At 71.6% G+C, this 57671-nt stretch carries 49 protein-coding genes (1 of these 49 running past the window's edge); 28 read left to right on the forward strand and 21 right to left on the reverse strand.

Annotation, left to right across the window (positions count from 1 at the left end):
* The 3 genes from ABZ887_RS40645 to ABZ887_RS40655 all read left to right on the forward strand — a co-directional run.
* Window positions 1-2486, forward strand: a 2486-nt coding sequence (locus ABZ887_RS40645) for a DEAD/DEAH box helicase (protein ID WP_361301727.1), incomplete at its 5' end; no start/stop codon positions are given.
* Complete coding sequence (locus tag ABZ887_RS40650; protein WP_361301730.1) at window positions 2483-4474, forward strand: SWIM zinc finger family protein; 1992 nt, start codon at window positions 2483-2485, stop codon at window positions 4472-4474. The genes ABZ887_RS40645 and ABZ887_RS40650, both read left to right, overlap by 4 nt.
* Before the next feature lie 56 nt (window positions 4475-4530).
* Entirely contained in the window at window positions 4531-5115 is a 585-nt protein-coding gene (locus ABZ887_RS40655; protein WP_361301733.1) for a hypothetical protein, read from the forward strand.
* 199 nt (window positions 5116-5314) lie between these two features.
* Here ABZ887_RS40655 and ABZ887_RS40660 read toward each other — a convergent pair whose 3' ends face one another.
* From ABZ887_RS40660 to ABZ887_RS40675, 4 genes are all read right to left on the reverse strand, one after another.
* The gene (locus ABZ887_RS40660; RefSeq protein WP_361301962.1) at window positions 5315-6313 is read right to left on the reverse strand and encodes an ABC transporter substrate-binding protein; all 999 of its coding nucleotides are present in this window, start codon (window positions 6311-6313) and stop codon (window positions 5315-5317) included.
* The gene (locus ABZ887_RS40665) at window positions 6256-6504 is read right to left on the reverse strand and encodes a hypothetical protein (protein ID WP_361301971.1); all 249 of its coding nucleotides are present in this window, start codon (window positions 6502-6504) and stop codon (window positions 6256-6258) included. The genes ABZ887_RS40660 and ABZ887_RS40665 overlap by 58 nt, the downstream gene beginning before the upstream one ends.
* A gap of 2 nt (window positions 6505-6506) precedes the next feature.
* Window positions 6507-7016 (reverse strand): hypothetical protein, encoded by a 510-nt coding sequence (locus tag ABZ887_RS40670; RefSeq protein WP_361301736.1) that lies wholly within the window; start codon window positions 7014-7016, stop codon window positions 6507-6509.
* Between the two features lie 78 nt (window positions 7017-7094).
* Window positions 7095-7640: a Gfo/Idh/MocA family oxidoreductase gene (locus ABZ887_RS40675; RefSeq protein WP_361301739.1), complete on the reverse strand. Its 546-nt coding sequence runs from the start codon at window positions 7638-7640 to the stop codon at window positions 7095-7097.
* Window positions 7641-8024: 384 nt separating this feature from the next.
* Between ABZ887_RS40675 and ABZ887_RS40680 the strand changes: the two genes are divergently transcribed.
* Complete coding sequence (locus tag ABZ887_RS40680; protein WP_361301742.1) at window positions 8025-9260, forward strand: ROK family transcriptional regulator; 1236 nt, start codon at window positions 8025-8027, stop codon at window positions 9258-9260.
* A 16-nt stretch (window positions 9261-9276) separates the two neighbouring features.
* A complete protein-coding gene (gene add / locus ABZ887_RS40685; RefSeq protein ID WP_361301745.1) occupies window positions 9277-10287 on the forward strand; it encodes an adenosine deaminase in 1011 nt (336 codons plus the stop codon).
* A 24-nt stretch (window positions 10288-10311) separates the two neighbouring features.
* Here the strand turns inward: add and ABZ887_RS40690 are convergent, their stop codons facing one another.
* From ABZ887_RS40690 to ABZ887_RS40720, 7 genes are all read right to left on the reverse strand, one after another.
* On the reverse strand, window positions 10312-10740 hold the full coding sequence (locus ABZ887_RS40690) for an OsmC family protein (RefSeq protein WP_361301748.1): 429 nt from the start codon (window positions 10738-10740) through the stop codon (window positions 10312-10314).
* Between the two features lie 63 nt (window positions 10741-10803).
* Window positions 10804-11538, reverse strand: a complete 735-nt coding sequence (locus ABZ887_RS40695; RefSeq protein WP_361301751.1) for a hypothetical protein — start codon at window positions 11536-11538, stop codon at window positions 10804-10806.
* Window positions 11539-11596: 58 nt separating this feature from the next.
* Entirely contained in the window at window positions 11597-13966 is a 2370-nt protein-coding gene (locus tag ABZ887_RS40700) for a bifunctional salicylyl-CoA 5-hydroxylase/oxidoreductase (RefSeq protein ID WP_361301754.1), read from the reverse strand.
* Window positions 13963-15603 (reverse strand): AMP-binding protein, encoded by a 1641-nt coding sequence (locus ABZ887_RS40705; RefSeq protein ID WP_361301757.1) that lies wholly within the window; start codon window positions 15601-15603, stop codon window positions 13963-13965. Before ABZ887_RS40705 ends, ABZ887_RS40700 begins: the two co-directional genes overlap by 4 nt.
* Window positions 15604-15672: 69 nt before the next feature.
* Window positions 15673-16623 carry an acyl-CoA thioesterase domain-containing protein gene (locus ABZ887_RS40710; protein WP_361301760.1) on the reverse strand — a complete coding sequence of 317 codons (951 nt, stop codon included), beginning with the start codon at window positions 16621-16623 and terminating at the stop codon, window positions 15673-15675.
* Entirely contained in the window at window positions 16620-17102 is a 483-nt protein-coding gene (locus ABZ887_RS40715; RefSeq protein WP_361301763.1) for a cupin domain-containing protein, read from the reverse strand. The genes ABZ887_RS40710 and ABZ887_RS40715 overlap by 4 nt, the downstream gene beginning before the upstream one ends.
* Window positions 17103-17104: 2 nt before the next feature.
* Complete coding sequence (locus ABZ887_RS40720) at window positions 17105-17929, reverse strand: fumarylacetoacetate hydrolase family protein (protein ID WP_361301766.1); 825 nt, start codon at window positions 17927-17929, stop codon at window positions 17105-17107.
* Between the two features lie 116 nt (window positions 17930-18045).
* Here ABZ887_RS40720 and ABZ887_RS40725 point away from each other — a divergent pair, with 116 nt between their 5' ends.
* The gene (locus ABZ887_RS40725) at window positions 18046-18465 is read left to right on the forward strand and encodes a RidA family protein (RefSeq protein WP_361301769.1); all 420 of its coding nucleotides are present in this window, start codon (window positions 18046-18048) and stop codon (window positions 18463-18465) included.
* A gap of 123 nt (window positions 18466-18588) precedes the next feature.
* Window positions 18589-22452, forward strand: coding sequence for a carboxypeptidase regulatory-like domain-containing protein (locus ABZ887_RS40730; RefSeq protein ID WP_361301772.1), 3864 nt, complete (start codon window positions 18589-18591; stop codon window positions 22450-22452).
* Between the two features lie 83 nt (window positions 22453-22535).
* Here ABZ887_RS40730 and ABZ887_RS40735 read toward each other — a convergent pair whose 3' ends face one another.
* From ABZ887_RS40735 to ABZ887_RS40750, 4 genes are all read right to left on the reverse strand, one after another.
* Entirely contained in the window at window positions 22536-23990 is a 1455-nt protein-coding gene (locus ABZ887_RS40735; protein ID WP_361301775.1) for a WGR domain-containing protein, read from the reverse strand.
* Between the two features lie 134 nt (window positions 23991-24124).
* Window positions 24125-25234 carry a glycoside hydrolase family 19 protein gene (locus ABZ887_RS40740; protein WP_361301778.1) on the reverse strand — a complete coding sequence of 370 codons (1110 nt, stop codon included), beginning with the start codon at window positions 25232-25234 and terminating at the stop codon, window positions 24125-24127.
* 158 nt (window positions 25235-25392) lie between these two features.
* The gene (locus ABZ887_RS40745) at window positions 25393-25857 is read right to left on the reverse strand and encodes a nuclear transport factor 2 family protein (protein ID WP_361301781.1); all 465 of its coding nucleotides are present in this window, start codon (window positions 25855-25857) and stop codon (window positions 25393-25395) included.
* Between the two features lie 2 nt (window positions 25858-25859).
* Window positions 25860-26714 (reverse strand): NmrA family NAD(P)-binding protein, encoded by an 855-nt coding sequence (locus tag ABZ887_RS40750; protein ID WP_361301784.1) that lies wholly within the window; start codon window positions 26712-26714, stop codon window positions 25860-25862.
* Between the two features lie 112 nt (window positions 26715-26826).
* On the opposite strand from ABZ887_RS40750, the gene ABZ887_RS40755 reads away from it, so the two are divergent.
* The 9 genes from ABZ887_RS40755 (at window position 26827) to ABZ887_RS40795 (ending at window position 34555) form a co-directional block, all read left to right on the forward strand.
* Entirely contained in the window at window positions 26827-27798 is a 972-nt protein-coding gene (locus tag ABZ887_RS40755; RefSeq protein ID WP_361301786.1) for an AraC family transcriptional regulator, read from the forward strand.
* 106 nt (window positions 27799-27904) lie between these two features.
* Window positions 27905-29236, forward strand: a complete 1332-nt coding sequence (pcaC, locus tag ABZ887_RS40760; RefSeq protein ID WP_361301789.1) for a 4-carboxymuconolactone decarboxylase — start codon at window positions 27905-27907, stop codon at window positions 29234-29236.
* 65 nt (window positions 29237-29301) lie between these two features.
* Window positions 29302-29937 carry an MBL fold metallo-hydrolase gene (locus ABZ887_RS40765; protein ID WP_361301792.1) on the forward strand — a complete coding sequence of 212 codons (636 nt, stop codon included), beginning with the start codon at window positions 29302-29304 and terminating at the stop codon, window positions 29935-29937.
* Between the two features lie 64 nt (window positions 29938-30001).
* Entirely contained in the window at window positions 30002-30781 is a 780-nt protein-coding gene (locus tag ABZ887_RS40770) for an exodeoxyribonuclease III (protein WP_361301795.1), read from the forward strand.
* Between the two features lie 16 nt (window positions 30782-30797).
* Window positions 30798-31205, forward strand: a complete 408-nt coding sequence (locus ABZ887_RS40775) for a DUF6278 family protein (RefSeq protein ID WP_361301798.1) — start codon at window positions 30798-30800, stop codon at window positions 31203-31205.
* Window positions 31206-31341: 136 nt separating this feature from the next.
* Window positions 31342-32085 (forward strand): amino acid ABC transporter ATP-binding protein, encoded by a 744-nt coding sequence (locus ABZ887_RS40780; RefSeq protein WP_361301801.1) that lies wholly within the window; start codon window positions 31342-31344, stop codon window positions 32083-32085.
* An 18-nt stretch (window positions 32086-32103) separates the two neighbouring features.
* Window positions 32104-33054, forward strand: a complete 951-nt coding sequence (locus tag ABZ887_RS40785) for a glutamate ABC transporter substrate-binding protein (RefSeq protein ID WP_361301804.1) — start codon at window positions 32104-32106, stop codon at window positions 33052-33054.
* An 11-nt stretch (window positions 33055-33065) separates the two neighbouring features.
* The gene (locus ABZ887_RS40790) at window positions 33066-33710 is read left to right on the forward strand and encodes an amino acid ABC transporter permease (protein WP_361301807.1); all 645 of its coding nucleotides are present in this window, start codon (window positions 33066-33068) and stop codon (window positions 33708-33710) included.
* On the forward strand, window positions 33707-34555 hold the full coding sequence (locus ABZ887_RS40795) for an amino acid ABC transporter permease (RefSeq protein ID WP_361301809.1): 849 nt from the start codon (window positions 33707-33709) through the stop codon (window positions 34553-34555). The genes ABZ887_RS40790 and ABZ887_RS40795 overlap by 4 nt, the downstream gene beginning before the upstream one ends.
* Before the next feature lie 43 nt (window positions 34556-34598).
* On the opposite strand, the gene ABZ887_RS40800 is transcribed toward ABZ887_RS40795, so the two are convergent.
* Both ABZ887_RS40800 and ABZ887_RS40805 read right to left on the reverse strand, forming a co-directional pair.
* Window positions 34599-36167, reverse strand: a complete 1569-nt coding sequence (locus ABZ887_RS40800; protein WP_361301812.1) for a CocE/NonD family hydrolase — start codon at window positions 36165-36167, stop codon at window positions 34599-34601.
* 116 nt (window positions 36168-36283) lie between these two features.
* Complete coding sequence (locus ABZ887_RS40805; protein WP_361301815.1) at window positions 36284-37048, reverse strand: hypothetical protein; 765 nt, start codon at window positions 37046-37048, stop codon at window positions 36284-36286.
* A gap of 143 nt (window positions 37049-37191) precedes the next feature.
* On the opposite strand from ABZ887_RS40805, the gene ggt reads away from it, so the two are divergent.
* Entirely contained in the window at window positions 37192-38985 is a 1794-nt protein-coding gene (ggt, locus tag ABZ887_RS40810) for a gamma-glutamyltransferase (RefSeq protein WP_361301818.1), read from the forward strand.
* A gap of 49 nt (window positions 38986-39034) precedes the next feature.
* Here ggt and ABZ887_RS40815 read toward each other — a convergent pair whose 3' ends face one another.
* Window positions 39035-41584, reverse strand: coding sequence for an ATP-dependent Clp protease ATP-binding subunit (locus tag ABZ887_RS40815; RefSeq protein WP_361301820.1), 2550 nt, complete (start codon window positions 41582-41584; stop codon window positions 39035-39037).
* A gap of 635 nt (window positions 41585-42219) precedes the next feature.
* Complete coding sequence (gene map / locus ABZ887_RS40820) at window positions 42220-42999, reverse strand: type I methionyl aminopeptidase (RefSeq protein WP_361301822.1); 780 nt, start codon at window positions 42997-42999, stop codon at window positions 42220-42222.
* 44 nt (window positions 43000-43043) lie between these two features.
* Between map and ABZ887_RS40825 the strand changes: the two genes are divergently transcribed.
* The 9 genes from ABZ887_RS40825 to ABZ887_RS40865 all read left to right on the forward strand — a co-directional run bounded on the left by ABZ887_RS40825 (window position 43044) and on the right by ABZ887_RS40865 (window position 54347).
* A complete protein-coding gene (locus ABZ887_RS40825) occupies window positions 43044-43295 on the forward strand; it encodes a helix-turn-helix transcriptional regulator (RefSeq protein ID WP_361301825.1) in 252 nt (83 codons plus the stop codon).
* Window positions 43296-43421: 126 nt separating this feature from the next.
* Window positions 43422-45071 (forward strand): hypothetical protein, encoded by a 1650-nt coding sequence (locus ABZ887_RS40830; RefSeq protein WP_361301828.1) that lies wholly within the window; start codon window positions 43422-43424, stop codon window positions 45069-45071.
* A 202-nt stretch (window positions 45072-45273) separates the two neighbouring features.
* Window positions 45274-46116, forward strand: coding sequence for a nitrilase-related carbon-nitrogen hydrolase (locus ABZ887_RS40835; RefSeq protein WP_361301831.1), 843 nt, complete (start codon window positions 45274-45276; stop codon window positions 46114-46116).
* The gene (locus tag ABZ887_RS40840; RefSeq protein WP_361301834.1) at window positions 46113-47396 is read left to right on the forward strand and encodes an aspartate aminotransferase family protein; all 1284 of its coding nucleotides are present in this window, start codon (window positions 46113-46115) and stop codon (window positions 47394-47396) included. The genes ABZ887_RS40835 and ABZ887_RS40840 overlap by 4 nt, the downstream gene beginning before the upstream one ends.
* A 188-nt stretch (window positions 47397-47584) precedes the next feature.
* Window positions 47585-49165, forward strand: coding sequence for a PucR family transcriptional regulator (locus ABZ887_RS40845; protein WP_361301837.1), 1581 nt, complete (start codon window positions 47585-47587; stop codon window positions 49163-49165).
* A gap of 170 nt (window positions 49166-49335) precedes the next feature.
* Window positions 49336-50178, forward strand: a complete 843-nt coding sequence (locus tag ABZ887_RS40850) for a nitrilase-related carbon-nitrogen hydrolase (protein WP_361301840.1) — start codon at window positions 49336-49338, stop codon at window positions 50176-50178.
* Window positions 50179-50259: 81 nt separating this feature from the next.
* The gene (hydA, locus tag ABZ887_RS40855; protein ID WP_361301843.1) at window positions 50260-51663 is read left to right on the forward strand and encodes a dihydropyrimidinase; all 1404 of its coding nucleotides are present in this window, start codon (window positions 50260-50262) and stop codon (window positions 51661-51663) included.
* An 11-nt stretch (window positions 51664-51674) separates the two neighbouring features.
* The gene (locus ABZ887_RS40860; protein ID WP_361301846.1) at window positions 51675-52694 is read left to right on the forward strand and encodes a TIGR03842 family LLM class F420-dependent oxidoreductase; all 1020 of its coding nucleotides are present in this window, start codon (window positions 51675-51677) and stop codon (window positions 52692-52694) included.
* 132 nt (window positions 52695-52826) lie between these two features.
* Window positions 52827-54347, forward strand: a complete 1521-nt coding sequence (locus ABZ887_RS40865; protein ID WP_361301849.1) for an NCS1 family nucleobase:cation symporter-1 — start codon at window positions 52827-52829, stop codon at window positions 54345-54347.
* 37 nt (window positions 54348-54384) lie between these two features.
* Here ABZ887_RS40865 and ABZ887_RS40870 read toward each other — a convergent pair whose 3' ends face one another.
* Both ABZ887_RS40870 and ABZ887_RS40875 read right to left on the reverse strand, forming a co-directional pair.
* Window positions 54385-55068, reverse strand: coding sequence for a hypothetical protein (locus ABZ887_RS40870; RefSeq protein WP_361301852.1), 684 nt, complete (start codon window positions 55066-55068; stop codon window positions 54385-54387).
* A gap of 260 nt (window positions 55069-55328) precedes the next feature.
* Window positions 55329-55598 (reverse strand): GlsB/YeaQ/YmgE family stress response membrane protein, encoded by a 270-nt coding sequence (locus ABZ887_RS40875; protein ID WP_361301855.1) that lies wholly within the window; start codon window positions 55596-55598, stop codon window positions 55329-55331.
* A gap of 258 nt (window positions 55599-55856) precedes the next feature.
* Between ABZ887_RS40875 and ABZ887_RS40880 the strand changes: the two genes are divergently transcribed.
* Both ABZ887_RS40880 and ABZ887_RS40885 read left to right on the forward strand, forming a co-directional pair.
* The gene (locus ABZ887_RS40880) at window positions 55857-56219 is read left to right on the forward strand and encodes a metalloregulator ArsR/SmtB family transcription factor (RefSeq protein ID WP_361301857.1); all 363 of its coding nucleotides are present in this window, start codon (window positions 55857-55859) and stop codon (window positions 56217-56219) included.
* A gap of 227 nt (window positions 56220-56446) precedes the next feature.
* Window positions 56447-57671 carry the 5' portion of an LCP family protein gene (locus ABZ887_RS40885; protein WP_361301860.1) on the forward strand. 473 nt of this gene lie beyond the right edge of the window, so 1225 of the gene's 1698 nt are visible here — the first part of the coding sequence; the start codon lies at window positions 56447-56449; the stop codon falls past the right edge of the window.

Below are 57671 nucleotides of genomic sequence, written 5' to 3' on the forward strand. Positions count from 1 at the left end.
ACGGCCAGCCCGGCGCGATCTTCCGCGACCGGGACGGCAAGGTCCTGCAGACCTTCTCCCTCGACATCCTCGACGGCCGCGTCCAGGCCGTCCGCGCCGCGCTGCCCGCCGAGGGCCACGCCGTCCCGCTGCCCGGTCCCGGCCCGCTCCTGCTGCCCCAGCCGGAAGCGCTGATCCGCTCCTTCCTGGACGCGGTCGCCGACACCCTGCCCCGCACCCCGGCCGCCCCGCACACCTCGGGCCGGCCCTTCGCCGCCCGCGAGGCCCAACGGCTGCCCGGCGCCGGCGAGTGGGCCGCGGAGGTCGCCGCCGGCATGGACGCGGGCGTGCGGATCTCGCTGCGCCTGGACCTGTCGGCGTACGACCTCTTCGACGACGGAGAGGGCGCGCCCCGCGCGGGAGCGGCGATCGTCCAGGTGCACAGCCTGGCCGACCCGACCCTGGTGACCGACGCGGCCGTGCTGTGGGCGGGGGCCTCCGACGCCGCCTTCGGCCCCCGCGCGCGGGTGGACGCCGCGCTGGCCGTGCGCCGGGCCGCCCGGGTGTGGCCGCCGCTGGACCGCCTGGCCGAGCAGGACGTGCCGGACGTACTGGCCCTGTCCGAGGAGGAGTTGGGGGAGCTGCTCGGGGTGGCGGCGACCAGGCTCGCGGCGGCCGGGGTCGCCGTGCACTGGCCCCGGGACCTGGCCCAGGACCTGACCGCAGCGGCCGTGGTCCGGCCCGCACCCGGCTCGGCCACCGACGGCACCGGCTTCTTCGAGAGCGAGGAGCTGCTTCAGTTCCGCTGGCAGCTGGCCCTCGGCGGCGACCCGCTCAGCGACGCCGAGATGGACGCCCTCGCCGAGGCCCACCGTCCGGTCGTACGGCTGCGGGACCGCTGGGTGCTCGTCGACCCCGCCCTCGTCCGCAAGGCCCGCAAGCGCGAACTGGGCCTGCTCGACCCCGTCGACGCGCTCTCCGTGGCACTCACCGGCGAGGCCGAGGTGGACGGCGAGAGTGTCGAGGCGGTCCCCGTCGGCCTCCTCGCGGCCCTGCGCGACCGCCTCACCGCCGGCATCCAGCCGGCCGAGCCGCCCGCCGGTCTGCACGCCACCCTGCGCGACTACCAGCTCCGCGGCCTGGCCTGGCTCGACCTGATGACCTCCCTCGGCCTCGGCGGCTGCCTCGCCGACGACATGGGCCTCGGCAAGACGATCACCGTCATCGCCCTGCACCTGAAGCGGGCCCGCACCGAGCCGACCCTGGTGGTCTGCCCGGCCTCGCTGCTCGGCAACTGGCAGCGGGAGATCGCCCGGTTCGCACCCGGCGTCCCGGTCCGCCGCTTCCACGGCCCCGACCGCACCCTGGACGGCCTCGCCGGCGGCTTCGTCCTCACCACGTACGGCACCATGCGCGCCACCGCGGCCACCCTCGCCGAACAGCCCTGGGGCATGGTCGTCGCCGACGAGGCACAGCACGTCAAGAACCCCTACTCGGCCACCGCCAAGGCCCTGCGCACCATCCCGACCCCCGCGCGCGTGGCCCTCACCGGCACCCCCGTGGAGAACAACCTCTCCGAGCTCTGGGCCCTCCTCGACTGGACCACCCCCGGACTCCTCGGCCCCCTCAAGTCCTTCCGCGCACGGCACGCACGCGCCGTCGAGAACGGCGAGGACGAGGAGGCAGTGGGCCGGCTCGCCCGCCTGGTCCGCCCCTTCCTCCTGCGCCGCAAGAAGTCCGACCCCGGCATCGTCCCCGAACTCCCGCCCAAGACGGAGACCGACCACCCCGTCCCGCTCACCCGCGAGCAGGCCGCGCTGTACGAGGCGGTGGTGCGCGAGTCGCTGCTCGCCATCGAGACGGCGGACGGCATCGCGCGCCGCGGCCTGGTGCTCAAGCTCCTCGGCGCCCTCAAGCAGATCTGCGACCACCCCGGGCTCTATCTCAAGGAGGAGTCCCGAAGCGAGGGCCTGGCCGCCCGCTCCGGCAAGCTCACCCTGCTCGACGAACTGCTGGACACCGTGCTCGCCGAGGACGGCTCGGCCCTCGTCTTCACCCAGTACGTCGGCATGGCCCGGATGATCACCGCACACCTCCAGGCCCGCGCGGTCCCGGTCGACCTGCTGCACGGCGGCACACCGGTGCCGGAGCGGGAGCGCATGGTGGACCGCTTCCAGAGCGGCGCGACCCCGGTCCTGGTGCTGTCCCTGAAGGCCGCGGGCACCGGCCTCAACCTCACCCGGGCCGGCCATGTCGTCCACTTCGACCGCTGGTGGAACCCGGCGGTGGAGGAACAGGCCACCGACCGCGCCTACCGCATCGGCCAGACCCAGCCGGTCCAGGTGCACCGCCTGGTCACCGAGGGCACGGTCGAGGACCGCATCGCCGAGATGCTGGAGTCGAAGCGGGCCCTCGCCGACGCCATCCTGGGCTCCGGCGAGTCCGCCCTGACCGAACTGACGGACCGCGAGCTGTCCGACCTGGTCTCCTTGCGGAGGACGTCATGAGCGGCGGGGGTGCGGAGCGGTCCGAGGACGGGCAGCGCCCCGGCGACGCGGCACGGCGTGCGCTGCGGGCGGCGCGGGGGCGCGGGGCGGAGACCGGGGGCGACGAGAGCGTGGTGGCGGCCCCGGGCGAGGCGTCGGGGGAGCGCGAGGAGCGGGCGCCGCGGCCGGGGGACGCCGCGCGACTGGCACTGCGGGTGGCTGCCGCCACGAAGGAGGCCGAGCAGCGGCACACCGAGCCCGCGCCTGAGGACGAGCCCGACGCCGGTGCCGACCGCACCGAGCAAGCCGGCATCGAGCAAGCCGGCATCGGCATCGACACAAGCACCGACGCCGTAGCCGCCGTACCGGCGGGCAGCCGTCCCGGTGACGTCGCGCGGGCGGCGCTGCGGGCGGCGCGCGCGGAGGCGAGGCGGGCCGAGGAGGCCGCGGCGACGGCGGCCGCGGAACGCCCCCCGGCCCCTGCGGTACGACGCCTGCCCTCGCCTTCGCCCGCGCAGGCCCCGGCATCCGCGGCCCGCGGGCGCACCGCCCGTGACCTGAAGCAGTTCCTGACGACCGCGTTCCGGATGCCGAGCGGCGAGGCAGAGCCGGAAACCTCCGAGCCCGAGCCGGCACCCGAGCCCGCGGCCGTGGCTGCCACCGACCACCCGGAGCCGGATCCCCCGGCCCCCGCACCCACCGCGACCCCCCACCTCCCCCGCACCATGGCCGCCCCCCACCGCGACACCGAACTCCGCCGCACCTTCGCGTCCCTCCCGCCCCGCGACTCCGCTGCCGCTGCCGCTGCCACTGCCACTGCCGCTTCCGGCTTCGCCGAGACCTGGTGGGGCAATGCCTGGGTACGGGCGCTGGAAGAGGGCGCGTTGGACGTCAAGCGGCTCGGGCGCGGGCGGGGTTACGCCGAGCGCGGGCATGTGGACGCCATCACCGTGACCCCGGGACTGGTCCTGGCGTACGTCCAGGGGAGCCGGCCCCGGCCGTACCGCGTGCAGCTGCGGCTGCGCACCTTCGGCGAGGACGAGTGGGAGCGGCTGCTGGAGGCCGCCGCCGACCGGCCCGCCGACATCGCCGCGCTGCTCGACAAGGAGCTGCCGCAGACCCTCGCCGACAGCGGGGTCGCGCTGCTGCCGGGGCCCGGTGAGCTCGAACCCCGGTGCAGCTGCCCGGACTTCGGCCACCCCTGCAAGCACGCGGCCGCGCTCTGCTACCAGACCGCGCGGCTGCTGGACGCCGACCCGTTCGTGCTGCTCCTGCTGCGCGGCCGCGGCGAGCGCGAGGTGCTCGACGCGCTGTCCCGGCGCAGCGCCGCCCGCGCGGCACGGGAGCGGCAGCCGGCCTCGCTGCCGGGCGTCCGGGCCACCGAGGCCCTCGTCCCGCGGCAACTCCCGCCGCTGCCACCTCCGTTGCCGGTCCCGGCCCACCCCGAGCAGCCCCCGGTGTATCCGGGGGTGCCCGGCGGCCCGGACCCGTTCGCGCTGGACCAGCTGGCCACCGACGCTGCCGCCCGCGCCCACGCCCTGCTCGCCACCGGACGCGACCCGGTCGGCGAACTGACCCTCTGGCAGGACGCGGTGCGGCTCGCCGCGGCCCGCCCCGGTTCCGGCCTCACCGCCTCGACCCGTGCCCTCTACGCCACGCTCGCGGACGCCGTGGGCCGTACCCCGGGCGACCTGGCCCGCGCGGTCGCCGCCTGGCGCCAGGGCGGCCTGGAGGGGTTGGCCGTACTGGAGGAGCCCTGGGACCCGCCGGCCGGCCGCTTCGACCGGGCCCGGCCCCTGCTGCTCGCCGCCGACCTCCCGGCCTTCCGCCCCTGGCGCAACCACCTCACCCACCCCCGCGGCCATCTCCAGCTCCGCTTCGGCCGCGACGGCCTCTGGTACGCCTACGAGTCCGAACCGGGCCACGACGACTGGTGGCCCAGAGGCACCCCCGACCTGGACCCGGTGGGCGCGCTCACGGGACTGGGCGCGTCGTCCGAACAGGAGTGATCACGGATCCGCCTGCGCAGACAGTGAATGTGGCCGGTTCTCTGCTCCTCTCGCTCATGGGAATGATCGGAACCCTGATCGGCAGCGGTCTGACGGGTTTCATCGCGCTGCGGTCCGAGCGCTCCAAACAACGGGCCCTGGAACAACAGGAGGAACGCCAGTCACGGCACCGGGAGAGGCTCCAGGAACTCGATCTCCGTCTGGAGCACCATCGCTGGCGTCGCGAGCACCGCAAGGCGATCTACGAGGAGTTCGCCGAGAAGTCGCAGACGGCCTGCATCGCGGCGCTCGACTATCACCGGCGCTGTCTGCCCGGTGCCGCGGAGGCAGCGCAGCGGGAGGAGAGCCGACTGCACGGCAGAACGACGTACCGGGAAGCCCTGATGACGTCCTACGCGGTCGAGTTGCAGGGGCCTGACGAGGTGGCCGAACGGGTGGGCGACTGCATATCCAGCCTGCGGTCCATGCTGACCTGCGCCGAGGAGCAGGAGACGAGGGTCGTGGCGGAACCGCTGAGCCGGGACGACGCCGCGGCGATGGACCACCAGATGGCAGTGCACCTCGACGACGTGCAGCACCGGCTGACGCTCTTCACCCGCGCCGGACGGGACGCTCTGGACCGGCCCACGCCGCCCGCCTGAGCCGGCGTCGGTGATCTTCGCCCCGGGAGGGCCGTCAGCCGTTCACCGCCCCGCAGGGCTGCGGTGATCGCGGGCGCGGCGATCACCGCGGCGGCGATCTGCAGCAGCCGTGGCAGCGGGCCCATGGAGCTCACCTTCTTTCGGGACGGGTTCTTTCGGGACGGCGGGTTCGCTGGAGGCCCTCGGGGGGCGGGGGGCGTCAGCCGCCCGTGGCGGTGCGCTGCAGGCCGGCGAGGATGGTGTCGAGGGAACCCGGGTTCTGGATGTAGTTCACGACGCCCTTGTCGTAGGCCGTCAGGACCGCCGGGCTGCCGTACAGGGAGGGGCCCGCTGCCAGCGTCCTGCCGTTCACCAGCTGCTGGTACGACTTCTTCAGCAGCGGGTTGGAGTACGCCGAGGCGGGGATCTTGGTGTTGGCCTCGGTCCACTGTCCGCTGGCGACCAGCAGGGTCTGCGCCTGGGCGGAGGCCCAGTACTTCATCAGGGCGCGGGTCTGCGGGTTGTCGTTGAAGGCGTAGGCCACGTGCCCGCCGAACAGCTCGTCGTTCGCGTAGGCCGGGGAGGCCGCCGGGACGGGGTAGAAGTCGAGGTCGGTGACCGGCTTCAGGGCCTTGTTCTGCATGAGGGTGAGCCCGTCGGCGTACACGCCCCAGAGCATGACCTGGCACTTGGCAGGCGAGGAGATCAGGCCGGTGCCGTTGTTGACGATGGAGGCGGACAGGACTCCCGTCGGCCCGCCGTTGACCATCTTCTTGTCGGTGGCGACGGCGCCGAACGCCTGCCAGGCGGCCTTGACCTCGGGCGAGGTCCAGGAGAGCTTGCCGGACGCCCAGTCCTGGAGCTTCGCGGCGCCGTAGTGCTTGATGAACCAGGCCTCGATCCACTGGGTGCCGGGGAAGCCGCTGCCGGCGCCCGCGTTCTGGGCCATGCACCAGGGGGTGCTGCCCGCTGCCGCCTGCTGCTGGGTGAACTTCTCCAGCTCGGCCCAACTGCTCGGGTCCTTGGGGCCCTTGTAGGTCTTCGGGTCGTACCAGACCATGAAGTTGTCGACCCCGGTGAAGACCCCGTAGACCTTGCCGTTCACGGTGGCGGCCGTCAGCAGGCTCTCGGGGAAGTCGGCCTTCAGGGTGTCGCTCCCGATCATGCTGCCCAGGTCGACGAGCTTGCCCTTCTCGGCGTACTGCTGCAGCGAGCCGATGTCCGCGGCGTCGACGACGTCCGGCGGGTTTCCAGCGTGGACAGCCCGGCTGCCACGGCGCTGTCCAGGACCTTGGTCCAGAACCACTCGGGGCGCTCGGCGGCGGTGGCGGCGAGCTCGCGGCCGTCGGCCACCTGCCAGAACGCGGGATCGTAGAAGGTGATCAGGTCGGCGCCGAAGCGGGTGCTCACGTTCATTCCTCCAGGGGGATCGGGGATTCGGCGCCGTAGGTCCCGTCGAGGGGCGCGGGGCGCTCACAGGTGCTGGTCAGGCCGACCGGGCCGCCGGTGTCGGCGGAGGTGGCGACGGCCTCCAGGACGTCGAGGGTGTGGAAGGCCAGCCGGGCCGTGGCCCGGTGCGGGGTGCCCGTGCGCAGGGCGGCGGCCAGGTCGGCGACGCCGATGCCGCGCAGCAGCTGGTCCCCGGTGCCGGGCCGGCCCAGCGGCGGCACGGCGGGGGAGAGCTCGGTCCAGTCCGGGTCGCCGTGCCGGCGCAGCAGCACCGGGCCGTCGTAGCCGTTGGGGTCGGGCAGGGACAGGGTGCCCTCGGTGCCGTAGACCTCGACGAACGGCAGGTGGTGGTCCCAGACGTCGAAGCTCATCATCACCGTGGCCAGCACACCGCTCGCGAAGGTCAGCGTGGCCGCGGTGTGGGTGGGGACCGTCACCTCGATGCTGTCGACCAGCCGGCCGGGAGCGGTCACCGTGCGCTCCTTCGCCCCGATGCGGCTGGTGCCGTGGACGGAGGAGACCGGGCCCAGGCAGTTGATCAGTGCGGTCAGTTAGTACGGGCCCATGTCCAGGGCGGGGCCGCCGCCGGGCCGGAACAGGAACGTTGAGTCGGGGTGCCAGGTCTCCGCCCGCGAGTGCGTGACGAACGCGGTCGCCCCGACGGGCTCGCCGATCACGCCGTCGTCGATCGCGCGGCGCGCGGTCTGCCCGGCGGACCCGAGGAAGGTGTCGGGCGCGGCGCCGAACAGCAGGCCCCGCCGGCCGGCCTCGGCCAGTCCGGCGCGGGCCGCGGCCACCGTGTCGGCGAGGGGCTTCTCGGTGTACAGGTGCTTGCCCGCGGCCAGGACCTGCTCACTCACCGAGGCGTGCACGGTGGGCGGGGTGATGTTGACGACCACGTCGATGTCCGGACGGGCGAGCAGCTCGCCGACCGGGCAGGCGACGAGGCCGGCGGACGCGGCGGCCGCGTCGGCGCGGGCGGGATCGGCGTCGGCGACCGCGACCGGTGTCAGCCCGGGGAAGCGGGACATGCCGGTGGCGTAACGGCCGAAGATGTTGCCGCAGCCGATCACACCGACACGGACGGGGACATGCATCGGGACTCCTGCCTGGAGCGTGCCTGGAACATGACTGGAACGTCATGGGAGGTCATGGAATGTCTGGTCGTGGGATCTGCGAGGGGGCGCGGCAGGGGAAAGAGGGGAGGAGGGTGCCGGCGGCCCGCGGGCGAGAGGTTGTTCTCGTGCGGTGGCCCGGGACCGGGTGACGGCCTTCGCAGGGCTCCGCGGTGCGGCAACTATCGCCCCGCCGCAAGGCGAAGACAAGGCAGAACTTATGGCAGATCCGGCAAAACCTGCCGGGCGCAGCCCTGTTGTCCGGCCGGGGCGGCCCACCGGGAGTGCCCGTTGACTCCGTCTCGGCGTCCTGTCTACGCTGCGACGCACCTCGGACCCGGATCACCGGTGAACGGAGCGATGCACATGCCGTCGACTTTCGCCGGATCCGGCGAAACCATCCCGCCCCTCTCGTCGCGGGACGAGGACCATGCGGCCCGCGCCGGTCTCCGGGACCTCAGCGAGCTCGCCACCCTCGTCGCCACCGGCCGGGCCTCCTCCAAGACCGACCTGGCCCGTCTCACCGGGCTGTCGCGCACCACGGTGAGCAAACGCCTGGACGTCCTGATCCGGCGCGGCCTGCTGAGCACCCGTCTGGGCGACTCCACCGGCGGGCGCCCCGCCGTGGAGCTCGGCATCGATCCCGCCGCCGGCGTCGTCGCCGCCGTGGACGTGGGCGCCGCCCACTGCCGGGTCGGCGTCCTCGACCTCGGAGTGCGGCTGCTGGCCGACGCCTACGTCGACTTCACGCCCGACGACGGCCCGGAGCCCGTCATGGCCGGCATCCTCGCCTGCCTGGAGGACCTCCTCACTGGACTCGGCCGGCGCTGGTCGGACATGCGCGCGATCTGCATCGGCATCCCCGGCCAGGTGGACGCCGAGACGGCCCAGCCGATCCGGCCCGTGATGCTGCCCGGCTGGGAGGGTGTCAAGCCGCAGGAGACCTTCTCCCGGGTGTGCGACGCACCCGTCCTCGTCGACAACGACGCCAACCTGATGGCACTCGGCGAGTACCGCGCCCGCGCGGAACCGGTCGACCAGATGGTCTTCGTCAAGGTCGGCTCCGGACTGGGCTGCGGCATCATCAGCAACGGCACCGTCCACCGCGGCGCCGACGGCATCTCCGGGGAACTCGCCCACGTCCGGCTGCGCGGCACCGACTACGAGGACCTGCTCTGCGGGGGCTGCGGCAACTCGGGCTGCCTCGGCGCGGTCGTCAACGGCCCCGCCATCGCCGCCCGGCTGCGTGCCGACGGACTCCGGGCGGAGACCAAGTGGGACGCGATACGCCTCGCCCAGCAGGGCGAACCCCGCGCCCTGCGCGCCGTACGGGAGGCCGGCGAACGCATCGGCGAGGTCCTCGCCGCCATGGTGTGCTTCCACAACCCCGAACTCATCGTGATCGGCGGGGCCTTCGCCATCCTCCAGGACGACCTGCTCGCCGGCATCCGCAGCGTCGTCTACGAGCGGGCGCTCGCCCAGGCCACCCGCCGTATCCGCATCGAGACCACCACCCGCAACGCCGACCTCGGCATGCTCGGCGCCGGCTGTCTGGCGGTCGAGCGGGCCCTGTCGCCGGCGGGACTCGTCACCTGGCTGTGAACCCGACGGAGGACCTGTGACCGACCTGACCGAGTTCATCTCGCGCCTGCCCAAGTGCGAACTGCACGTGCACATCGAGGGCACCCTGGAACCGGAGCTCAAGTTCGCCCTCGCCGCCCGCAACAACGTCACGCTGCCGTACGTCGACGCGGCTGCCATGCGGGCCAGTTACGCCTTCCACGACCTGCCCTCGTTCCTCGCCGTCTACTACGAGGGCATGTCGGTCCTGCTGACCGAGACCGACTTCTACGACCTGGCGTGGGCGTACCTGAACCGCGCGAAGGAGCAGAACGTCCGGTACGCGGAGATCTTCTTCGACCCGCAGGCCCACACCTCCCGCGGCGTCGAGTTCGGCACGGTGCTCCGCGGGCTGCGCCGGGCGGTCCTGGACGCGCGCCGGCTGCTGGACGTGCGGGCCCAGCTGATCATGTGCTTCATGCGGGACTTCTCCGCCGAGTACGCCATGGCCACCCTGATGGAATCCCTGCCGTACCGGGAGTGGATCATCGGGGTCGGTCTGGACTCGGACGAACGCGCCAACCCCCCGGACAAGTTCGCCGCCGTCTTCGCCCGGGCCCGGGCCGAGGGCTACCAGTTGACGATGCACTGCGACCTGGACCAGGAGAACTCCCTCGACCACATCCGCCAGTGCCTGGACGTCATCGGCGTGGACCGCATCGACCACGGAGTGAACTGCCTGGAGAGCGAGGAACTCCAGGACGAGATCAGGCGGCGCGGTCTCGGCCTGACCGTGTGCCCGATCTCCAACGGCTATGTGCGCGGCGCCAGTTGGCAGGACGCGGTCCGGAATCTGCTCGACGCCGGCCTGCGCGTCACCGTCAGCTCCGACGACCCCGCCTACATGAACGGCTACGTGACCGAGAACCTCCTCGCGGTGCAGGCGGCGACCCCGCTCACACCGGCCGAGCTCGTCCGACTGCAGCGCAACGCCTTCGAGATCGCCTGGCTGCCCGACGCCGTCAAGGACGCGTACCTCGCCGAACTGGACGGCTACCTCGCCCGGTAGCGGGGATGCGCACGGCGGTGGAGGTCAGGCCTCCTCGACCGACACGGCGACCGGTGTCCCGGCCTCGATCGTGCGGCTGACCGTGCACAGCCGGTCGTGGGAGACGGCGACCGCCCGGGGCAGGATCGTCCGGGCCCGGTCGCCGGCCGTGCCCGCCGGGAAGGCGACGGAGAAGGTGACCGCGAGGTCCGTCAGCCGGTTGCCGTCCTCGTCGCTCACCTTGTCGCCGCTGACGGTGACGGTGAAGGCGGTCGGCTCCACGTGCCGGCTCGTGGACGCGTCGACATCCGCCGCCGTACAGCCTCCGATCGCGGCGAGCAGCAGCTCGACCGGGGTGAATTCCGTGCCGTCGACGGTGCCGAAGGCGATCGTGCCGCCGCGGGCGTTCGTGGCGGTGAAGCGGCCGGTGCCGGTGCGCTCGACCGTGACGAGGCGCAGGGAGTCTTCGCTCATGGAGACGAACCTAAGGCAGCCCGCCCGCCGGTGCCGTCAGCACGGTCCGCGCCGCCAACGTCGTCAGTGCAGGATGTTGACCGCCCGCGCCACCACCAGCACCACCGTCACCAGGGAGACCGAGGACTGCAGCATCATCAGCATCTTGGCCCAGTGCGACAGCGGCATCACGTCGGTCGGGCTGAAGGCGGTGGAGTTGGTGAAGGACAGGTACAGGTAGTCGAGAAAGCCCGGCTCCCAGTCCTCCGGCGCGGTCTGCGGACTCTGCATCTGCACGAAGAGGAAGTCCGCGAACCGGTGCCGGCCGAGGACCCGTGCCATCGGTCCGCCGCGGTCCCACTCCCAGTACCAGAGGGCGAACACGATGACGTTCGTCAGCCAGATGCCGCCCCCGGTCAGCAGCAGCGGCCCGGCGTCCATGCCCTCGGTCCCGTTCACGAGCCCCGCCACCAGCCGGACCGCCGCCCAGCCGTTGGCCAGGCTGATCGCCCCCATCAGGACCAGTCCCAGCGCCCGCAGCCACCGGGTGCGGGGCTCGACCCGACGCGGGTTGCCGGCGATCAGGCCGGCCAGCAGCACCACCTCCAGCACCGGCAGAGCCCAGTACGGCTGGAAGGCGAGCCGGTGCGGCAGCATCAGCTGGAGGGCGATCGCCACCAGGATCACGGCGGTCACCGCCCAGCGCGGCTCGCCGTGCGTGGCCCTGCGCCACGCCGGCACCACTTCGTGCTCGCCGCTCTCCAGCAGCCCCTCGATCCTGGTCAGTCGGTTCTCGGCATCGGACATTCGGTCGGTCATGGCGACGATTGTCCCCACCCGGGTGCGGTACGCCCCAGGCGCACACCCGACGGCCGGCTCACGCCGTCGGGCGGCCGGGCGTCCACCGCAGGTGAACGGCGTCCTGCGGGGCCTCCCGCAGCAGCGCGAGCCGCGGCCGGACCGCGTCCGTCCGGGACGTGGGCGGCTTGCGGCGCCCGGCCGCGAACTGGACCGGCCACCCGGCGCCCGGACCGCGGTACTCCTGCTCGGCGGCCGCCTGCAGGGTCCACTGCGGGTTGTAGAGGTGGGTACGGCCCAGCGCGCACAGGTCGGCGCGGCCGGCCAGCAGGATCGAGTTGACGTCGTCGTACGACGAGATCGCGCCGACCGCGATCACGGCCGCCCCCGCCGGCGTGGCGACCTCGTGGCGGATCCGGTCGGCGAACGGGGTCTGGTAGGAGCGCCCGTACGCGGGCTTCTCGTCCTTGGCGACCTGGCCGGACGAGACGTCGACGGCCGCCGCCCCGTGGGCGACGAAGGCGCGCGCGATCTCGACCGCGTCGTGCTCGGTGTTGCCGTCGGGGACCCAGTCGGTCGCCGAGATCCGGACCGTCACCGGGCGGTCGGCCGGGAAGACGGCGCGGACCGCGTCGAAGACCTCCAGCGGGAAGCGCAGCCGGTTCGCCAGGTCGCCGCCGTACTCGTCCGTGCGGTGGTTCGCGAGCGGGGAGAGAAAGGAGGAGAGCAGGTAGCCGTGGGCCGCGTGCACTTCGAGCAGGTCGAAGCCCGCCTCCGCGGCCCTGCGCGCCGCCGCCGCGAAGTCGGCGACGACCGCGTCCATGTCCTGCCGGTTCATCTCCCGCGGCACGTGGCAGCCGGCGCCGTAGGGGACCGCGGAGGGGCCGACGACCTCCCAGTTGCCCTCGGCGAGCGGCTCGTCGATGCCCTCCCACATGAGCCGGGTCGAGCCCTTGCGGCCGGAGTGGCCGAGCTGGAGTCCGATCTTCGCCGTGCTGCGCTCGTGGACGAAGGAGGTGACCTGGGCCCACGCGTCGCGCTGCCCGTCGTTCCACAGGCCGGTGCAGCCCGGGGTGATCCGGCCCTCGGGCGAGACGCAGACCATCTCGGTCATCACGAGGCCCGCCCCGCCGAGCGCCTTGGAGCCCAGGTGGACCAGGTGGAAGTCGCCCGGCAGGCCGTCCACCGCCGAGTACATGTCCATCGGCGAGACCACGATCCGGTTCTTCAGCTCCAGGCCGCCGATCGTGACCGGCTGGAACATCGCGGGGGCGGACTCCGGCAGCCCCTGTGCCTCGGCGAAGCCGCGCTCGATCAGCTCGGCGAAGCCGGGGTCGCGGGAGCGGAGGTTGTCGAAGGTGATCCGGCGGGAGCGGGTGAGCAGGTTGAAGCAGAACTGCGCGGGGTCCTGACCGGCGTACATGCCGATGTTCTCGAACCACTCCAGGGAGGCCTGGGCGGCCCGCTGGGTGGACTCCACCACCGGGCGGCGCTCGGTCTCGTACGCCGTCAACGCCTGCTCCACGGTGGGGTGTTCGTGCAGGCACGCGGCGAGCGCCAGGGCGTCCTCCATCGCCAGCTTGGTGCCGGAGCCGATCGAGAAGTGCGCGGTGTGGGCGGCGTCGCCGAGCAGCACCACGTTGTGGTGGTGCCAGCGCCGGTTGCGGACGGTGGTGAAGCTGAGCCACTTGGAGTTGTTGGTGAGGAGCGCGTGGCCGTCCAGCTCCTCGGCGAAGATCTCCCGGATCCGGGCCACCGACCGCTCGTCGGAGACCCCGGGCGGGAACTCCTCGCCCTCGCTCGCGTCGAAGCCGGCCCGGCGCCACACGTCCTCCGCCATCTCGACGATGAAGGTCGAGCCGCCGTCGGAGTACGGATAGCCGTGGATCTGCATGGTCCCGAACTCAGTCTGTTTGACGAAGAACTGGAAGGCCTCGAAGACCCGGTCGGTGCCCAGCCACATGTACTTGTTCGCCCGCGGGTCCAGCGTCGGGCCGAACGCGTCGGCGTACTTGGTCCGTACGGCCGAGTTGAGGCCGTCCGCCGCGATGACCAGGTCGTGGGTCTGGCGGAGTTCGTCCACGTCGGGGGCGAGGGTGCGGTAGTGCACCGTGACGCCGAGCTCCGCGACCCGCTCCTGGAGGATGTGCAGCAGGTCCTTGCGGGCCATCGCCGCGAAGCCCTGGCCGCCGACCGTGAAGGGATGCCCGTCGAACTCGATGTCGATGTCGGTCCACCGGGCGAAGCGGCTCTCCATCGCCTCGTGGACGACGGTGTCGGCGTTCTCGATGCCGCCGAGGGTCTCGTCGGAGAAGACCACCCCGAAGCCGAAGGTGTCGTCGGGCGCGTTGCGCTCCCACACGGTGATCTCGTGCGCGGGGTTCAACTGCTTGGTCAGCGCGGCGAAGTAGAGCCCGCCCGGGCCGCCGCCCACGATCGCGATCCTCATGCCGGGTTCTCCTTCTCGATCAGGCGGCGCAGCAGGTAGTGCTGGAGCTTCCCGCTGGTGTTGCGGGGCAGGGCGTCGGTGAAGCGCACCGCGCGCGGGTACTTGTACGGCGCCAGCTGGGACTTGACGTAGTCCTGGATGTCCTTGGCCTTGGCGTCGTCGCCGGTGACTCCCTCGCGCAGCACGACGAACGCGCAGACGACCGAGCCGCGTTCGGGGTCGGGCTTGGCGACCACCGCGCACTCGACGACGTCCGGGTGGGTGTCGATCGCGGCCTCGACCTCGGGGCCGCCGATGTTGTAGCCGGAGGAGACGATCATGTTGTCGGTACGGGTGCGGTAGTAGAAGTAGCCGTCCTCGTCGCGGACATAGGTGTCGCCCGTGACGTTCCAGCCGTTGACCACGTAGTCCTCCTGGCGCCGGTCGTCGAGGTAGCGGCAGCCCACCGGGCCGATCACGGCCAGCCGCCCCTCGACACCGGGGCCGACCTCCTCGCCGTCGGGGCCGAGGACGGTGGCGCGGTAGCCGGGCACCGGCCGTCCGGTCGCTCCGGGGCGGATGTCGTCGCCGGCGGCCGAGATGAAGATGTGGATCATCTCGGTGGCGCCGATGCCGTCGATGACCTTGATCCCGGTCTCGTCGTACAGCCGCTGCCACACCTCGTCCGCTATGTGCTCCCCGGCGCTGACCGCGGTGCGCAGGCCGCGCAGCCGGTCGGCCTTGCCCGCCTTGAGGATCTGCTTGTACGCGGTCGGCGCGGTGGCCAGGACGGTGACTCCGGCCCCGGCGACCAGATCGGCGAGCGGCTCGGGCGCGACGGCCTCGGTCAGCAGCGCGCAGGCGCCGGCCCGCAGGGCGCAGACGACGAGGATGCCGAGGCCGAAGGTGAACGCGAACGGCGCGGTGCAGGCGACCAGGTCGTCCGGGAGCAGCCGCAGGACGTGCCGGCCGAAGGTGTTGTCGATGGACAGGAGGTCGCGGTGGAAGTGGGTGGTGATCTTCGGTACGCCGGTGCTGCCGGACGTGGGCCCGAACAGGGCCACGTCGTCGGCCGCCGTGTCCACCGCGGTGAACTCCGCCGGCTTCGCGGCCGCCCTGCGGGTCAGGTCGTCGGGTGCGGCACCGCCGTACGCCACGATCGTGAGGTCCGGCGCGGCGGTGTCGCGGACGGTCTCGACGTCCTCGGTGAACCGGTGGTCGACCAGCGCGACGGCCGGCAGGGTCTTCGCCACGATCGGGGTGAGCTCGCGGGCGCGCAGGGCCGCCATCGTCGTCACGACGATGCCGCCGGCCTTGAGCACGCCGAGCCAGGCGGCCACGGTCCAGGGGTTGTTGGGGGAGCGCAGCAGCACCCGGTTGCCTGGCTGCAGACCGAGGTCCTCGGTGAGGACGTGGGCGATCTGGTTGGCGCGGGCGAGCAGTTCGCCGTAGGTCCACACCTCGCCGTCCGGGGTGCGCAGGGCGGGGCGGTCGGGGCCGAAGGCGGCGGTGGGCACGTCGATGATCTCGGCGGCGGCGTTGAGGCGCTCGGGGTACCGGAGTTCGTCCGTGGTGAACTCGATCACCGGCCACAGCCGGTGCGGCGGGAGGTGGTCGCGGGCGAAGGTGTCCGGGTAGGCGGACGGCGACAGGGCCATGGGAATTCCTTTCTGCGGGGGCTACCGGGGTCCCGTGCACCGGGTGCGGGCCGTGCAGAGGGCAGGAGTTCAGGAGGTGGAGCGGATCAGGCCTTCCTGGACGACGGTGGCCAGGTGGACCCCGTCGGCGGTGAAGAACCTGCCGGTGGCGAGACCGCGGCCGGACTCGGCGGCGACGGCCTCCTGGGCGTAGAGGAGCCAGCCGTCGACCGGGCCCGGCCGGTGGAACCACATCGCGTGGTCGAGGCTCGCGGTGACCAGGCCGGGGTCGGCCCAGGCGAGGCCGAGCACCCGCAGGACGGGTTCGAGGATCGTGTAGTCGCAGACGTAGGCGAGCGCGGCCAGGTCGCGCTGTGCGTCGGTCAGCCCGTCGACGGACCGGAGCCGGTCGAACGGCCGTACCCACACCGCCTGTTGGGGAACGTGCTCGCCCTCGACGGTGAGGTAGACGGGCCCGGGCACGTGCCGCATGTCGAAGCTGCGGCCGCCGCTCCAGTACTCCTGCGACACGTCGGTCATCGTGCCCCGGGGAGCCGCCGGACCACTGCCGGACAGGTACGACGCCGAGCTGGGCAGCGCGTAGGGCTCCGGCACGCCGTCGGGCGCAGGCGTCGCGTAGGCGGCCGAACCCGGCTCGCCCGCCGCGAAGTTGGCGAGGCAGACGTAGACCGGCTTGCCGTTCTGGAAGCCGCGGACCTGCCGGGTGGCGTAGCCGCGGCCGTCGCGCAGCAGCTCCACCTCGTAGCGGACCTCGGCGCCGATGTCGACCGGCCGCAGGAAGTAGGAGTGCATCGAGTGCAGCGTCTTGTCCTCGACCGACCGCATGGCGGCGGCCGCCGCCTGGGCGGCCATGTCGCCGCCGTAGGCCTTCGGCCACGGACAGGGCTGGGTGGTCGCGGTGAAGGCGAGGTCGAAGTGCTCGGGCGGGGCCGGCTTGAGGGTGAGGGCGGCGGTGAGGATCGCCGAGGTCGGGGCGGCGGAGGACGTGGGGGTACCGGGGGAGGCGGGGGTGTCGTTCATCGGTTCAGCCAGTCGCGCAGGTCGGCGTCCGGGACGTCGGGCAGGTTGACGACGATGTTCTCCGGCGTCCGGGTGGTCATCCACGTCAGCGGCTTGGAGCGGGAGAGGTTGCACTCGATGTGCGGCATGAACGGCGGGACGAAGACCCAGTCGCCCTCCGCCATGTCGACGTAGTCCTCGAACTTCTCGCCGAAGTAGATCCGGGCCCGGCCCGACAGGACGTAGCCGCCGGTCTCGGCCTCGCCGTGGTGGTGGGTCACCGAGCGGTAGCCGGGCTCGTTGCTGACCTTGCCGAACCAGAGCCTGGTGGCCGGGGTGTGCTGGATGGAGACGCCGGAGATCCGGGTCGCGCCGGCCGACTGGCCGGTGGCGCCGGCCTCCAGGCCGGCCCGGGTCACGACCGGGACGACCAGGCCGGACGCGTCGGCGTACACCGAGTTGTCGCCTTCCAGGACGTACTTGGAGAAATCGGGTTCCATGCTCAGCTCCTGGTGTCGGTGAGGCGGAAGCGGTTGCGGAGGGTGCCGATGCCGGGGATCTCGGTCTCCAGGAGATCGCCGTCGGCGAGGAAGACCGGCGGAGTCATACCCATCCCGACACCGCCGGGAGTGCCGGTCAGGACGATGTCGCCCGGACGCAGGACCGTGAACGCGGATACGTAGGCCAGCAGGGCGGCCGCGTCGAACACGAGGGTGCGGGTGTTGCCGCGCTGGCGTTCGGCGCCGTTGACCCGGCAGATCACCTCCACGCCCGCGACCGGGTCGAGTTCGTCGGGGGTGACGACCACGGGGCCGAGCGGGGTGGTCCGGTCCCAGGCCTTGCCCTGGAACCACTGCAGGGTGCGCCGCTGCCAGTCCCGCACGCTGACGTCGTTGGCGACGGTGTAGCCGGCTATGGCCCGCGCGGCCGTCTCCCGGTCCGCACCGCCGAGTTCGGCGCCCACGACGACCGCGAGCTCGGCCTCCCAGTCCACGTCGAGGCCCTTGGGCAGGACCAGGTCGTCCTCGGGGCCGGTCAGCGTGTCCGCGTACTTGGCGAAGAGCGTGGGGTGGGCCGGCAGCTCGCGGCCCATCTCGGTGATGTGGTCGGCGTAGTTGAGGCCGCAGCAGACGACCTTGCGGGGCGACGGCAGCGGCAGCACGGGGACGGCACCGGGCAGCACCGCCCCGGCGAGCCCCGCGAGGCGGTCGGGCGCCGTGGTGGCCAGCAGTGCGGAGAGGTCGTCGGCCGGCAGCGCCCGCCAGCCGCCGGTGTCGAGGACGGCGGCCGACGTACGGCCGTCGTGGGCCACGGTGGCGAGCTTCATCGGAGTTCTCCCTGGGACCTCGGAGCAGCGATATAGCGAGATTTTCACGACCGTCGAAAAACGTCAATAGATGGGTTACGCTGCCTGCATCCACCCAGTCCCAGGAGGTACGCCCCATGGCTCCGACCCCGGTGAACCCGCCCTCGCTCCCCGCGCCGAGCGGCTACTCGCACGGCACCCTGAGCGGCAACACGCTCCATCTGGGCGGGCAGACGGCGCTCGACGAGCACATGCGGATCGTCCCGGGCGGCATCGTCGAGCAGTTCCGGCAGGCCTTCGGCAACGTGCTCACCACGTTGCGTGCGGCGGGCGGGATCCCCGAGGACCTGGTGAGCATCACGCTCTTCCTCACCGACATCCCCGACTACCAGGCGCACGGCAGGGAGATCGGCAAGGTCTGGCGCGAGCTCGCCGGCCCGGTCTATCCGGCGATGGCGGGCATCGGCACGACCGCCCTCTGGCAGCCCGAGGCGATGATCGAGATCCTCGGCGTCGCCGTGATCCCGGACGAGCGGCTGGTCCGACCGCAGGGCTGAGGCGACCGCTGCCCGGCGCGTGCGCGCGCAGGGCAGCGACGGAAATAGCTATGACATGTGCATGTCTTAAAGTCCTGGTCGACCTCGCTCCCTCTGCCTCTCGGAAGGTTCGTGAAAACAGGGATGACCAGAACGAGTAAGAGAAGGAAGACCAGGACGCTGCCGACGGCGTTAGCCACCCTTCTGTGCGGCCTGCTGGCGCTCACCCCGGCAGCACCGTCCGTCGCGGCCGGCTCCGGCGCCCAGCTGTCGGCGACGGCCGCGTCGGCAGGGACGGCCGCGGCCGGCACCACGACCACGGAGCCGGCCACCCGCGCCCTGTGCGCACAGCCGACCCGGCCCGACCAGGTGTCCTGCTTCGCGCTCGCCCGTGACGACCTACGCCAGGCCAAGGGCCTCCAGCCCCTCCTGACCCCGGCAGGACTGGGCCCCGCCGACCTCCAGAGCGCCTACGACCTGCCCTCCGACACCGCCGGAGCCGGCGCCACCGTGGCCGTCGTCGACGCCTACGACGACCCGAACGCCGAGGCCGACCTGGCCGTCTACCGCAGCCAGTTCGGCCTGCCGCCCTGTACCACCGACAACGGCTGCCTCCGCAAGGCGGACCAGCGCGGCGGCACCGACTACCCGCTCCCCGACTCGGGCTGGGCCGGGGAGATCGCCCTCGACCTCGACATGGTGAGCGCCGCCTGCCCGCAGTGCTCGATCCTGCTGGTCGAGGCCGACGAGCCGAGCATCGAGAGCCTGGGCGAGGCCGAGAACACGGCGGTCGCACTCGGCGCCGCCTACGTCTCCAACAGCTGGGGCGCGAGCGAGAGCGCGATCGGCGACGAACCCGGCGACGCCTACTACAAGCACCCGGGCGTGGCCATCACCTTCAGCACCGGCGACAACGGCTACGGCACCAGCTACCCGGCCTCCCTCCCCTACGTCACGGCGGTCGGCGGCACCTCGCTGAGCCGGGACTCCTCGACGGCCCGGGGCTGGAGCGAGTCCGCCTGGACCGGCGCGGGCAGCGGCTGCTCCGCCTACCAGGCCAAGCCCTCCTTCCAGACCGACCCCGACTGCGCCCACCGCGCCGTCGCCGACGTGTCCGCGGTGGCCGACCCCGCGACCGGCGTCAGCGTCTACAACACCTACGGCGACGCGGGCTGGAACGTGTACGGCGGCACCAGCGCCTCCGCCCCGATCATCGCCGCCACCTACGCCCTCGCCGGAAAGCCGGGCGCCAGGACCTACCCCAACGCCTACCCGTACACCCGCACCGCCGCCCTGCACGACGTGACCACCGGCACCAACGGCTCCTGCGACACCGCGTATCTGTGCACCGCCCGCAACGGCTGGGACGGCCCGACCGGCCTCGGCACCCCCGACGGCACCACCGCCTTCACCACCGGCCCCTACGGCGAGCTGACCGGCCGGGTCACCGACCCGGACACCGGCACCGGACTCTCCGGCGTCCGCGTCACGGCGGGCGCGAACGCCACGACCACCGCCGCCGACGGCACGTACGACATGACGCTCCCGGCGGGGACGTACGACGTGACCGCCGCCCGCTTCGGCTACGGCAGTGCCGTCTCGGCCGGCGTGGAGGTGGGCGACGGCGACACCGTCGGCCGCGACTTCACGCTCACCGAGCAGCCGCTCGTCACCTACACCGGGCGGGTCCGGGACGGTTCCGGGCACGGCTGGCCGCTCTCCGCGGGCGTCCAGGTCGCGGGCGAGCCGTCGACCCGGACGTACACCGACCCGGCGACCGGCCGCTACACTCTGCGGCTGCCGGCCGACAGCGCCTTCACCCTCCAGATCGACCCCGTCTACACCGGCTACCAGGTGACGACGGCCGACGTGACGACCGGGACCGGGGCGGGGCACCGGGACTTCGCCGTCCCGGTCGACGCCGCGTCCTGCGTGGCGCCCGGCTACCGGCAGACGTTCAGCGCTCCCACCCAGGCCTTCGACGGCACGACGGCACCGGCCGGCTGGACCGTCACCGGCGCCGCCACCGGACACACCTGGGTGTTCGACGACCCGGGCGGGCGTGACAACCTCACCGGCGGCTCGGGAGGCTTCGCCGTCGCCGACAGCGACCACTACGGCGACGACGAGAACACCTCGCTCGTCTCGCCCGTGCTCGACCTGACCGGCTACGACACCGCTGCCGTCCGCTTCGCCACCTTCTACAAGAAGTTCGACGACGACTCCAAGGCGGACGTGGACCTCAGCACGGACGGCGGCCGGACCTGGTCCACGGTCTGGCACCGGGACACCGCCAACGCCGGACCCGGCGTCCAGGCACTGAGCCTCCCGGACGCGGCCGGGAAGTCCGCCGTACGCATACGGTTCCGCTACACCGCGCGCAACGCCTACTACTGGCAGCTCGACGACGTCACCTTCGGGGGCGTGAGATGTGACCCGGTCCGGGGCGGACTGCTCTACGGGACCGTGACGGACCGCAACACCGGCGCGCCGGTGGCAGGAGCCCCGGTCGACGGCCCGGAAGGCGCCTCGGCGACGACGGCCGGCGACGGCACCTACGCGCTCTTCTCCCCGCGGACCGGCCACCAGCGGATCACGGCGACCGCCGACCACTACACCCCGGCGACCAGGAAGGTACGGGTAACGGCCGACCACGCCGCCCGCCTCGACCCGGTACTGCGCGCCGGACAGCTGTCGGTCGGCCCGGGGTCGGTCACGGAGACGGTGCGCCGGGGACGCACGGCGACCGCACGGCTCACCCTGCGCAACACCGGCTCGGCGCCGCTGTCCGTGACGCTCACCGAGCGGTCCGGCGACATCCCCGCCGCCACGGCCGCGGACCCCGCCGCGCAGTTCGTGCCCGGCGACTACAGTCCGCTGCCGCTGACAGCGGCCAAGTCCAAGAACGCCCCGGCCACGCGGTCGGCGACCCCCGCAGCCGCACGCTGGAGCGCCGTCGCCGACTACCCGACGGCCGTCATGGACAACGCGGTCGCCACCGGTCCGGACGGCCGGGTCTACTCCGTCGGCGGCATCGACGGCACCTCCCTCCTGGATGGAGGAGACGTCTACGACCCCGTCACCGGCGCGTGGACGGCCATCCCCGGCGGCCCGGCCACCCCGCGCGAGGCCCCCGAGGCCGCCTTCCTCGGCGGCAAGCTCTATGTCACCGGCGGCTGGGACGACACCGGCACCCCCGTCGTCGGCACCGAGGTCTACGACCCACAACTCCACACCTGGTCCACCGCCGCCGACGCGGCGACACCGTATGCCGCGGCCGCCTCGGCAACAGTGGACGGCAAGTGGTACGTCGTCGGCGGCTGCGCCGCGGCCGGCTGCGGCACCACCACGGTCCAGGTCTACGACCCGGCCGCCGACACCTGGAGCGCCACGACGCCGTATCCCGAGCCCATCTCCTGGCTCGGCTGCGGCGCCGTCGCCGGCCAGCTGTACTGCGCGGGCGGCTACACCGCGGACGGCGGCACGCGCCACGCCTACGCGTACGACCCCGGCACCGCCGCCTGGACCCGGATCCCGGATCTGCCGATCGACCTGTGGGGCTCCGCCTACACCGCCGTCGACGGCCGGTTCCTCGTCTCGGGCGGCACCAGTGACCTGATGAGCGGACGCACTGACGGCGGCTACGCCTACGACCCGGCCGCCCGCACCTGGACGGCCCTGCCGCCTTCCGCCAACGCCCTCTACCGGGGCGGCAGCGCGTGCGGCTTCTTCCACGTCGGCGGCGCCCGCAGCGTCTTCGACGCCACCCCGGCCGTCGAACAACTGCCGGGCCTCGACGACTGCGTCCCGGCCACCGACGTGCCCTGGCTCACGGCCGCCCCCGTCACCCTGCGGCTGCGTCCGGGCGCCCACGTCACCGTCACGGTCCGGCTGGACGCGTCCGTCACGACGGCCGACCGGACCGGGACGTACACGGCCGCGCTGGCGGTCGGCACGGACACGCCGTACACGTACCCGGTGGTTCCGGTGCGGATGACCGTGCACTGACATCGGCCGACGGCCCGTCACCCGCCGTCCGGCCGCACTCCGATCGAGTCCGGCCGGACGGCACAGCACTTCACCGGAACGCGTCAGAGCAGTCGCCGGATGTCACCGCGCACCCGGTAGAAGCCGCCGGCCGCCGTGTGCAGGGAGTCCACGACGTAGCGGGCCCCGGGCTCTCGTATCGCGCGCGGGAACTGGACGTTCCGCGCCTGGTCGTAGCCGTCGGACACGACGTGCACCCGGATCCGGCCCGCCTCCTGGACGCACTCCACGACGATCGACCCGGAGGGCGCCTGCGCGACCGTCGCCACCGCGCCCACGGTCGTGGCCGGTGCGTAGGCCGGCATCGCCGCGGCCAGCTTGACGTCCCGGGCCACCGGCACCGTGCCCTGCTGGGCCGCCGTGACGGCCGCCTCGCTCGCGTCCACGCAGACCAGCGAGCCGTCGGTGGTCACCAGGTAGAGCCGCTCGTCGTGGTACTGCATCGACAGCGCCGAACCGCCGCCCGTGCCCAGCTTCCACAGCCGGGTGCCGTCCTGGTCGAAGCAGTAGACGGACGAGGCCGCGTCACCGGCGAACACGAACCGCCCGCCGGGCGAGGCCGCGCACGAGTACACGGCGCTGTCGCAGGTGTACGTCACCTCGATCGAGCCGGTCGCCTTCGACAGCCGCTGGACCGCCTTGTGCGCGGTGCCCGCGTACACCACGTCGCCCTCCTGCCAGCCGAACAGCACCCCGCCCCTGGTGGGCGTGTGCCACAACTCCCGGCCACCGTCGGGGGCGTAGGCGGTGACGCCCCTGGTGTGGCCGTGGTAGACGGCCCGTTCGTCGGCGCGGACCATCCAGGCCTGCTCGCCCTGGCTGCGGCGGGCCCACTGGTGCTCGTCCTCGTGGTCGATGACGGTGAGCCGGCCGTCGCGGTCGGAGACGTCCAGCACGCCCTCGTGGATGTCCAGCCAGAAGATGTCGACGTCCGCCGCGATGGCGTAGGCCACGAACGGCAGCTTCGAGGACAGGTCGTACACCTTGCCGTCGTCACAGCCGGCGTAGATCCAGAAATCGTCGGCGACCAGGCACTTCACGCCGTCCGGCAGGCTGAAGCGGGCCAGCACGCTGCCCTCGTGGTCCAGGGTGTACACATCGCCCGACTGGTTGCCGACCCAGCAGCGGTCGTCGTCGACATGGATGCCGAACGCGGCGGAGCCGGTGCGGAAACGCCACAGCACGGGCGCGGTGGAGCGCGCGGTGGAGGGGGCCGAGGCGACCTGACGCCGGGTCACCGAACGCGGTGCGCGCTGTCCCTGTACGGCCGGGGCGTATCCCTTGCGGACCTTCTCGCCGACCTTCCTCGCGGCGGCGGCCCGGGCCTTCTCCGCCGTCGCGAACGTCGTCGTCTGCGTCTGTCCCCCGGCGCCGATCCGGCCGTACCGCACGGTCACGACCAGGTCGGCGACGGTCACCTCGTAGAACTTGTGCGCGGCGCCGTCCTCCTGGGACAGCTCCAGATAGGTCGTCGACACTGCGGCAGAACCGGTGGACATGGCAGACCAGACCCCTCCCCATACGGATCCGCCGTCCGTCCGGCGGAACCCACTGACCGAACCGTAGACGGGGGCACTGACAACCGCCTTCCACCTGCAGGGACACAGCCCGCAGAGCGTGCTCGTGGGGGCGGTCAGCAGGTGAGGTTGGAGCCTGCGGGGACGCCGAGGACGGAGGTGAAGGAGAGGTAGTCGTTGACGCGGTCCTGCATCTCGGCGGTGTTGCCGCCGTTGCACTCGATGCTGCCGTTGATGCTGCGGATGGTCTCGCCGAAGCCCGCGCCGTTGACCATGGCGTTGTGCCCGGTCATCGTGCCGGGGCCGGTCTGGGTGTTCCAGTACCACAGGCCGGTCTTCCAGGAGATCGCCGCGTCGGAGGCGACCAGGCCGGGGTTGTCCAGCAGGTCGACGCCGAGGGCGTCGCCGGCGGCCTTGTAGTTGAAGTTCCAGCTGAGCTGCATCGGGCCGCGTCCGTAGTAGGCGTAGGTGCCGGCGGGGCAGCCGTAGGGCTCGCTCGCGCAGTAGTTCCCGGACTGGTCGACCTCGTTGATGTAGACGAGGCCGCCCGTCTCGTGGTCGACGTTGGCCAGGAACGCCGCGGCCTCCTGCTTCTGCACGGTGGTGCTGCCGGTGGTGGCGAATCCGGGGTAGGCGCTGAGCGCGGCCACCAGGCCGCTGTAGGTGTAGAAGGAGTTCCGGTTCGGGAACATCTGGTTGAACTGGGCCTCGCTGACCACGAATCCGCCGGTGCCGCCGCCCGTGCCTCCGCCACCGGAGCCGCCGGTGCAGGTGTAGGGGGACCAGTACCAGGTGCTGATGGTGGGGTCGTATCCCGGGTTGTCGTGGGTGGCGATGTAGTACTGGCCATTGGGGCTGTACTTCACGACGGCGCCGGTCGCATAGGACTGTCCGGCCACCCAGGCGGGGTAGTTGCAGCTGCTGCCGGTGCCTCCTCCGCCGGAGCCGCCGCAGGCTCCCTGGTCGGCCCAGACCGCGGCGACGCCGGGCGTCTCGCCCTGTGTCCACCACTTGGCCTGCCAGTTGTCGCCGTTGTAGGAGGCCGTCATGCCGCCGGTGTAGACCGCGCCGGAGCTCCAGGCCGCGGCGCAGTCCGCCGCTGCCGCGGGGCGCGCGGCGCCGAGGACGGTGAACGCGCTCAGGAGACAGGCCAGGACGGCCAGCAAGGCTGTCATGTACCTGCCATGCGGGAGGTTGCGGGGCGCGCCGGGCATGGTTGTGCTCATGTGCCACTCCGGAGGTAGGGGGTGAGTGGTGACCCCAGCAGCAAAGCGTGATTGGTCCAGACCAGTCAAGGGTCGGGTGACGACTTTTGTCGGTACATGACCGGCCTCCTGGCATCGCGGGGCGCGCCAGGAGGATCGGCCGGACGTCGTTCGTCGCGTCAGCGTGGCGCTGCCGGCCGGCCGAGGGCCTGGAAGACGGCGACGGGGTCGAGGTAGTCGCGCCAGTGCGTCACCTGGCGGTCCTTGACGGTGATCACGGAGACGAAGTGGTTGTCGTAGGCGCGTCCGGTGTGGACCGCCCGCCCGTGCACGGCGTACTCCAGGACGACCACGGACGTGCCGGTGTCGTGGTGGACCCGCAGCTCGTCCGCTCCGGTCAGGACCATCGCGTCGCCGTAGCCGCGGTACAGGTCGGCGACGGCGCGCCGGCCCTCGACCCGGCGCGGGTAGCCGGGGACGGAGACCACGTACTCGGTCACGACGTCCTCGGCCAGGAGGTCGAAGAAGTGCTCCCCGTCGACCAGGCCGGCGAGGCCCTCCTGGACGATCCGGAAGAACGGGTCCAGGGCCGCGAAGTCCTCAGGGTTCTCGATCGCGTTCTCGATGGCGTTCTCGTCGGGCATGGTCACACGGCCGCCGTCGCCGACCAGGCGCGGGCGTTGCGCCGCGCGAACTCGCGGAAGGCGGTCGGCTTCTGGCCGGTGACCTTCTCGATGTCGTCGTTGGGCGTGGAGCCGTGGCCGGTGAGGATGGTGCCGGTCAGCCAGCGGAGCATCACCGCGTAGTCGGCGGGCACGATTCCGGCGGCGACGGCGCCGCCGATCCATGCCTCGGGGTCGAGGTCCCGGTGCGTGACGGACTGTCCGGTCACGGCGGTGATGATGTCGGCGACCTCGGCGACCGAGAGTGCCTGCGGGCCGGTCGGCGCGTACACGGCGCCGTCGTGGACCTCGGGGGCGAGCAGCGTCTCGGCCGCGACGGCGGCGATGTCGGCCGCGTCCACGAAGGCCTCCCTGCCGCTGCCGGTGGGGACCGTGATCGCCCCGTCGACGACGGGCAGGTGGTCGTCGGCGAAGTTCTGCATCACCCAGGCCGGGCGCACGACGGAGTGGGTGAGCGACGGCCGGGCGGCCAGGTCGGTTTCCACAGCCTTGATGTCGATCTGCGGCGGTACGTCGTCGGCGCCGTAGGTGCTCAGGTAGGTGACATGGCGTACCCCGGCGGCCTCGGCGAGGTCGAGGAAGGCCGCGGCCTGGTCGGCGTACGCGACCCGCATGACGGGCGTGACGAGGTAGAGGCTGTCGACGCCGCGCAGGGCGTCGGCGTGGGTGGCCGGGTCGTCCCAGTCGAACGGCACGTCGGCGCCGTGCCGGGCCGCGGTACGGACGCCGCGCCCCCGCTCGGCGAGCCTCTTCGCCAGGAGCGAGCCGGTGCGGCCGGTGCCGCCGAGAACGAGCGTGGTCTGCGGTGATTCAGTCATGGCTCAAGCGTGAGAGAGACCATGGGAGCGGATCAATGTGTGAATCGCTCGTTCTTTTACGTCAGACGCTCCGATCATTGCCGACGGCGATCGCCCTGCTGATACTGGTCGCATGGACCTACTGCGTGATCACCTCGCGCGGGCTCGCGCCGGCGGCGCGGTGTTCGCCCGTACGGTCGCCGAGCCCCCGTGGGGGCTGCGGCTGGCCGGCACGATCCAGCTGTCCGTGCACACCGTCGTCCGGGGCCGGGGATGGCTGTGGTTCGACGCCGACGACCCGGGCCGCGCGGTGGAACTCATGCCCGGCGAGGTGACCCTCGTACGCGGCGGCACCGACCACTACATCGGCCACGAGCCCGGCACCGACTGCCTCGAACCGGAGGAGTTCAGGGCCCGGCACGCCACCGACGGGGAGTCGGACACCCCCGGGGCGACCGTGTTCCTCTGCGGCGCCTACCGGTTCTCCGGCGACATCGGCAACGGGCTGCTCACAGCCCTGCCGCAGGTCCTGACCCTGCAGGCAGTCGTCGGCGATCCGCTCAGGGACGTGATCGCCCTGCTCTCCCACGAGCTCGCCCACCCCGAACCTGGCCAGTCCACCGTGCTCGACCGACTCCTCGACGTCCTCCTGGTGCTCGCCATCCGCAGCGAGTTCCGCCGCAGCCCGAACGCACCCCGCTGGTACCGCGCCTCCGCCGACCCCCGCCTCGGCGCCGCACTCCAGGCCATGCACGAGGACGCGGGCCGCCCCTGGTCGGTCCCCGAACTCGCCGCGGTCAGCGGCCTGTCCCGGGCCGCCTTCGCACGGACCTTCCACGAGGCGCTCGGCCAGACCCCCATGCAGTACCTGACGGACTGGCGCATGACCCTCGCCCGCGACCACCTGCGCACGGGTGAACTCGGCATGGCGGGCATCGCCCGGAGCGTCGGCTACAGCTCGCCCTACGCCTTCGCGGCCGCCTTCCGCCGCCACCACGGCGAACCCCCCGGCGCCTGGCGGCAACGAGAATCCGGGCGCGGCAGGGAACTTCAGCCGAGCGGCACCCACCTCCACTGGGCCCCGGTACGCGGCGGTCGTATGTGAAGCCGGGTGCAGGGGATCTTCGCGAAGCCGCCACGACGTGGGACGGCTTGCACGGGGATCGCACCCGGGTACGTGGGAAATCGTGAGATGTGGGAGCGTGAGCCGGGTGAGTGAGAGTACGTCCAACACCCTGCAATACCGTTTTGACGGGCCGGAAGAGGCCCCCGTACTGGTCTTGGGCCCGTCCCTGGGCACCACTTGGCACATGTGGGACCGGCAGATCCCGGAGCTGATCCAGCAGTGGCGGGTCTTCCGCTACGACCTGCCCGGGCACGGCGGTGCCCCGGCGCACCCGGCCGGTTCCGTGGCCGAGCTGACCGCGCGGCTGCTGGCCACGCTGGACTCCTTCGGCGTGCAGCGCTTCGGCTACGCGGGCTGCGCGCTCGGCGGTGCCGTCGGCGTCGAGCTGGCCCTGCGGCACCCGGAGCGGATCGCCTCGCTGGCGCTGGTCGCCACCTCGCCCCGGTTCGGGACGGCCGACGAGTTCCGGCAGCGCGGGGTGATCGTACGGACGAACGGCCTCGACCCGATCGCCCGGACCTCGCCCGACCGCTGGTTCACCGGCGGGTTCGCCGCCGCCCAGCCCGCGATCACCGAGTGGGCCGTCCAGATGGTCCGCACCACCGACCCCGGCTGCTACATCGCCGCCTGCGAGGCCCTGGCCGGCTTCGACGTACGGCACGAACTCGCCCGGACCGGAGTGCCGACGCTCGTCCTGGTCGGTTCCGACGACCAGGTCACCGGCCCCGCCGAGGCCCGCACCCTGGTCGCCGGGATCCCGGACGCCCGGCTCGCGGTGGTACCGGGCGCCTCCCACCTGGTCCCGGTCGAGCAGCCTGCGGCCGTCACCGAGCTGCTGGTGCGGCACTTCTCCGCCGCCTGGCAGCCCGCCTACGACTCGACCACCGGGCAGATCGCCATCCCGGCCGCTCCGGTCAAACCGGTCCTGCTCGCGGCGCCCCAGGCCGTGCCCCAGGCCGTGCCGCAGGTCGCTCCCCAGGTCGCGCCGATCGCCGAGATCGCGCCGGCCGTCGTACCGCCCCAGCCGCTCGGGCGGCCCGACCCGTACGACGCGGGGCTGAAGGTCCGCCGGGAGGTGCTCGGGGACGCGCACGTGGACCGGGCGCTGGCGCAGGCCGACGAGTTCTCCGGCGACTTCCAGGAGTTCATCACCCGCTACGCGTGGGGCGAGATCTGGGACCGGCCCGGACTCGACCGGCGCTCGCGCAGCTGTGTCACGCTCACCGCGCTGGTCGCGGGCGGCCACCTGGAGGAGCTGGGCTTCCACGTCCGGGCCGCGCTGCGCAACGGCCTCACCCCGGGCGAGATCAAGGAAGTGCTGCTGCAGGCGGCGGTGTACTGCGGGGTGCCGGCCGCGAACAGCGCGTTCCGGGTGGCCCAGCAGATCATCCGCGAGGAGACCACCCCCGAGGGCTGAGGGACTGCCCGGCATCGGGGGGTTCCCCGAGGACCGGAGGGTGGGTCGGGGGCAGGATGGTGACCATGAAGCTCACCAAGAAGTCCCACGCGTGCGTGCGCCTGGAGAAGGACGGGCGCACACTCGTCCTCGACCCCGGCGGGTTCAGCGAGGAGGACGCCGCCGTCGGCGCGGACGCGATCCTGATCACCCACGAGCACCCGGACCACTTCGACGAGGGCCGGCTGCGGGCCGCTCTGGACGCCGACCCGGCCGCCGAGATCTGGACCCTGAAGTCCGTCGCCGACCAGCTCGCGGCGGCCTTCCCGGGCCGCGTGCACACCGTCGGCCACGGCGACACCTTCACCGCCGCCGGCTTCGACGTCCAGGTGCACGGCGAGCTGCACGCGGTGATCCACCCGGACCTCCCGCGCATCACCAACGTCGGCTACCTCGTCGACGGCGGGAAGGTCTTCCACCCCGGCGACGCCCTCACCGTCCCCGACCACCCCGTCGAGACGCTGATGCTCCCGGTGATGGCCCCCTGGAACAAGATCTCCGAGGTCATCGACTACGTCCGCGAGGTGAAGCCGCGGCGCGCCTACGACATCCACGACGCCCTGCTCACCGACCTGGCCCGGCCGATCTACGACCGCCAGATCGGCGCCCTGGGCGGCGCGGACCACCAGCGGCTCGCGCCGGGGGCCTCGGCGGACGTCTGAGGCCGGACGCCTGTGCCCGGGCGTCCGAGGTCGGTTGTCAGAGGGGCCCGGTAGGTTGTGGGGCATGCGCATCGCGACCTGGAACGTGAACTCGATCACCGCCCGCCTGCCGAGGCTCCTCGCCTGGCTGGAGAGCAGCGGCACCGACGTGCTCTGCCTCCAGGAGGCCAAGGTCGCCGAGGAGCAGTTCCCGTTCGAGCCGCTGCGCGAGCTGGGCTACGAGGCGGCGGTGAACGCCACCGGGCGGTGGAACGGCGTGGCCGTGCTGTCGAAGGCCGGCCTGGCGGACGTCGTCAAGGGGCTGCCCGGCGACCCCGGCTACGACGGCAGTGTGGAGCCCCGCGCGATCTCGGCGACCTGCGGCCCGGTGCGGGTCTGGTCGGTGTACGTGCCCAACGGCCGCGAGGTGGACCACCCGCACTACGCCTACAAGCTCCAGTGGTTCGAGGCGCTGCAGGCCGCCGTCGCCGGGGACGCGGCCGGCAGCCGCCCCTTCGCGGTCCTCGGCGACTACAACGTGGCACCGGCCGACGACGACGTCTACGACACGGCCGCCTTCGAGGGCCTCACCCATGTCACCCCGGCCGAGCGCGCCGCGCTCACCGCCCTGCGCGGGACCGGCCTGACCGACGTCGTCCCGCGCCCGCTGAAGTACGACCACCCGTACACCTACTGGGACTACCGCCAGCTCGCCTTCCCCAAGAACCGCGGCATGCGTATCGACCTGGTGTACGGCAACGAAGCATTCGGCAAAGCCGTGAAGGACTCCTACGTCGACCGCGAGGAGCGCAAGGGAAAGGGCGCTTCCGATCATGCCCCGGTGGTGGTGGACCTGGAGGTGTGAGTGTCAACCTGGGACCATGAACATCCCCTTTCTGGGTAACAGGCACGGCAAGCCCGGTGACGTCCCGCACGTCGCCGACCCCGATCTGCTCGCCGAGTGCGAACTCCTGCGCGCCCAGGCGGCCGAGGAGGGTGTCGCGCTCGATGACACCCCGGCCTCGCTGGAGGCCCTCGACCAGCTGCTCCCGCGCTGGCGGGACGACGAGGAGACCCTGATCTGGCTCGGCACCGACGCCGGCCTGTATCTGGGCACCGTCCTGATCCGGACCGTGCCCGGCGCCGAGTGGGAGATCCGGGCGGACGGGGAGCCGGTCGTACGGCTGGCGTCCGGGCGGGAGTTCGAGGTCGTCGAGTCGGGACACGACTGGGCCGCGAGCGGGGTCCCCGAGCTCTCGCAGCTCTACGCGGAGGTCGCCGAGGCCTGAACGACGGCGCCCCGCGCGCGACAGAGACGGCGTAAATACGGCTAATGCCCGAAAAGTGCGTGTCGTGCCTCAAGCCCGCCCGCGGCTGGATAGTTTGCGGCAACCACGACACAGCTGAGAGCGGGTAGGGCTGCGGATGGCCGTCGATCCTCTGATCGAACTGCGGGACGTCAACAAGTACTACGGCGAGCTCCATGTCCTCCGGGACATCGATCTCACCGTCGGCAGGGGAGAGGTGGTCGTGGTCATCGGCCCCTCGGGGTCGGGAAAGTCGACGCTGTGCCGGACGATCAACCGCCTGGAGACCATCGAGTCCGGCTCGATCACCCTCGACGGGCGGCCGCTGCCCCAGGAGGGCAAGGCCCTCGCGAAGCTCCGCGCCGAGGTCGGCATGGTCTTCCAGTCCTTCAACCTGTTCGCCCACAAGACCGTCCTGCAGAACGTCTCCCTCGCCCAGATCAAGGTCCGCGGACGCAGGAGGGACCAGGCGGACCGGCGCTCGCGTGAACTCCTTGACCGCGTGGGCCTGCTGGCGCACACCGAGAAGTACCCCGCACAGCTCTCCGGCGGCCAGCAGCAGCGGGTGGCCATCGCCCGTGCCCTGGCCATGGAGCCCAAGGCCCTCCTCTTCGACGAACCCACCTCCGCCCTCGACCCCGAGATGATCAACGAGGTCCTGGAGGTCATGCGGCAGCTCGCCCGGGACGGCATGACCATGGTCGTCGTCACCCACGAGATGGGCTTCGCCCGCTCCGCCGCCCACCGGGTCGTCTTCATGGACGACGGCCGCATCGTCGAGGACCGCACCCCGGAGGAGTTCTTCACCGCCCCGCGCAGCGAGCGCGCCAAGGACTTCCTGTCCAAGATCCTCAAGCACTGAGCGGGGAGCACACCACCCATGGTCCGTACGACCCGTACGCCCGGCTCCCGTCTGCCCGCCGTCCTGACCCTGCTCACCGCGCTGCTCGTCGGCGCCGGCGCCGTGTTCGGCGTCGCCGGCTGCGGCAAGGAGGGCAGCCCGCCGCGCAAAGGCCCCGCGGCCGACCGGCTCCCCGTGTACGAGGTCGCGCAGGACTTCCGGCTGCCGGACTCCCCGACCTGGACCCGGGCGAAGAAGCGCGGGTACTTCGTCGTCGGCGTCAAGGAGGACCAGCCCTACCTCGGCGAGCGGGATCCGGCCACCGGCGTCTACTCGGGCTTCGACATCGAGATCGCCAGGATGGTCTCCGCCTCCCTCGGCCTCGACCCGAAGAAGATCCGCTTCCGGACCATCGCCTCCGCCAACCGCGAGACCGCCCTGCAGAACGGCCAGATCGACTTCTACGTCGGCACCTACACCATCAACGACAACCGCAAGAAGCTCGTCGGCTTCGCCGGTCCGTACTACATGGCGGGCCAGTCCCTTCTGGTCCGCCGCGACGAGAACGACATCCACGGCCCCCAGGACCTCGCCGGCAAACGCGTCTGCTCGGCGGCCGGTTCCACGCCCTACCAGCGGATCAAGGCCGACTACCCGAAGGCGGTCCTGGTCGCCTACGACACCTACTCCGTCTGCGTCGACAACCTGCTGACCTACCAGGTCGACGCCGTCACCACCGACGACGCCATCCTCATCGGCTACGCGGCGAAGGCCCCTGACGAACTCAAGGTCGTCGGCAGGCCCTTCTCCGAGGAGCCGTACGGCATCGGCGTCCCCCGCGGCGACACCGCCCTGCGCTTCGCGATGGACGACGCATTGGAGGCACGTGAGAAGAACGGCGACTGGAAGAAGGCGTACGAGGCGACGCTCGGCCTGTCCGGCGTACCCGCCCCCACGCCGCCGCCGATCGACCGCTATCCCGCGAGCTGAGCGAGGACGGCATGAACGTACTGACAGACAACTTCCACACGTACGCCCAGGGTTTCCTCGGCACGCTCGAACTGACCGTCTACTCCTCGGCGCTGGCCCTTCTCCTGGGCTTCCTGATGGCGTCCTTCCGGGTGGCGCCCGTCGGATCCCTGCGGATCTTCGGCACGGCCTGGGTCACCGTGCTCCGCAACACCCCGCTCACGCTGCTGTTCTTCGCGGTGCTGCTCGGCCTGCCACGGTTCGGACTGGTGCTGCCCTTCCAGGTGTTCGCGGTCCTCGCCCTCGGCTGCTACACCTCCGCCTTCGTCTGCGAGGCGCTGCGCTCCGGCATCAACACGGTGCCCAGGGGACAGGGCGAGGCGGCCCGCAGCCTCGGCATGACCTTCGGGCAGACCCTCCACCTGGTGATCCTGCCCCAGGCGTTCCGGTCGGTCATCCCGCCGGTCGGCTCCACCCTTATCGCGCTCGCCAAGAACTCCGCGATCGCGGGTGCCTTCAGCGTCACCGAACTCCTCGGCACCTACCGGACACTGAGCGAGCTCGGCTACAACATCGTCTGGACCTTCGTCTGGATCGCCGTCGGCTACCTGGTCATCACCCTCGCCATCAGCGCCCTGTTCCACCTGATGGAGCGCACCTGGGGAGTCGCCCGATGAGCCAGGCCACCGCGCTCTACGACATCCCGGGGCCGGCCACCAGGAGACGGCACACGCTGTACGGAGTCCTGGCGACGGCCGTCCTCCTCGCCCTGCTCGCCTGGATCCTGTATCTCCTCTTCGACACCGGCCAGTTCACCTACACGAAGTGGATGCCCTTCGCCTACCAGGGAATCCAGGAACTCCTTCTGCGGGGCCTCGGCAACACGCTCAAGGCCTTCGCGGCGGCGGCCGTCCTCTCCCTCGCGCTCGGCGGGCTGCTGGCCACCGGACGGCTCTCCGAGCACCGTCCGGTGCGCTGGGCGGCCACCGTCGTCGTGGAGTTCTTCCGCGCCATGCCCGTCCTGGTGATGATCTTCTTCGTCTTCGTGGCGCTGAAGGTCCAGCCCCTGCCCGCGCTGGTCACCGGACTCGCCCTCTACAACGGCTCGGTGCTCGCGGAGGTTCTCCGCTCCGGGGTGAACAGCGTCGAACGCGGCCAGCGGGAGGCCGCGTTCGCGCTCGGCATGCGCAAGTCCCAGGTCATGTCGTACGTCCTGGTGCCGCAGGCCGTACGGGCCATGCTGCCCGCCATCATCAGCCAGCTCGTGGTGGCCCTGAAGGACACCTCGCTCGGCTATCTCATCACCTACGAGGAGTTCCTCCATGCCGGGAAACTGATCGCGTCGAACCTGGACTACGATTTGCCCTTCATCCCTGTGGTGATGGTGATCTCGCCGATCTACATCGGGATGTGCATGTTGCTCTCGTGGTTCGCCGGCTGGGTGGCCAGGCGGGAGCAGCACAGTCCCAGGACCGGGGCCGCCGAGGTGGCCCCGGCCGAACCGGGGACGCTGCTGCCGTAGGGGGCAGCAGCCAGGGCCAGGCCCGGCCGGCGGCAGCCGGAGATCACTGCTCGCGCAGCGGAACGGACACGTACGACGGGTCGTCCACCGGCGAGGAGAAGGTCAGCTGCGCGCCGGACGGGTTGTGCTCGATGTAGAGCGGGTCCACCGTGTCGACCACCAGCGCGAGCCGGTGCCCCGCGGGCACGTCGTAGGCCGTGGCGAACAGGTCCAGGTCCACGTCGAACGCCTTGCCGGGCGTCCGGCCGTGCCAGGTGTACGGCGCGTGGGTGACCAGCCTGCCGAGGCCGAGCGGCCCCACGTCGTAGAGGTAGGCGACGAGGGTGCCGCTCTCGGCGGTCGGGGTGAGGGTGGTGTGCAACCGGGCGGTGCCGCGCACCTGTTGCGCGGCCGGGTACCGCCCGGACTGCCAGACGGCGGCCCAGCGCCGGGGCAGCAGCGGGATCGAGGCGACCGGCGGCAGCTGGGCGACCTGGTCGAGGATGCTGGAGAGGAAGACGGTCCCGCCGTCCGCGCCCGAGTCGACGTTGGCGTGCACGGTGGCCGTGCCCGCGAGGTCGATCTTGTGCCGCGTGGCCCCGACCGACTTCCAGTCCGGATAGCCCTCGTAGCCGCCGGTGGAACGGGACTTGAGCTCCACGGGCTGCTCGCGGTCGATCCCGTTGTCCGCGCCCTTGAGATAGTGGTCGAACCAGCGCTCGGTGTCCGTCCACACGTCGTTGGGCAGCCCGAACAGTCCGGTCAGCTCGGCGGTGGCGTGGTCGCCGGGGCGCAGTTCGAGCCGCTTGGGGCCGGTCAGCCTGCCGTAGAAGTCGGCGATCTGGTTGGGCGGGAAGATCGTGTCGCCCCAGGCGTTGGCGAGCATGATCGCCGCGCCGTTCTTGTTGATCTGGTCGACGTAGGTCGCGGCGGAACGTTTTTTTCCCCAGTCGATCAGTTCCTGTTCCTTGGACAGGTCGGCGGCGAAGAAGTCCTTGAGGGCCTGGCTGGTCTCCGCGCTGGGGCGGCCGGTGACGAGGCCGACGCCGTCCAGTACGGCCGTGGCCTCGGAGTGTTCGGTGCGGCCCGAGTAGATCGAGTCGATCAGGTCGGCCCAGCCGCTGAGCGAGGCGACCGCCCTGATCCGCCGGTCGTGTGCGGCCGCGAGCAGGCTGATGCCGGCGCCGTACGACACGCCCGCCATGCCGATGTGCCCGGCGTCGGACGGGGTGTTGGCGAGCGCCCAGTCGATCACCTTGGAGGCGTCGGCCACGTCGGGCGGACCCGCCACCTCTATCTCGCCGCCGGACTGCCAGAAGCCCCGGACGTTGTAGGCCACCACCACATAGCCGGAGTCGGCGAGCTTCTGGGCCTGCGCCAGGTACTGGACCTGGGGGAAGCCCCAGCTCGTGGGCATGACGAGCAGCGGGTAGCGGTGCGTGCCGTCGGAGCTCGCGGGCGTGACCACGTTCGCCTTGAGCGTCGTGCCGCCGTCGCCGGTGATGTCGACGAAGCGGACGCCGTTCGTGGCGGCCTGGGCGGCGGGGGTGAACCCGAGGACGCCTCCGGCGATCAGGGTCGCGGAGACGGCGCCCACGGCGGTCGTACGCAGGGCCTTGCGCTGGGTTCCCACAGGTCACTCCCCATACGTGTCAATGCAAAGTGACCCGACGGTAACCGCGACCTCTTACCGCAAGTAACCCGTCGGTAAGTTACGTGCCAGTAACGATTGTTGAAGGGTGCAGGTAGTCAGGACGTGCGGTGCGAGGCGGGTGCGGTGTCGGTCGCGGCGGGCGGCAGCGGCGCCTGGGCGGCACGGGTGACGTCCTCGACGAGTTCGACCACGTCAGGGCCGTACGCCTGCGAGTTGACGACCTTGAGGAGCAGCACGAAGGAGTTGTTGCCGTGCTTGCGGGCGAGCCGCTGGTGGTTGCGGGCGAGGTAGCGGGTGGCCGCCTGGTTGGTGATCGCGCGCTGTCCGCAGAAGAGGAACACCGGCCGGGCGTCCGGGCGTTGGCCGGCGGTCAGGCGGGCCAGCAGCACGTACTCCGTGATGCCCGGGTCGAGGCGGTAGCGCTCGGTGCCTATCTGGAAGGCGCCGCGGTCCGGGCCCGGCTCCGGGTCGATGTTGACGCGGATGCCGGGCAACATCGCGGACATGTGGGCGAGCATGCGGCGATTCGACCCGGGGCCGCCGACGCAGAACTCGGTCCGCTCGCCGAAGCCCTGCTGGACGTTGTCCTGGGTGACCATCTGCAGGTTCGCGCCGCAGTCCTTGATCAGCGCGGCCAGTTCCAGGAGGGCGAACACGTCGAAACGGTGGACTGCCGGTTCGGACGTGGCCGGATCGCGGTTGACGACCAGCAGCGACTCCGAGTTCTCCGGCAGCCCGAAGAAGGCCTGCTTGCGGCGCAGGCTGCGACGCCACAGCGAGGTACGGGCCAGCCAGCCGAGCGCCGCGCTGATGCCGGCCGCCACGACGCCGAGGATAATGTTGCGCAGGTCGTCATTCATGGGCGCGCATGCTAGCGGTCACAGGTGGCCGGAACGTACCCGTGTTCGAAGTGTGGCAGTCATATGACAGTGCCCTGAATGTGGCTGTCGGGGCTGCGGCCCCGTCGATACGCTGCGCGGACGTTCCGGAACTGGAGGTGCGGATGCGTCGCCCTGTCGCGCGGAAACTGACCGTCCTGGCGGTCTCGGCCGCGGTGGTGTCGGTGGGGGCGGCAGCGCCTCCCGCCCCCGGCGCCGCAACCGCCGCGAAAACCCCGGTGGCCGTCGGCTACGGCGGTGCGGTCGCCAGCGTCGACGCGGACGCCACCGCCGCCGGCATCGAGGTGCTCCGCAAGGGCGGCAACGCGGTCGACGCGGCCGTCGCGACCGCAGCGGCACTGGGCGTCACCGAGCCCTACTCCTCCGGCATCGGAGGCGGCGGCTACTTCGTCTACTACGACGCCAAGTCCCGTACCGTGCACACGATCGACGGCCGCGAGACCGCGCCGCTGACCGCCGACTCCAACCTGTTCGTGGAGAACGGCCAGCCGCTGGCCTTCGCCGACGCCGTGAGCAGCGGACTGAGCGTCGGGACGCCGGGGACGCCGGCGACCTGGCAGACGGCGCTGAACCAGTGGGGGAGCGAGCGGCTCTCCGCGGTACTGAAACCGGCCGAACGGATCGCCCGCAACGGGTTCGTCGTCGACGACACCTTCCGGACGCAGACCGCCGCGAACGAGACACGGTTCCGGTACTTCCCCGACACGGCGAAGCTGTTCCTGCCGGGCGGGCAGCTGCCGGTGGTGGGCTCCACCTTCAAGAACCCGGAACTCGCCCGGACTTACAAGGAGCTGGGGAAGAAGGGGGTCGCGGACATCTACCAGGGCGACCTCGGCAAGGACATCGTGTCGACGGTCGACAACCCGCCGGTGGACCCCGCGTCGGGGTGGAAGGCGCGGGCGGGCAAGCTGTCCACGAAGGACCTGGCCGCCTACCGGGCCAAGGTGCAGGCGCCGACCGAGACCGGGTACCGCGGGCTGAAGGTGTACTCGATCGCGCCGTCGTCGTCCGGCGGGACGACGGTCGGGGAAGCGCTCAACATCCTTGAGAACACCGACCTTTCGAAGGCCAGCGAGGTGCAGTACCTGCACCACTACATCGAGGCCAGCCGGATCTCCTTCGCCGACCGCGGGCGCTGGGTCGGCGACCCGGCGTTCGAGGACGTGCCGACGAAGGGGCTGCTGTCGCAGCGGTACGCCGACGAGCGGGCAAAGCTGATCAGCGACGACGCGGTGCTGACCAGCCCGGTCGCGCCGGGCGACCCCAACAACCCCGGGTCCACGGGCACGGCGGCGCCGACCACGTACGAGGGCGAGAACACGACGCACCTCACGGTCGCCGACAAGTGGGGGAACGTCGTCTCCTACACGCTGACCATCGAGCAGACCGGCGGCAGCGCGATCACCGTGCCCGGGCGCGGGTTCCTGCTCAACAACGAGCTGACCGACTTCTCCTTCGCCCCGGCGAACCCCGCGGTGCACGACCCGAACCTGCCGGGGCCCGGGAAGCGGCCGCGGTCCTCGATCTCGCCGACGATCGTCCTCGACAAGGCGAACAAGCCTGTGGTCGCCGTGGGTTCGCCCGGCGGGGCGACCATCATCACCACCGTGCTCCAGGTGCTGACCGAGTTCCTCGACCGGCATCTGCCGCTGGTGGACGCGATCGCCGCGCCGCGGGCGTCGCAGCGGAACGCGGCGAAGACCGAGTTGGAACCGGCGTTGTACAACGACGCCGATCTGCGGGGGAAGTTGGAGGCCATCGGGCACTCGTTCAGCTTGAATCCGGAGATCGGTGCGGCTACTGGTGTGCAGCGGCTGCCCGGTGGGAAGTGGCTGGCGGCGGCTGAGACGGTGCGGCGGGGTGGGGGATCCGCGCAGGTGGTGGATCCGGCTCCGTAGTTCGCGGACTGCGGGTGCGTGGGGGCTGGTCGCGCAGTTCCCCGCGCCCCTAAAGGGGCGCCTTCGCGGGCCGGAACTCCAAATGGCCGTCGCTCACATCCACCGTGACCTCACTGCCCTCCGTGACTGTGCCGTCCAGCAGTAGTCGTGACAGCTGGTTGTCGACCTCCCGCTGGATCGTGCGGCGCAGTGGCCGGGCGCCGTACTCCGGCTGGTAGCCGTGTTCTGCCAGCCAGTTGACCGCCGCGTCCGTGAAGTGGGCCGTGACGCCCTGGGCGTGCAGCATGCGGCGGGTGTGTTCCAGGAGGAGCTCGGTGATCTGGTGCAGCTGCTCGCCGGTGAGCTGGCGGAAGACGACGATCTCGTCGATGCGGTTGAGGAACTCCGGGCGGAAGTGCTCCCGCAGCGGGCGCAGGACGCGTTCGCGGCGGGCCTCCTCCGTCGCCTCCTCGCCGCCGGGGCCGAAGCCGATGCCGGCGCCGCGCCTGGTGATCACGTCCGAGCCCAGGTTGCTCGTCATCACGATGACCGTGTTGGTGAAGTCCACCGTGCGGCCCTGGGAGTCGGTCAGGCGGCCGTCGTCCAGGACCTGGAGCAGGATGTTGAACACGTCGGGATGGGCCTTCTCCACCTCGTCCAGGAGGAGGAGGGAGTACGGGTGGCGGCGGACGACCTCGGTGAGCTGGCCCGCCTCCTCGTGGCCGACGTACCCGGGCGGGGCGCCCACCAGGCGGGAGACGGTGTGGCGCTCCTGGTACTCGCTCATGTCCAGGCGGACCATCCGGTCCTCGCTGCCGAACAGCACCTCGGCCAGCGCGCGGGCCAGTTCGGTCTTGCCGACACCGGTCGGGCCGAGGAACAGGAAGCTGCCGATCGGGCGCTGGGGGCTCGCCAGACCGGCGCGGGAGCGCATGACCGCCTCGGCGACGGCGGCGACCGCCTCGTTCTGGCCGATGACCCGCTGGTGCAGATGCGCCTCCAGGCCGAGCAGGCGTTCCTTCTCCTCCTGGGTGAGGCTGCTGACCGGGATGCCGGTCTGCCGGGAGACCACCTCGGCGATCGCCTCGGCCGTCACCTCCAGGTTCAGCCCCTCGTCCACCTCGTCCTCGCCGGAGAGCTCGGCGATGCGGGACTTCAACTCGCCGACGCGGTCGCGTAGCTGGGTGGCGCGTTCGTACTGCTCGTCGGCGACCGCCTGGTCCTTGTCGCACGTGAGCCGCTCGATCTCGCGTTCCATCGCCCGCACGTCGCTGCCCTTGGTCCGGGCGCCGAGGCGGACCCGGGCGCCGGCCTGGTCGATCAGGTCGATCGCCTTGTCCGGCAGTCTGCGGTCGGTGAGGTAGCGGTCGGAGAGCTCCACGGCGGCGACCAGCGCCTCGTCGGTGTAGCGGACCTGGTGGTGGGCCTCGTAGCGGTCGCGCAGGCCGCGCAGGATCTCGATGGTGTCGGGGACCGTCGGCTCCGGCACCAGGATCGGCTGGAAGCGGCGGGCCAGCGCCGCGTCCTTCTCGATCTTGCGGAACTCCTCGAGGGTGGTCGCGCCCACGATGTGCAGCTCGCCCCGGGCCAGCGCGGGCTTGAGGATGTTGGCCGCGTCCATGGCGCCGCCCTCGCCGCCGCCCCCGGCGCCGACCACGGTGTGCAGCTCGTCGATGAAGACGATCAGCTGGTCGGAATGCGAGCGGATCTCGCCCACGATGTTGTTGAGCCGCTCCTCGAAGTCGCCCCGGAAGCGGGTGCCCGCGACCACGCCGGACAGGTCGAGGGCTACCACCCGGCGCCCGGCGAGCCCGTCCGGCACGTCGCCGTCGGCGATCCGTTGGGCCAGCCCCTCCACGATCGCCGTCTTGCCGACGCCGGCGTCACCGATCAGCACGGGGTTGTTCTTGCCGCGCCGGGAGAGCACCTCGATGGTCTGCTCGATCTCGTCGTCGCGGCCGATCACCGGGTCGATCCGGCCCTCCCCGGCCAGCTCGGTCAGGTCGCGGCCGTACTTGTCGAGGTTCGGCGTGCTGCTCGTACGGCGCCGGGTGTCCGGTCCGGCGAGCGAGCGGTCGGTCTCGGCGGTGTCCGGCGGCAGGCCGGCGGCGGCGAACCGGGCGGCGTTCAGGATGTGCCCGGCGGCCGAGTCCGGGTTGGCGGCGAGGGCGCCCAGCACGTGCTCGGGGCCGATGTATCCGGCCCCGCCGGCCCGGGCCAGGTCGTGCGCGTCCAGCAGGGCGCGCTTCACGGCCGGGGTGAGGGACAGCGAGGTCGGCGGGGGCGCCTCGCCGGGCGGGTGCTGGACCGGGCCCGCGCGGCCGTCGATCTCCGTGGCCAGCGAATCGGGATCGGCGCCGGACCTGCTCAGCAGGGAACGGGTGGGCTCCGCCGTGAGCGCGGCGCGCAGCAGGTGCTCGGTGTCGAGGTCCCGGCTGCCGTGCTCGGCGGCGTACTGGGCGGCGCCCTTGACCAGCTCCCTGGCCGGCTGGCTCAGCAGCCTGCCGATGTCGATCTGCCGGGGGCCCTGGCGGGCTCCGCCGCCACCGAAGAAGCGCGCGAGGAACTCCCCGAAGGGATCCTGTCCGTAGTCGCCCGGTCCGGGGTAGCCGCTGTTCATGAGCGTTCGTTCCGTTCCGGCGTCCCGGCGCCTTGGGGGACGCGCTCGCTGGTCGACGTGCCGGTCCACGCGGGTGCCCCTGCAGGGCCCGGTCACACCACCTTCGCACGCCCGCCGGAGGGGGGCACGTCCAGCCGTCCGGGCGGCGGGCCGCCGGGCGACTGCGTGTTTCACGCTGTGCGTGTTTCACACTGTGCGTGTTTCACGCCGTGTATTTCAGGCACTGCGGCCGCCCTGCCCGCCGGAAAGAATTCAGCACCGGAGCCACTTCGGACGCGATACCGCGGTAATTTACACGCCTTTCCTGCGGCGCACCGGCCGGACCCGGAATCCGGCCGGTGCGCCTGCGGCGCGTTGTGTCAGGTGATCAGCGGCCGTTGGTATTCGGCCGGGGCCGCCGCCGACCCTGGGGCGGAGGCGGCGGAGGCACCGGCTGCCGTCGCGTGGGCCGGGGGAACGGAACTCGCATGCGCACGTTTTCCATGAGAACTCCTTCGCTGATTGGGCGGCTGTTTCTCCGCCCTTCACGGATATGTATACGGGGGGACCGTCGCCGTTGTTCAGCGTTCCAGGGAATTCATTTGTGCTCCACCGGCCCGCATATCACGATAAGAAATGCTCAGGAAAAGCCTGTGTCAGTTCTTTGAATTCCGGGCGGTGAGGACCCGCGGTCCCGCCTCCGTGATCGCCACCGAGTGCTCCACGTGAGCGGCCCGGGAGCCGTCGTTCGTGCGCAGGGTCCAGCCGTCGGGAGCCTCGTGGTAGCCGTCCCGGCCGCTGCCGATCAGCATGGGTTCGATCGCGAGGGCCATGCCGTGCCGGAGCGGGAAGCCGCGCCCGGGGCGGCCCTCGTTCGGCACCTCCGGGTCCTCGTGCATACGGCGGCCGATGCCGTGCCCGCCGAAGCCCTGCGGGATGCCGTAGCCGGCCTCGCGGCACACCCGCCCGACCGCGTGCGCGATGTCGCCGGTGCGGTTGCCGACCACCGCGGCCGCGATGCCCGCCGCCAGCGCCCGCTCCGCCGTCTCGATCAGCCGTACGTCCGCCGCGCGCGGCTCGCCGACCGGGAAGCTGATCGCCGAGTCACCGGCCCAGCCGTCCAGTTCGGCGCCGCAGTCGATGGAGACCAGGTCGCCGTCGCGCAGCCGGTACGCGGTCGGGATGCCGTGCACGATCGCGTCGTTCACGGACGCGCAGATGACGGCGGGGAACGGGGTGGGCGCGAACGAGGGCCGGTAGCCGAGGAAGGGGGAGGAGGCTCCGGCCGCGCGCAGCACCTCCCGTGCCACCTCGTCCAGTTCGAGGAGGGAGACGCCGACGTCGGCGGCCTCGCGTACGGCCGCCAGGGCTCGCCCGACGACCTGCCCCGCCGCGTGCATGGCGTCGAGCGATGTGTCTGTCTTCAGTTCCATCATGCCAATTAATATACCGGTTTTCTCGACCGGGTTAGAATGGCGGCATGGTACGTACCCCTCTCACCCCGGAAGAGCGCGAACGCGGCGAGCGGCTCGGCCGGTTGCTGCGCGAGGCGCGCGGCGGCCGGAGCATGACCGAGGTCGCCGCCGCGGCGGGCATCTCGGCCGAGACCCTCCGCAAGATCGAGACCGGGCGGGCGCCGACCCCCGCCTTCTTCACCGTCGCCGCGCTGGCCCGCGCCCTGGGCCTGTCGATGGACGACCTGGTGGAGCGGTGCGCCCTGCTCGCCGTATGACACGCATCGGTCAAGATCGGGCAATGAGGGCTCTGTGCCCCCGCTGAAAACTCCCTGTAGCAACCCCGTAACACAACTGGTGTTGCCTACGGAGCCGGAGTGCTCCGGTCTGGCGGGAGTCGAGCGATGACTGTGGATCAACTCCCCGGCCGGGTGCGGGAGTTCGCGAACTACCTGAACGGCCTGCTGGCGCGCCTGGACCAGGGTGGCGGCTGGTGCGCCGTCTTCTGGCAGCGCGACCCCGACGGTATGCAGGCCTGCCTCGGCGGGCGCGAGGTGCCGCCCTGGGACGTCGTGGAGGCGCTGCTCCAGGACCTCGCGGCCGTGTACGGCACCGACGCCGCCGCACACGAGGCCCAGCAGGCCCGGCTGCTGCACGCGGACGCGCTCACCGCGTACGACTCCCGTCCGGGCGCCCGCGAGGACCTGAGCGACCGCCTCGACAGCACGCTCCGCGAACAGCGGTACGCCGCCGAACGGCTGGCCCAGCTGGGCCGCGCCCTCGACGCCGCGCACTCCCGCGAGGAGGCCGAGGCCCTGGGCATCGACCTCGCCTGGGCCCGCGACGACCACGAGCGGGCGACCGCCCGGTGTGCCGAACTCCGGGCCCGGATCGGGCGACTGGAGCACCGGGCCGAACTCGCCGGACGCCTGCGGAGCGCGCGGACGACGCAGCTCGGGGGCGGCAGGGCGCTGTTCCGCGCCGACGACGCGTTCTCGGCCGGTGACGTGTTCTCGGCCGACGGGGCGGGCGATGCGGGCAGGGCCGGAGATCCGGCGCCGGCGGCGACGGACGGCGCGCACCCGGGCGGACCGTCGGGGGAGACCCCGTCGGCGCGCGAGCCCTCCGGGCCGGGCCCGGCCGAACCGCCGGCGCACACCGCGACCGCCGTGGACGCGCACACCGACAGGGACGCGCGCGAGGCCGGCCCCACATCGCTCGGCCACCCGAACGGGACCACGCCCGACGAGGGCGCAACGGCACGGACCCGGGCCACGGCTCCCGAGCCGGACCCCGCCCCGGTCCCGGAGGGCTCCGCCCCGGCCAAGCAGCGCAAGCGGCGCCGGGGCAGCGCCCGGTTCGCCGGCATGGCGGAGGACGAGGCCGCGCCCACCGTCGTACCGCAGACGCCCGAGGCGTCCGCGCCCGCGGCCGCCACCGGCCGCCGGACCCCGCGCGGCGCCCGGTTCGCCGGGGCCACCGAGGCGCCGGCGCGGCCGGAGCCGGCGGTGGCCCAGCCCGACGAGGAGGCGGGGCGGGCCGTGACGGCCGCCGTGGAGCGGCTCGTACAACTGCGGGCGGAGGGCCGCACCGGGGAGGCGCACGCACTCCTGGCCGAGGCCGCGCACTGGGCCGCCGCCCGGTTCCCGCTGCTCGCGGACGCCCTCCAGCGGGCCGGGCTCGGCGCCGACTGGGCCACGCTGCTCTGGGAGGCGGCCTCGCTGCCGCCCGTCCGGCTCGTCGCTGCCGCCGACGCCCTGACCGCCGCGGGCCGGACCGACGACGGCCGGCAGATCCTGCGCCAGGGCGTCGCCCGCCCCGCCACCGAGATCGGCGAGGCCGTCCTCGTCCTGGACGCGGAGGGCCGGCACCGGGAGGCCCGGGCCCTGCTGGACACCTACGTCCAGGTCCGCACCCCGGAGGAGGCGGCCCACAGCGCGGAACCGGACCCCCAGCGCCTGGTGCCCCTGCTGCTCCGTTCGGCGCAGTCGGTCTCGGACCAGCGCCAGTGGGACCTGCTGCACGCGCTGCGGGTGGCCGGTCTCGCTTCTTGAGGGGCGCGGGGAACTGCGCGACCAGCCCCCACGCACCCGCAGTCGGGAACGGTGCCAAGCTGAACCGGCGCTTCCGGGGCGGCTCCGCATCCGCCAGCCAGGTAGGAAACGCGATCGACTCGGCGGCTTAACGACGATGGTCTTGGCAAGGACTTCGAGGAGGCTTACTTTCGACCCTCTACGGGCGTAGAAGGAGCAGCTCATGGCCAACGTCGTACGCGCCGCTCTGGTCCAGGCCACCTGGACCGGCGACACCGAGTCCATGGTGGCGAAACACGAGGTGTACGCCCGCGAGGCGGCCCGCCGAGGCGCGAAGATCATCGGATTTCAGGAGGTCTTCAACGCCCCCTACTTCTGCCAGGTCCAGGAACCCGAGCACTACCGCTGGGCCGAACCGGTCCCGGACGGCCCCACCACCCGTCGTATGCAGGAACTCGCGCGCGAGACCGGCATGGTGATCGTCGTCCCGGTCTTCGAGGTGGAGCAGTCCGGCTTCTACTACAACACCGCCGCCGTGATCGACGCCGACGGCACCGTCCTCGGCAAGTACCGCAAGCACCACATCCCGCAGGTCAAGGGCTTCTGGGAGAAGTACTACTTCAAGCCCGGGAACGCCGGCTGGCCGGTCTTCGACACCGCCGTCGGCAAGGTCGGCGTGTACATCTGCTACGACCGCCACTTCCCGGAGGGCTGGCGGCAACTCGGCCTCAACGGCGCCCAGCTGGTCTACAACCCGTCGGCCACCTCACGCGGCCTGTCGGCCTACCTCTGGCAGCTGGAGCAGCCGGCCGCCGCCGTCGCCAACGAGTACTTCGTCGCCGCCATCAACCGGGTCGGTCAGGAGGAGTACGGGGACAACGATTTCTACGGGACGAGCTATTTCGTCGATCCACGTGGGCAGTTCGTGGGGGAGGTCGCGAGCGACAAGGGCGAGGAACTCGTCGTCCGTGACCTCGACTTCGACCTGATCGAAGAAGTGCGGCAGCAGTGGGCCTTCTACCGCGACCGCCGTCCCGATGCCTACGAAGGGCTGGTACAGCCGTGAACGACCTCTTCGCCCGCCACCGCCAGGTCCTGCCCGACTGGCTCGCGCTCTACTACGACGAGCCCCTGGAGATCACCCACGGCGAGGGACGGCACGTCTGGGACGCGAACGGCAACCGCTACCTCGACTTCTTCGGCGGCATCCTTACCACGATGACCGCGCACGCGCTCCCCGAGGTGACGAAGGCGGTGAGCGAGCAGGCCGGCCGGATCATCCACTCCTCCACGCTCTACCTCAACCGCCCCATGGTCGAACTGGCCGAGCGGATCGCGCAGTTGAGCGGCATCCCGGACGCCCGGGTCTTCTTCACCACCTCCGGCACCGAGGCCAACGACACGGCCCTGCTGCTCGCGACCACCTACCGCCGCACCAACACCGTCCTGGCGATGCGCAACAGCTACCACGGCCGCTCCTTCAGCGCCGTCGGCATCACCGGCAACAAGGGCTGGTCCCCGACCTCCCTCTCCCCGCTGCAGACGCTGTACGTCCACGGCGGCGTCCGTACCCGCGGCCCGTTCGCCGAGCTGAACGACCGCGACTTCATCGAGGCCTGCGTCGACGACCTGCGCGACCTCCTCGGCCACACCCGCCCCCCGGCCGCGCTGATCGCCGAACCCATCCAGGGCGTCGGCGGCTTCACCTCCCCGCCCGACGGGCTGTACGCGGCCTTCCGCAAGGTCCTCCAGGAGCAGGGCATCCTCTGGATCGCCGACGAGGTGCAGACCGGCTGGGGCCGCACCGGCGAGCACTTCTGGGGCTGGCAGGCACACGGCCAGAGCGGCCCGCCGGACATCCTCACCTTCGCCAAGGGCATCGGCAACGGCAGCTCCATCGGGGGCGTGGTGGCCCGCGCCGAGATCATGAACTGCCTGGACTCCAACAGCATCTCGACGTTCGGCGGCACCCAGATCACCATGGCGGCGGGCCTCGCCAACCTGTCCTACCTCCTGGAACACGACCTCCAGGGCAACGCCCGCCGCGTCGGCGGCCTCCTCATCGAACGCCTCCGCGCGGTCGCCGCCCAGCTGCCCGGCGTGCGCGAGATCCGGGGCCGCGGCCTGATGATCGGCATCGAACTCGTCAAGCCCGGCACCGACGAGGCCGACCCCAAGTCCGCGTCCACCATCCTGGAAGCGGCCCGCGAGGCCGGCCTCCTCATCGGCAAGGGCGGCGGCCACAACACGAGCGCGTTGCGCATCGCCCCGCCACTGTCCCTGACGGTGGCCGAGGCGGAGGAGGGCGCGGCCATCCTCGAACAGGCGTTGAGGAGTGCCTACTAGGCGCCCTGCCGGAGGCGCCGTGACCTGCCTGTGTCGGCTGCGGCGCCGTCGTGGCTGGTCGCGCAGTTCCCCGCGCCCCTGAAGGGGCGCTGCCTGAGGCCCCGTAAGGGGCGCGGGGAACTGCGCGACCAGCCCCCACCGGGCCCGCAGCTCCGAACGCACCGATCCAGACCAAGGGACCACGCAAGATGACCGCCACTTGGGATCCCCCGAAGTCCACCGACCCCATACTGTCGGTCCGTCAGATTCTGTGTCTGGAGCGGGTTCTCGCCGGTGATCCCGAGGTGGTCGCCGGCGCCGCGCACCTCGACCGCCCCGTCCGCTGGGTGCACGTCGCCGAGGCCCCCGACGTCGGCGTCATGCTCACCGGCGGCGAAATGGTCCTCACCACCGGCGTCCTGCTCGCCGGCGACGAGCACAAGCAGGCCGAGTACATCCAGTCCCTGCACCGGGCCGAGGCCGCCGCGGTCGTCCTCGGTCTCGGCCGTGCCTTCCCCGCACCCCCCGACGCCATGCGCCGCGCAGCGGACCGCTGCGGGCTTCCCCTGGTGGTCCTGCACCGCCCCTTCCCCTTCGCCGAGCTGACGGAGGAGGTCCAGTCCCGCCTGGTCCGCAGCAAGTTCGCCGCCGTCAGCCTCTCCGAGGCCGTCCGTACCGCCCTCACCGGACTCATCACGGCCGGCGCCCCCCTCCAACGGCTCCTCGACGAAGTCGCCGTGCACAGCGCCTGCCCGGTCGTCGTCACCAACCTCGCCCACCGGGTCCTCGCCACCGCGGGGGAGCGCTCGGCCGTCGACGACGTGCTGCGGGACTGGGAGCGCATCGCCCGGCAGGCCGGCGGCGGCACCGGCGACGGCTGGATCCGCGCCGAGCTCGGCGGACGCGGAGAGCGCTGGGGCCAGATCATGCTGTGCGGCTACCGCGGCGACACCGCCACCGGACGGCTGCTCGCGGACCGGGCCGCCGAGGCGCTCGTGCTGCACCGCATGCTCGGCGGCGGCTCCGCCCACACCTGGGAGGAACAGTCCGCGCAGAGCCTGCTGACCGACCTGGTCTCCGGGGTCGTACCGGCACGGCAGCTGCTGCCCAGGGCCCGGGCGGCCGGATTGCCGGTCAACCGGCGGACCTTCGTACCCCTGGTGGTACGGGACAGTGAACCGGCCCAACTCGAAAGAATCCTGCGCCTGTTGGGCCTGCCCGGCCTGGTCGCCGAGCTCACCGAGCGCACCACCGCCGTCCTCCTCAGCCTCGCCCGCGACCAGGACGCGGATGCGCTGGCCGCCCACTTCGCCGCCCGGCTGCACGGTGAGTCGGTGGGGCCCCGGGGCGTGGTCGCCGCCGCGGGCTCCCGTACCGCCTGGGACGACGTGCCCGCCGGGCTGCGCGAGGCCCAGCACGTGGCCGACGCGGTCGCCGACTCGACCGCCGCCCTCGACCTGCCGACCGTCGTACGGCTCAAGGACGTACACCTGCGGGGCCTGGTCCGGCTGCTGCGCGACGATCCGCACGTGCAGTCCTTCGCCGAGCGCGAGCTGGACGGACTGCTCTGCGGAACGGGCACCGACCAGGGCCTGCTGGGCGTGTTGCGGACCTACCTCGCCACCGGCCGCAACAAGTCCCGCACCGCCCAGCTCCACCATGTCTCGCGGCCCGCGCTGTACCGCCGGCTGGAGGCGATACAGGGCAGGCTCGGCGTCGACCTCGACGACTTCGAGCAGGCCGCCTCCGTGCACATCGCACTCCTCGCGCACGACGCGCAACAGCAGTGAAACATGCCACGACCTGGGAAAACGGCGGTGAAACATGGGCCAACGGCAGCGTGACACGGTGCAACGCCGGGCGCCCGCAGACGTGACACGATGGCACTCAAAGCCTGCTTTCGGGCTTTCTAGGCTCCTCGCACATCGAGCGACACACGCCCGAGCGACCGGAGGTCCCGATGAGCCGAGTGATTCGTGCCGCCCTTTTCCAGACCGCCTGGACCGGCGACAAGGAATCGATGATCCAGGTCCACGAGCAGGCGGCCCGCGACGCGGCCGCGCAGGGCGCCCAGGTCCTGTGCTTCCAGGAGCTGTTCTACGGGCCCTACTTCTGCCAGGTCCAGGACAAGGCGTTCTACGAGTACGCCGAACAGGTTCCCGACGGCCCGATCGTCCAGCGTTTCCAGGCCCTCGCCCGCGAACTGGGCCTCGTCCTGATCCTGCCGGTGTACGAGGAGGAGCAGCCCGGCGTCCTCTACAACACCGCCGCCGTGATCGACGCCGACGGCTCGTACCTCGGCAAGTACCGCAAGCACCACATCCCCCAGGTCCCCGGTTTCTGGGAGAAGTTCTACTTCCGCCCGGGGAACGCCGGCTGGCCGATCTTCGAGACGGCCGTCGGGAAGATCGGCGTGTACATCTGCTACGACCGTCACTTCCCGGAGGGCTGGCGGGCGTTGGGTCTCGCCGGTGCCGAGATCGTCTTCAACCCGTCGGCCACCTCGCGCGGACTCTCCCGCTACCTCTGGCAGTTGGAGCAGCCGGCGGCGGCCGTCGCCAACGAGTACTTCGTCGGTGCGATCAACCGGGTCGGCGTCGAGGACCTCGGCGACAACGACTTCTACGGGACCTCGTACTTCGTGGACCCGGAGGGCCAGTTCGCCGGCGAGGTGGCCTCCGACAAGGAGACCGAACTGGTCGTCCGCGACCTGGACCTGGCCAAGCTCCGCGAGGTCCGCGACCGCTGGCAGTTCTTCCGGGACCGCCGCCCGGACGCGTACGACTCGATCACAGCGCCCTAGCTGTAGCGCCCCGCCAGGGGCGCGGGGAACTGCGCGACCAGCCACGTCGGACCCGCACATGACCACGAAGGAGAGGACCCCATGACCGGCCGGACAGTAATCCGTGGCGGACTCGTCATCACCGCGTCCGACGAGATCCACGCCGACGTCCTGATCGAGGACGGCCGCATCGCCGCCCTCGGGGCGACCGGCACCCCCGCCGCCGAGGCCTTCACCGCCGAGCGGACCATCGACGCCACCGGCAAGTACGTCATCCCGGGCGGTGTCGACGCCCACACCCACATGGAGCTGCCGTTCGGCGGCACCTTCGCCTCCGACACCTTCGAGACCGGCACCCGGGCCGCCGCCTGGGGCGGTACGACCACCATCGTCGACTTCGCCGTGCAGAGCGTCGGGCACAGTCTGCGCGAGGGCCTGGACGCCTGGCACGCCAAGGCCGAGGGCAACTGCGCGATCGACTACGGCTTCCACATGATCGTCTCCGACGTGAACCAGGAGACGCTCAAGGAGATGGACCTCCTCGTCGAGGAAGGTGTCACCTCCTTCAAGCAGTTCATGGCCTACCCCGGCGTCTTCTACTCCGACGACGGCCAGATCCTGCGCGCCATGCAGCGCTCCGCCGAGAACGGCGGCCTGATCATGATGCACGCCGAGAACGGCATCGCCATCGACGTGCTGGTGGAACAGGCGCTGGCCCGCGGGGAGACCGACCCCCGCTACCACGGCGAGGTCCGCAAGGCGCTCCTCGAAGCCGAGGCAACGCACCGGGCCATCAAGCTCGCCCAGGTCGCCGGCGCCCCGCTCTACGTCGTGCACGTCTCCGCGATGGAGGCGGTCGCCGAGCTGGCCCGCGCCCGCGACGAGGGGCTCCCGGTCTTCGGCGAGACCTGTCCCCAGTACCTCTTCCTCTCCACCGACAACCTCGCCGAGCCCGACTTCGAGGGCTCGAAGTACGTGTGCTCGACGCCGCTGCGTCCCAAGGAGCACCAGGCCAAGCTCTGGCAGGGCCTCAGGACCAACGACCTCCAGGTCGTCTCCACCGACCACTGCCCCTTCTGCTTCGTCGGCCAGAAGGAACTGGGCCGCGGCGACTTCTCGAAGATCCCCAACGGCCTGCCCGGCGTCGAGAACCGGATGGACCTGCTGCACCAGGCCGTCGTCGACGGTCACATCTCGCGCCGCCGCTGGATCGAGATCGCCTGTGCGAGCCCGGCCCGGATGTTCGGCATGTATCCGAAGAAGGGCACCATCACCCCGGGTGCCGACGCGGACGTCGTCATCTACGACCCGCATGCGGAGCAGGTCGTCTCCGCCGAGACCCACCACATGAACGTCGACTACTCGGCGTACGAGGGCAAGCGGCTCACCGGCCGGGTCGAGACGGTCCTCTCGCGCGGCGTACCCGTCATCACCGAGCGGGAGTACACCGGACACGCCGGGCACGGCGTCTACACCCCGCGCTCCACCTGTCAGTACCTCAACTAGGAGAGGCGCCCATGGACTTCGGACTCGTCCTGCAGACCGACCCGCCGGCCTCCCGGGTCATCAGCCTGATGAAACGGGCCGAACGCAACGGCTTCAGCTACGGCTGGACCTTCGACTCCGCCGTGCTCTGGCAGGAGCCGTTCGTGATCTACAGTCAGATCCTGGCCAACACCAGCAAGTTGACGGTCGGGCCGATGGTCACCAACCCGGGCACCCGTACCTGGGAGGTCACCGCCTCCACCTTCGCCACCCTCAACGACATGTTCGGCAACCGCACGGTCTGCGGCATCGGCCGCGGCGACTCCGCGATGCGGGTGGCCGGCCGCAAGCCCAACACCCTCGCCCGGATCAGCGAGGCCATGAAGGTGATCCGCGCCCTCGGCGGCGGCGGCGAGGCCGACCTGGGCGGCACGGTGATCAGGTTCCCGTGGATCAAGCCGGGCGCCCAGCTCCCGGTCTGGATGGCCGCGTACGGCCCGAAGGCCCTGAAGATGACCGGTGAGGAGGCCGACGGGTTCATCCTCCAGCTCTCCGACCTCTACCTCACCGAGTACATGGTCAAGGCGGTGAAGGACGCGGCCGTGGCCGCCGGACGCGACCCGTCCGAGGTGACCATCTGCGTCGCCGCCCCGGCCTATGTCACCGAGGACGACTCGCCCGAGGCCCTCGCCCACGCCCGCGACCAGTGCCGCTGGTTCGGCGGCATGGTCGGCAACCACGTCGCCGACCTCGTCTCCAAGTACGGCGAGCACTCCGCCGCCGTACCCGACGAACTCACCGACTACATCAAGGCCCGCCAGGGGTACGACTATTCGCATCACGGTCGCGCGGACAACCCCGACACCGAGTTCGTACCCGACGAGATCGTCGACCGCTTCTGCGTCATCGGCCCGGCGGAGAAGCACATCGAAAAGCTGAACGCCCTGCGTGAGCTGGGCGTCGACCAGTTCGCCGTCTACGACATGCACGACGCCCAGGAGGCCACCATCGACGCGTACGGGACGAAGGTCATCCCGGCCGTCAACGGCTAGCCCACACCTGGCAGTTGGTCTCCCCCTTCCCGCCGTCCCGGGAAGGGGGTCAGGGCGCCGCCCCACCCGCGTACCCCCCCCGCCCCGCCCGCACGGCCTTTCCCGTCCCACCTCACCCCGATTGGCCTGCCCATGACCGACACCGCTCCCTCGGCCATACCCATCTCCGGTCAAGTCTCCCTCCCCGACGGGCGCGTCGAGCTCACCCCGGGCTCCCCGCCGCCGAGCGGTCCGTACGCCAACGAGGACCTGCTGCCGGTCCCCGTCGAGAAGCGCACCTGGACCACGTACAACTTCACCGCGCTCTGGGTCGGCATGGCCCACAACACGGCGTCCTGGACCCTGGCCTCCGGGCTCATCGCGGTCGGCATGGACTGGAAACAGGCCGTGTTCACCATCGCCCTCGCCAACCTGATCGTCCTCGTCCCGATGCTGCTCACCGGGCACGCCGGACCCAAGTACGGCATCCCCTTCCCGGTCTTCGCCCGCGCCTCCTTCGGCGTGCGCGGCGCCAACCTCCCCGCCGTCGTGCGGGCGCTGGTGGCCTGCGGCTGGTTCGGCATCCAGACCTGGATCGGCGGCGAGGCCATCTACTTCCTCGCCGGCAAGCTGATCGGCGACAGCTGGGCCAACGCCTCGCACATCGGCGGCTACGCCTGGACCATGTGGCTGTCGTTCCTGCTCTTCTGGGTGCTCCAGGTCGCGATCATCTACCGGGGCATGGACACCATCCGCCGCTTCGAGAACTGGGCCGCGCCCTTCGTGATCGTCGGCGCCGTGGTGATGCTGATCTGGATGAGCAACAAGGCCGGCGGCCTCGGCCCGCTCTTCGACCAGCCCTCCAAGCTCGGCTGGGGCGGCGGCTTCTGGAAGATCTTCTGGCCGTCCCTGATGGGCATGATCGGCTTCTGGTCGACGCTGTCGCTGAACATCCCCGACTTCACCCGGTACGGCAAGAGCCAGAAGGCACAGACCTGGGGCCAGGCCCTCGGCCTGCCCACCACCATGACCCTCTTCGCCTTCCTCTCCGTCCTGGTGACCTCCGGCTCGCAGGCCGTGTACGGGCAGCCGGTCTGGGACCCGGTACAGCTCGCCGCGAAGACGGACAACGTGGTCGGCCTGCTCTACGCCCTGGTCACCGTCCTCGTCGCGACGCTCTCCGTGAACATCGCGGCCAACCTGGTCTCGCCCGCCTTCGACTTCTCCAACATCGCGCCCCGGAAGATCAGTTTCCGCACCGGCGCCCTGGCCACCTGCGTCCTCGGCGTGCTGATCTTCCCGTGGAAGCTGTACTCCGACCCGCAGGGGTACATCTTCACCTGGCTCGGCCTGGTCGGCGGTCTGCTCGGCACGGTCGCCGGCATCCTCATCGCCGACTACTGGATCCTGCGCCGCACCCGCCTCGACCTGACCGACCTGTACCGCACGGGCGGCCGTTACTGGTACGACGGCGGCTGGAACTGGCGGGCGGTCCTCGCCTTCCTCGTCGGCGGCATCCTCGCGGTCGGCGGCGCCAGCTTCAAACCGCTGATCGACGGGCGCCCCATCCCGGCCCTGTCCTCGCTCGCCGACTACGGCTGGGCGGTGGGCCTCGGTACGTCCCTGGTGCTGTACCTGGGGCTGACCCTGCTGGTGCCGCCCAAGGAGGCGTGAGGGCGAGCAGTACACGCGCGAAGGGCGGCCGGTCCGGTTACTGGCTGCCCTTCAGCGCGGTCACCGCGCTCTTCGCCGCCTGGATGGCACCCTTGTTGATCACGTCGGTGCTGGGCGCCTTCTTGGACTCGAAGTCGCTGCCGTTGTAGGTGACGACCACCAGCGCGTTGGAGACCTGGGCCAGCACCACGCCCTCACGGGTCTGCTGCTTGTCCTCGGTGGTGAGGTTCACGACCGAGTAGCCGTTGTCGCCGAGCCCCGGCACCGCTCCGCCGCCGCTCTTCTCGGCGACCCGGTCCTTGTACTCCTTCGCGGCCGCCGCGTTCGTGTCCATGATCTCGAAGGAGACGTCGAGCCAGCGGTAGTCGTACCCCTTGAGCGCGTTCCAGGAGCAGGTGCGGCGCAGCTTGGTGTCCGTGGAGGGGATCTCCTTGCCGGCCGTCTTCGCGCCGGGCACCAGCGACTTGATGGTGGCCACCGGGATGCTCCCGCAGGGGGCGGGGGCGGCGGAGTACGTCTTGGTGGCCGCCGTCGAGGCGGAGGACGTCGAGGGGGAGTCGCTCCCCGACTGGCCGGCCGTCTGCTGGGCCGAGGTGTCACCGGAGGTGCCGGCGGACGTCGTCGTGTCCGGGCCCGACGCCATCACCCAGCCCGCACAGGCGAGCACGGCGACCGGCGTCAGGCGCGCGGTGAGGGCGAGCGGCAGTGGAAGAGAACGCAAGTCGCACTTCTCGCTGGGGGACGGTGTGCGGAGGAGTCCACACTGCGGACGGGACGCCAGTTTCACACGAGTCCCTGTGGGGCGGAAGTGGAATCGATGCCTTGCCTGTGGGGCGTCCCCGGCGCCTGGTTGACGGTGGCCGGGGGCCGTCCCCCTACATCCGGAATGTCGTGCGTCCGCGGTCCCTGTACATCCGGAATGTCGTGACTGCAGCCGGCCTTCGAGGGTGACCGGAGTCACCGTCGCACCGGTCCGGTGTCTCAGGCGCGGCGCGAGTCGCCGAACAGGATCCGGTAGCCGATCAGCAGGACCAGGGAGCCGGCGATCGCGGCGCCCCAGGTGTAGAGGTCGAAGAAGTGGTTCTCGACCGGGCGGTCGAGGAAGCGGGCCGAGAGCCAGCCGCCCACGAAGGCGCCCGCGACGCCGATGAGGGTGGTGCCGATCAGGCCGCCCGGGTCGCGGCCGGGCAGCAGGACCTTGGCGATGGCTCCGGCGAGGAGACCCAGGACGATCCAGCCGATGATGCCCACGTTCGTTGTCCTCCAGTGCGAATGCTGCGTTTGCCGCGTTACGGGTGCTACTCCGCTGAGTTGCGTTGTTGCGCAAGCTTATGAACGGCGGTGGCCGCAGGCCATGCCTGGCGTCGAGCCGTCGATGATCTGTCACCCGCTCATGACAATGCGGGGAACACGTGGCGGACATTGCGGGGAGGCCGTGTCGGGAGCGGTGACCGCACGCCTACACTGAGTGGGCGTCTGTGCGGAGGCTGTGATGGGAGGGAGCGGGCTGTGGGGGAGGACATCGGGGGCTTCACGGACCCCTCCGACGGGGTGCTGACGGAGGCGGCCGCGGTGTTCGGGCTGCTCGCCTCGCCGGCCCGGCTGCACATCATGTGGGCGCTGTCCCAGGGCGAGAGCGACGTGACACGCCTCGCCGACCGGGTCGGCGGCGCCCTGCTGGCGGTCAGCCAGCACCTGGCCAAGCTCAAGCTGGCCGGTCTGGTGCGGTCCCGGCGGGAGGGGCGGCGGCAGGTCTACTACGTGGACGATCCGGACATCGTGACCGTGGTGCGGGTGACCGTCGGGCAGCTGACCGCCCGCTCCCACCAGGCCCCGGCGCCGGTGCGGAGGTTGTACGAGGCCGGTGTCTGACCGCGCGGACACGGAGCGGTGCGCGAGGGCGGACGGTGCGTGTGTCCCGGAGGTTTCATGAGATCCCTCACCTGTGAATTCGGGTGGGGTCTGTGCTGTCGGGGCTGTGGGTTTGTTAGATTGCGCAATCACGCAACCCAAGTGGGCCCACCCCGCGGCGGCCAGTGTTCCGCCGCGTACGCCCGACCGTACCCGCAGACGGACCCGACCGTTCATGGGAGTGGAAGATGACCGACCCGTGGGACGGCCCGGGAGGCCAGGCCACACGCAGCCGCACCGACCGGGTGCCCGGACAGCGTGGGTCCCTGCCCGACGGGACGCGGCCGACCGGCGGCCGGGCCGCCGCCCGGCAGGCGGCCAAGACCCGCGGCAGCAGGGGCTCCCGGCGGGCCAGACAGGCGGGCCGCGGCAGGCGGGTCCTGAAGATCCTCGGCCTGGTCACGGCCGTCCTGGTCCTGGTCACGGCAGGCGCCGGCTGGTGGTTCTACCAGCACCTCAACGGCAACATCAACAGCGTCTCCCTCGACGGCAAGGGCGGCACCGAGAAGGCCGACGCCTTCGGCCGCACCCCGATCAACATCCTGGTGATCGGCTCGGACGCCCGCACCAGCAAGACCGACTGCAAGCTCGGCGGCGGCTGCAAGGAGACCGGCGTACAGAGCGGCAACGGCAACGCGGACGTGGAGATGGTCGTCCACATATCCGCCGACCGCTCCAACGCCACGGTCATGAGCATCCCGCGCGACACCATGGTCGACGTCCCGGCCTGCAAGGACACCGAGAACAACACCTCCACGTCGGGCTACTACGGCCAGGTCAACAGCGCCCTCCAGTACGGGCCCGCCTGCCAGGTCGACACCATCCACCAGCTCACCGGCATCCCCATCGACCACTTCGTCAAGCTGGACTTCTCCGGCGTGGTCAAGATGTCCGACGCGGTCGGCGGTGTCTCGGTGTGCGTCAACTCCAACGTGTACGACACCTACTCGCACCTGAAGCTGTCCAAGGGCACCCACACCCTCAAGGGCGAGGCGGCGCTGGAGTTCGTCCGCTCCCGGCACGGCTTCGGCGACGGCAGCGACCTCGGCCGTACCGTCTCCCAGCACATCTTCCTCAGCGCGATGATCCGCAAGTTCAAGAGCGCGGGCACCCTCACCGACCCCACCGCCGTATACAACCTCGCGGACGCCGCCACCAAGGCGCTCACCGTGGACGAGAAACTGGGCAGCGTCAAGAAGCTGATCTCGCTCGCGGCCGACGTGAACAAGGTCCCCACCAAGCGGATGACCTTCACCACCATGCAGACCGCGCCCGACCCGAACAACAGCAACCGGGTCGTGGTCGGCGAGGGCGCCAAGGACCTGTTCGCCACCATGGCCAACGACCAGTCGCTGACCACCAGTTCGGGCAAGAAGTCGTCCGCGGCCTCGGCGACCGCGAAGCCGACGGCCA

Origin of the sequence: Streptomyces sp. NPDC047061 (assembly GCF_040643955.1) — a bacterium.
Lineage (GTDB): Bacteria > Actinomycetota > Actinomycetes > Streptomycetales > Streptomycetaceae > Streptomyces.

Bases quoted from the DNA above. Each gene is read 5' to 3' on its own strand.
- ABZ887_RS40650 (WP_361301730.1), top strand. From the start codon at position 2,483: ATGAGCGGCGGGGGTGCGGAGCGGTCCGAGGACGGGCAGCGCCCCGGC.
- ABZ887_RS40655 (WP_361301733.1), top strand. From the start codon at position 4,531: ATGGGAATGATCGGAACCCTGATCGGCAGCGGTCTGACGGGTTTCATC.
- ABZ887_RS40675 (WP_361301739.1), bottom strand. From the start codon at position 7,640: ATGCATGTCCCCGTCCGTGTCGGTGTGATCGGCTGCGGCAACATCTTC.
- ABZ887_RS40680 (WP_361301742.1), top strand. From the start codon at position 8,025: ATGCCGTCGACTTTCGCCGGATCCGGCGAAACCATCCCGCCCCTCTCG.
- ABZ887_RS40690 (WP_361301748.1), bottom strand. From the start codon at position 10,740: ATGAGCGAAGACTCCCTGCGCCTCGTCACGGTCGAGCGCACCGGCACC.
- ABZ887_RS40695 (WP_361301751.1), bottom strand. From the start codon at position 11,538: ATGACCGACCGAATGTCCGATGCCGAGAACCGACTGACCAGGATCGAG.
- ABZ887_RS40700 (WP_361301754.1), bottom strand. From the start codon at position 13,966: ATGAGGATCGCGATCGTGGGCGGCGGCCCGGGCGGGCTCTACTTCGCC.
- ABZ887_RS40705 (WP_361301757.1), bottom strand. From the start codon at position 15,603: ATGGCCCTGTCGCCGTCCGCCTACCCGGACACCTTCGCCCGCGACCAC.
- ABZ887_RS40710 (WP_361301760.1), bottom strand. From the start codon at position 16,623: ATGAACGACACCCCCGCCTCCCCCGGTACCCCCACGTCCTCCGCCGCC.
- ABZ887_RS40715 (WP_361301763.1), bottom strand. From the start codon at position 17,102: ATGGAACCCGATTTCTCCAAGTACGTCCTGGAAGGCGACAACTCGGTG.
- ABZ887_RS40720 (WP_361301766.1), bottom strand. From the start codon at position 17,929: ATGAAGCTCGCCACCGTGGCCCACGACGGCCGTACGTCGGCCGCCGTC.
- ABZ887_RS40725 (WP_361301769.1), top strand. From the start codon at position 18,046: ATGGCTCCGACCCCGGTGAACCCGCCCTCGCTCCCCGCGCCGAGCGGC.
- ABZ887_RS40730 (WP_361301772.1), top strand. From the start codon at position 18,589: ATGACCAGAACGAGTAAGAGAAGGAAGACCAGGACGCTGCCGACGGCG.
- ABZ887_RS40735 (WP_361301775.1), bottom strand. From the start codon at position 23,990: ATGTCCACCGGTTCTGCCGCAGTGTCGACGACCTATCTGGAGCTGTCC.
- ABZ887_RS40740 (WP_361301778.1), bottom strand. From the start codon at position 25,234: ATGAGCACAACCATGCCCGGCGCGCCCCGCAACCTCCCGCATGGCAGG.
- ABZ887_RS40745 (WP_361301781.1), bottom strand. From the start codon at position 25,857: ATGCCCGACGAGAACGCCATCGAGAACGCGATCGAGAACCCTGAGGAC.
- ABZ887_RS40750 (WP_361301784.1), bottom strand. From the start codon at position 26,714: ATGACTGAATCACCGCAGACCACGCTCGTTCTCGGCGGCACCGGCCGC.
- ABZ887_RS40755 (WP_361301786.1), top strand. From the start codon at position 26,827: ATGGACCTACTGCGTGATCACCTCGCGCGGGCTCGCGCCGGCGGCGCG.
- ABZ887_RS40765 (WP_361301792.1), top strand. From the start codon at position 29,302: ATGAAGCTCACCAAGAAGTCCCACGCGTGCGTGCGCCTGGAGAAGGAC.
- ABZ887_RS40770 (WP_361301795.1), top strand. From the start codon at position 30,002: ATGCGCATCGCGACCTGGAACGTGAACTCGATCACCGCCCGCCTGCCG.
- ABZ887_RS40775 (WP_361301798.1), top strand. From the start codon at position 30,798: ATGAACATCCCCTTTCTGGGTAACAGGCACGGCAAGCCCGGTGACGTC.
- ABZ887_RS40780 (WP_361301801.1), top strand. From the start codon at position 31,342: ATGGCCGTCGATCCTCTGATCGAACTGCGGGACGTCAACAAGTACTAC.
- ABZ887_RS40785 (WP_361301804.1), top strand. From the start codon at position 32,104: ATGGTCCGTACGACCCGTACGCCCGGCTCCCGTCTGCCCGCCGTCCTG.
- ABZ887_RS40790 (WP_361301807.1), top strand. From the start codon at position 33,066: ATGAACGTACTGACAGACAACTTCCACACGTACGCCCAGGGTTTCCTC.
- ABZ887_RS40795 (WP_361301809.1), top strand. From the start codon at position 33,707: ATGAGCCAGGCCACCGCGCTCTACGACATCCCGGGGCCGGCCACCAGG.
- ABZ887_RS40805 (WP_361301815.1), bottom strand. From the start codon at position 37,048: ATGAATGACGACCTGCGCAACATTATCCTCGGCGTCGTGGCGGCCGGC.
- ggt (WP_361301818.1), top strand. From the start codon at position 37,192: ATGCGTCGCCCTGTCGCGCGGAAACTGACCGTCCTGGCGGTCTCGGCC.
- ABZ887_RS40815 (WP_361301820.1), bottom strand. From the start codon at position 41,584: ATGAACAGCGGCTACCCCGGACCGGGCGACTACGGACAGGATCCCTTC.
- map (WP_361301822.1), bottom strand. From the start codon at position 42,999: ATGATGGAACTGAAGACAGACACATCGCTCGACGCCATGCACGCGGCG.
- ABZ887_RS40825 (WP_361301825.1), top strand. From the start codon at position 43,044: ATGGTACGTACCCCTCTCACCCCGGAAGAGCGCGAACGCGGCGAGCGG.
- ABZ887_RS40830 (WP_361301828.1), top strand. From the start codon at position 43,422: ATGACTGTGGATCAACTCCCCGGCCGGGTGCGGGAGTTCGCGAACTAC.
- ABZ887_RS40835 (WP_361301831.1), top strand. From the start codon at position 45,274: ATGGCCAACGTCGTACGCGCCGCTCTGGTCCAGGCCACCTGGACCGGC.
- ABZ887_RS40845 (WP_361301837.1), top strand. From the start codon at position 47,585: ATGACCGCCACTTGGGATCCCCCGAAGTCCACCGACCCCATACTGTCG.
- ABZ887_RS40850 (WP_361301840.1), top strand. From the start codon at position 49,336: ATGAGCCGAGTGATTCGTGCCGCCCTTTTCCAGACCGCCTGGACCGGC.
- hydA (WP_361301843.1), top strand. From the start codon at position 50,260: ATGACCGGCCGGACAGTAATCCGTGGCGGACTCGTCATCACCGCGTCC.
- ABZ887_RS40860 (WP_361301846.1), top strand. From the start codon at position 51,675: ATGGACTTCGGACTCGTCCTGCAGACCGACCCGCCGGCCTCCCGGGTC.
- ABZ887_RS40865 (WP_361301849.1), top strand. From the start codon at position 52,827: ATGACCGACACCGCTCCCTCGGCCATACCCATCTCCGGTCAAGTCTCC.